Source organism: Leuconostoc sp. UCMA20149 (genome assembly GCF_030400235.1).
Lineage (GTDB): Bacteria > Bacillota > Bacilli > Lactobacillales > Lactobacillaceae > Leuconostoc > Leuconostoc pseudomesenteroides.
Map to the genome: position 1 here is coordinate 173,015 of NZ_VJYC01000003.1, position 57,671 is coordinate 230,685.

Here is a 57,671-nt window from a genome sequence, read left to right on the forward strand (position 1 = left end):
GGATGGTCAATTAGAAGGTGCTGCGATTGACGGCTCTTTGTTTGGTCATGGCGTTCATTTAATTGACCAAGTCGTAAGTTTGTTTGGGTCGCCACAAGCGGCTGTATATGATTTACGCGCAACACGTGTGCTTGAAAGTCATTTAGATGATCAAATTGAAGTCAATTTGTTTTACCCAGAAGCCTTTAAAGCAACAATTCAAACGACTGAATTAGCTACGGTTCAATATCCAAAGTGGCAATTAAGAGGTACGCAAGGTACATTCATCAAATATACAGTTGATGAACAAGAAAATGATTTAAAGACAGGTATTATGCCTGGAAGTCCAAGGTTTGGTAGTGATGCACCACAAAACTTTGGTCACTTGGTATATTATAATCAGAGTAGCGATCGCATTGACAAGTATCTACCTAGCGTTCAGGGCGATTATGGCCGTATTTATGACACGGTCTATGAAACACTAGTTAATGGCAAACCAAAGCTAGTATCTGATGAAACAATGATTACTGTTATGAAGCTATTATCTGGTGGTGTCCAGACTACTGGACCACATATTTTAAAATTTTAATATTGTATGAACAAAGACTTGATTAAATTGGGTCTTTTTTCATTACAATTGGTTGTATTGCACTAAAAATATCAAAGGTGAGTCGAAAGTAATTGCAACCTTTATGGTAAAATTAAATAGACATAAAACTGAAAGAAAAATGCCAATTATGACAGAATTAGATTTAATACAACTAAAAGAACGACAAAAACATATCCGTAATTTTTCTATTGTTGCGCACATTGATCATGGCAAATCAACCATTGCCGATCGGATTTTAGAGCAAACACACACAGTAGCAGAACGTGATATGCAAAATCAATTGTTAGATACAATGGACTTGGAACGTGAACGCGGCATTACGATTAAATTAAATGCCGTTGAAGTTCATTATGATGCTAACGACGGTGAGACTTATATTTTTCACTTGATTGATACGCCAGGGCATGTCGATTTTTCTTATGAAGTTTCGCGTGCTTTGGCTGCTGCTGAAGGCGCCATTTTGGTAGTTGATGCAGCACAAGGCGTTGAAGCACAAACGCTTGCTAATGTCTATTTAGCGTTGGAAAATGATTTAGAAATTCTACCGGTTATTAACAAAATCGATTTGCCTGCTGCTGATCCTGAAAAAGTGCGACAAGAAATTGAAGATGTCATTGGGATTGATGCCTCTGATGCAGTTTTAGCTTCAGCAAAGCAAGGTATTGGCATTCCAGAATTATTGGAAAAAATTGTGACAGACTTACCGGCGCCAGAAGGTGAAATTGATGCACCACTTCGGGCTTTAATTTTTGATTCTGCATATGACGCTTATCGCGGAGTAGTAGTCAATATGCGTGTTCGTGAGGGAATCGTTAAGCCAGGCGACAAAATTCGGATGATGAATACTGGGGCTGAATATGAGGTCACAGAGGTCGGTGTCATGTCGCCAAATGCGCAAAAACGTGATTATTTGATGGCAGGTGATGTGGGATACTTGACTGCTGCAATTAAAGATATTCATACGACACATTCAGGTGATACGATTACTCTAGTTGATCATCCGGCAAGCGAACCATTGGCTGGCTATAAACCAATGACACCAATGGTCTATTCAGGGTTGTATCCTTCGGATAATGCAAAGTACACTGATTTACGAGAAGCGCTGGAAAAGCTCCAACTGAATGACGCCGCATTGACGTTTGAACCAGAAACATCACAGGCTTTGGGGTTTGGTTATCGTGTTGGTTTTCTTGGGCTATTACACATGGACGTTGTTCAAGAGCGACTTGAACGAGAATTTGGACTAGATCTTGTTACGACTGCACCGTCAGTAACTTATAAAGTCACCACCACAGAAGGCGAAACAGTGGCTATTGAAAACCCTTCTGAAATGCCAGAGGCTTCAAAGATCAAAACGATTGAAGAGCCCTATGTGCACGCTCAAATCATGGTACCCAATGACTACGTTGGTGCAGTCATGGAGTTGGCCCAACGAAAACGTGGTGAATTTGACACGATGGAGTATCTAGATGAGACTCGTGTGAATGTTAAATACTACATGCCATTGTCTGAGATTATCTTTAATTTTTTCGACAAACTAAAGTCAAGTACACGAGGGTATGCCTCATTAGACTACGAGTTATCAGCATACCGCCAATCTGATTTGGTTAAAATTGATATTTTGTTAAATAGTGAGAAAGTGGATGCTTTGAGTTTCATTGTTCATCGTGATTTTGCGGCCGAGCGTGGACGAATCATCACTTCAAAGCTAAAAGGTATTATTCCGCGTCAGAATTTTGAAATTCCTGTTCAAGCGGCCATTGGCGCCAAAATTTTAGCGCGAACTAATATTAAGGCTTATCGTAAAGATGTTACTGCCAAAATCCACACTGGTGATCCAGACCGACGTGCTAAATTGCTCGATAAGCAAAAACGTGGAAAGGCACGAATGAAATCTGTTGGTACGGTAGATGTACCACAAGAAGCCTTTATGGCCGTACTCAAAACGGAGGACGATGCCCAATATGCCAGAGGAAACTAAACAAAAGCGTTCGCGTGTCGAGCGTAATTGGTCTACCAAAAAGCATCGACTATTAAAACCCAATATAATTTTGGCAGCGATGTCAATTGTTGTGATGATTGTAGTTGTGAGTGGTGTGGTGGCTAGAATCGCTTTTGGTGTGGATGGTGTTTCACAAACGACACGTCAAAAGTTAGTCAAAAAAGATGCAAAAACGGCTTTAGAGTTTGGATTAACAGGTGATTCATCTGCTAGTAATACACAAAGTATCGTTAACTTAACGACAAAAAAATGGCAAGCTGAAATTGCCAGTAGTATTCAAACGGCATTACAATCAGATCAAAAAGTAGCAGATTCAGTGACTTTTTCTGGTACTCAGTACAAAAAAACATCGGTTATGAAAGACCTATCGCAACGCTACTTGGAAACCTTGCAACGTGATCGTGATTTTAAGGTAACCTCAGTAAAATTTGATAAGTACCACAACGCCAAAGTGACTTATCAGGTAAAGCCTATTGACTTACCAGCTGGGCAAGCTTTGGTACAAAAGTATGTGGATGAACAAATTAAAAAGAATGAAACAGCTGCTAGCAAATTAACACAGGAAGAGTTGCGATTGGTTGAATATGCGATGGTCGCCAACAATTGGGATCGCGTCTTAAAGGATAATATGCCGACTTCATCAGACAAAATTGCGACGATTGATTTATTGTATCGTACAAAAAATTTCAAGCCAGAATATCAAATCACCAAAGACACTTTAAATAATATTTTGAATAGTGGGTTAGCTGAATGAATATATTAGATAAAATTAAAAGTATATGGGCAATTGGGCGTCAAAGTAAAATGACGGCGATTGGTTTTGATCGTGCAAGAAGTATTGAGGATCCTCAAGTCTTCATATCCAAGCAAGTCAAACAGCCCACTCCAAATGACTCAGAAATTTTAGTGAAAGTTCTGGCAACGTCGGTTAATCCAGTTGACACAAAAATGCGAGCTGGTTTCACCAACGAAGGACAATTTCGAATTTTAGGATTTGACGCAGTTGGTGAGGTGGTTAAGGTTGGTACGGCAGTATCAAGATTTAATGTTGGGGACCGTGTTTATTACGCTGGTTCACAAATGAAACAAGGATCAAACGCGGCATTTCAAGTTGTTGAAGCTGATTTAGTAGGTCATGCACCACATCATTTATCAATCGCTGAAATTGGGGCAATGCCGTTGACTTCTATTACCGCTTTTGAAATTTTACATGATGCGTTTGGTTACGACTTAGAAAAAGATAGTGTTTCTAATCGTTCTATCTTAATTATCAACGGTGCCGGAGGGGTCGGATCAATTTTGATTCAATTAGCAAAGTACATTGGCTTGACAGTCATTACAACAGCTTCAAGACCAGAATCAGTTGCTTGGGTAAAATCGTTAGGGGCCGACTTTATTTTAGATTACCATCAGGATTTGGCTGATCAATTAAAGCATATTCAATATCCAAAAGTTGATCATGTTGCAATTTTACAAAGTACTGATGCCTATTGGCCGACAGTAACACAGATTATTAAGCCATTTGGTACGATTGCTTCAATTGTTGAAACAACAGCGCCAATTGATATGGGACCGTTAAAAAATATTGGTGCCCAATTTAGCTGGGTATTCATGTTTGCTAAAGGTAACTATCATGTGGACATGTTATCTCAAGGTTTGGCACTTGAAAAAATTGCTGCACTACTTGATAATGGAGAACTCAAGCCAACACTTACAACCACTTACCATGGTTTTACAGTAGAAAATATACGAACTGCTACTCGAACCGTCGAGGAAGGCCGTACAATTGGGAAAGTTGTGGTAGTATACGATGACGAAAAATAATTGGCAAGCAGTCACAATTGCCACCCAAAATGAAGCAGTCGAATCTGTTGCAGATATTTTGAGGACTGTTGGTGCTGACGGTGTACAAATCGTTGATGATCAAGTACCTGTCAAAGTTATCGCTTATTTTGAGAATAACGAGCAGTTGTCGGCGACCTTAACTAAAATTCAGTCTCAGCTAAATGAGTTACAACGTTATGATATTGATGCAAGACCAGGCACTGTTACTGTTGCGAGTGTTGCGCAATCTGAATGGGAAAATGAATGGAAAAGCTATTACCACGCGACACGTATTACACGCCATTTGACGGTTGTGCCATCATGGGAACAGTATTTACCAGAACAACAAGATGAATATCCAATTATTATGGATCCAAAATTGGCTTTTGGCACGGGCACGCATGAGACAACACGATTAATGCTTCAGGCATTGGAAACAGTCATTCGTGGTGGTGAAAGCATGATTGACGTGGGTACAGGATCAGGTGTTTTAGCCGTAGCAGCCAAGCAATTGGGGGCAGATACTGTGTTAGCCACTGATATTGATGAATCTGCCGTCGAGGTTGCACAAGCCAACTTGATCTTAAATCCAGTGGCTAAAAATGTGTCAGTCACGGTGAGTGATTTACTTGAGTCTGTCGATAGTACTGTAAAAGTTGATTTAGTGGTGGCTAATATTTTGGCAGATGTCATTGAGAGACTGATACCGCAAGTCGCTAACCATTTAACAAAAGATGGCTACTTTTTAGTTTCAGGTATCTATGATGATATAGCACCCCAGATCATTGACCAATTACATATCTCTCATTTTGAGATTTGTGAGCATATGATTATGGGAAAATGGCATGCCTTTATTGCTACCCAACAAACAAATTAAAGAGTAATCATTACTATTTAGTGTTATACTGTTATTGTACAATTGGATTGATGTACAATAATGTATTTTGACACTCATAATTATTCTCCCGTGATAATCACATACTTTAACTTACAAACTATAAGTAGAACACGAGTCAAAATGCAGCGAAGAGGCGCCACACGGCGCTTTTTTTGTTGCCTAATCAGGATGGCAGATTTGGTAGAATTTTGGTACAATAATTATATTGGACCATTAGCTCAGTTGGTTAGAGCAGATGGCTCATAACCGTCCGGTCGTTGGTTCGAGTCCAACATGGTCCATTGTAAGCAAGTACCAACATAGGCTTTAGCTTGTTCTTTTGAATAAGTTGGTTATTCAGATAATAGGGGTGACCTAACTCGGTACATATTTTGTTGTGGCGGTACAAAGCGCGAGACATTCAAGACGATTAAATCTAAAAAGGAATTATTAATGCAGCGATATTTTCTAAAACGTTCTATCAATGACGAGATAATTAAGTTGACTCGTGAGGATGCCGCATTTAATCACTTTGGTCGTGTGTTACGGGCACGTATTGGCACAAAAGCTGAGTTTGTGGATAATAATCAACAACTTGTCATTGGTCAAGTGACAGATATTGATACAAATCATATTGCCCTTGAGGTAATTGCACATCCTAATCAAACTGTTGAATTGCCAATTAATGTGACAGTAATTGTATCGCCATTAAAAAATGATCGCTCAGAATGGTTCGTTCAAAAAATTACAGAATTAGGTGTTGCGCGCATTATTTTTACAAAGATGTCGCGCACTGTGGTTGATTGGGGCAAGCAACAGGACAAAAAGATGTCTCGGTTGCAAAAAATTGCGCAAGCGGCTGCCGAGCAGTCTCACCGCCTGTGCATACCAGAAATTGATTTTTTGACATGGCAAACAGCAGTTCATTTGCAAAAAGATGTAGGTATAGTGGCTTGGGAAGAATCGGCAAAAGAGGGGGAAACAGCTTCTTTTATCGATTCGGTTAAGCATGTGCCCAATAGTGGTCACGTCGTTTTGGTATTTGGACCAGAAGGTGGATTGACAATAGATGAAATTCGGACGTTAACTCAGCTAGATTTTGTTTCTGCTGGATTAGGTCCGCGGATACTGCGCGCTGAAACTGCACCACTCTACGCTCTGTCCGCTATTAGTGTCTTGCGTGAGTTGCAGTAATAGCGTACAATATAATAAACAGATGAGACTATTTTAAGGCGGGTGCAATAATGATGGAAAAATTTATAAAATATTATGGCTATCAATGGCTCGCAGCAATTGTGTTGGGCATTATAATACCTTTTTTGGGCAAAGTTACTAGTATGAGTGGTCTGCACAAAGTGATATTTTTCTACCTGATACTTAATAGTATTTACACTTTGTATTTAGGCTATCAAGTTCGCAAACGCGGATACTCACCGCTTGTATTGCTGTTTTTACCGGTGCTATTTACAGCGATTTCGACATTGTTGTTGGACTTAGTATCACATGAGTACGGTTTTTACTTTGGATTAATGTATATTGTCCTTAGTTTATTTACTTTCTTTGGAGATACTCGTGACGACCCTGATGAAAACCAAATTCCTGTTGAGGCTGGCTTCCACAATTTGACTGATGATTCAGGGGATGATATTCAATTACCCGTTGACGGCGGTTTTAAATCCTAATTGGTCAGAGATATTTTTCATGTGATATTTAGAAAAAGCGCGATAATTAGCGCTTTTTCTGTTACACTAAAATAAGGTAATTTGGTAAAGATCATGCAAGAGCATGTGATTTATCAAGTTTTTAAATTGGAGGATTTTAACGTGATTACAGTCGCAAATATGAGTTTTAGTTTTTCAGGACCAAAATTATATCAAGATGTTAACTTGAAGTTGACGCCTGGCAATACATACGGCATTATTGGTGCTAATGGTGCTGGAAAATCAACTTTCTTAAAGTTACTTCAAGGTGAGTTACAGCCTACCGAAGGAACTATTACAATTGGTGATGGCGAAAGAATGTCTTCTTTACAGCAGGATCACTTCGCTTTTGATGACTTTACAGTATTAGATACTGTTATTCAGGGTCACGAAAGACTTTATCAAATTAAAACCGAGATGGACGCTATTTATGCCAAACCAGATTTTAACGATGAAGATGGTGTTCGAGTGGCTGATTTAGGTGCGGAATTTGAAGAGCTAGATGGTTGGAATGCTGAAGTAGAAGCCGGACAATTACTCAGTAAATTAGGCATCGGCGATGACATGCAGTACACATTAATGGGTGAGCTGACTGAAAACGATAAAGTCAAGGTATTATTGGCGCAAGCGTTGTTTGGTAATCCGGATATCCTAGTTTTAGATGAGCCAACTAATGGACTAGATGTTCAAACAATTAATTGGTTAGAGGATTTTTTGGCTGATTTTCCTAATCTGGTCATCGTCGTGTCCCATGATCGTCATTTCCTGAATGCGGTCTCTACTAATATTTTGGATGTTGATTTTGGTAAAATCACACCATTTGTTGGTAACTATGATTTCTGGCGTGAGTCTTCTGAATTAGCACAACGCCTAGCCTCGCAACAGAATGCAAAAAAAGAAGAACAGATTAAGCAGCTACAAGAATTCGTAGCGCGTTTCTCTGCGAATGCTTCAAAGTCTAAACAAGCGACTGCTCGAAAGAAGCAACTGGACAAGATAACTCTGGATGATATCAAGCCCTCATCACGAAAATATCCATTCATCAATTTCCCATTAAATCGAGAATTGGGAAATGATATGGTTCGTGTTGAAAATGTTTCCAAAACAATTGATGGCGAAAAAGTATTAGATAATATTTCTTTCATTGGTCGCCCGGGAGATAAAATTGCTATTTTGTCTCGCTCTGATTTGGCAACCACGACTTTGATGCAAATCATTGCGGGAACTTTAGAACCGGATGCGGGAACTGTTACTTGGGGTGTTACCACATCTCAGTCCTACATTGCGAAAGATTTGAACGATAATTTTGAAAATCAAGACTTAACCATTTTAGATTGGTTACGTGATTTCGCCGAAGAAGAACAAAAAGATAATACAAGTCTACGTGGCATGTTAGGGCAGATGTTGTTCCGAGGAGATGATTCATTGAAGCAAATTAATGTTTTGTCTGGTGGTGAAAAGGTTCGCATTGTCTTAGCCAAAATGATGTTGCTTAAAGCAAATGTTTTGCTGATGGATGATCCGACAAATCATTTAGATTTGGAATCAATTCAGTCACTTAACGATGCGGTCGTTGCTTTTAAGGGTTCAATCATTTTGACATCACACGATCATGAGTTCTTGGCAACAACCGCTAACCATGTGATTGAAGTATCTTCAAAAGGTGCTGTTGATCGCGTGGACACAACTTATGACGAATTTATTAATAACGATAGCATTCAAGATAAAGTCAAAGCCTTATACTAAGGATCTCTGTTTAAGAATCATTGTTAAAATGAATGTAGTCGTTAAAATTGTAATCGAGGTAATTTAAAGTGAATATTGGAATTGACAAAATTGCTTTTTATACACCAGAATATGTGCTAGATTTAGTAACATTGGCGAAAGCAAGAGGTGACGAACCGGATAAATATACGATTGGTATCGGTCAAGATGAACAAGCTGTCATACCTAATGATGAAGATGTCGTTACAATGGGAGCTAATGCAGCGAGACAAATCGTTGACGATCAAGAAAGAAAAACCATTGATATGGTTATTTTTGCCACAGAATCGGGTATTGATAATTCAAAGTCGAGTGCGATTTATGTTCAAAAATTATTACAACTATCTGAGTTTGTCAGAACGATTGAACTCAAACAGGCTTGTTATGCTGGAACCTTTGGCTTGATGCAAGCACGTGATTATGTAGCTGCTCATCCGGATAAAAGAGTTCTTGTTATTGCCTCAGATATCGCGCGATATGGCTTAGCAACTGCTGGAGAAGTCACGCAAGGTGCCGGCGCTGTGGCAATGATCGTGGCTACTAATCCGAATATTACGTTGATTAACGATGACTCTGTCTACATGAGTCGAGAAGTAGCGGATTTTTGGCGACCCGTTGACCGGACTGAAGCACTTGTCGATGGTCATCTGTCTACTGAAGTATACAAAGAAATGTTTTTGACCCTTTGGCAGCGTTATAAAAATCAAACAAAGCATAGTTTGAATGACTTTACTGGATTTGCATTTCATTTGCCTTACACTAAAATGGGGAAAAAAGCTTTAGATCAAATTATTTTAGAGGCTGATGAAGCACAACAGAAGCGTTTGCTCAATAACCTAATTGCGAGTCAACAATTCAGCCGGCATGTTGGTAATTTGTATACTGGTTCAGTTTATCTCAGCTTGTTGTCTCTTCTCAGTCATTCGAAAGATTTGAAGCCAGGTGAAAAAGTTGCCATTTTTAGTTATGGTTCTGGGGCTGAAGCTGAGTTATATTCAATGACACTGCAACCAGATTTCAGGTCTTCGATTCCCGCAGCATCAGTTGCAAAGCAATTGTCTGAAAGACAACAGGTGTCTGTGGCACAATATGAAAAAATATTCCAATCACAACTATTAGATTCTCATGTCGACGTGATAAGGTCAGCTACCAAAAAGCATCATTTTCAATTCCTGGGCTGGCAAAACGGTGAACGACAATATAGCTAAAAACGTGTTTTTGAACACGTTTTTTTGTTAAAAGAATTACTAGTCGAATACTTAGCTATCTGTTAGACTAGTATTATCAATAAAAATGGAGCAAAAAAATGGCAAAAAAAATCTACTTGGCGAGTCCCTTTTTCGATGAAGAACAAATTGATCGTGTATCGCGAGCTGAATCTGCTTTAGCAAAAAATGAGACAGCCTCCTCTGTATTTTCACCTAGAGAACACCAACATGAAGAATTTGAAATGTTTTCTCATGAATGGCGAATCGCTACGTATAATGGTGATGTTGACGCTATTAATGATGCTGATATCATGGTGGCTGTGATTGATTACGTTGGGCAGGAAGTAGATCCTGGAACAGCATGGGAATTTGGATATGCAGTTGCGAACAATATTCCGGTAATTGTTGTTAAAGAAAAAGAAGGAGCGGTCAACTTGATGATGGGTATTCCGTTAACTGCTTACTTGACAAGTGTTGACGACTTAGCCACTTATAATTTTGATGCCGTAACAGAGATCCCTTTTACTGGTGAAATTTTTTAGATTTGGTCTTGACATAGAATACAAATGAAAGCATTAGTTATTCGGCAGCCATACGCTTCGCAGATTATGTTTGGCTCAAAAAAAATTGAATATCGCTCTTGGCATCCTGGTAAAGTCACAGATTTTCTAGTTGTTTCATCTGCAAAATCACAACAAGGAACCTTTGACTTGATGTTGCCGAAACGTACTGCATTAGCAACGGTACATATTGATCGAGTTAGTCAGGATGACGATATTTATGCTTGGCATTTAACAGTGACATCTTGGGTTAAGCCGTTTTTGGTCAAAGGTAAACTAGGTTGGTTGTCAATTGATGATCGTTTAATTCATCAAAATACCGCTGTGCTAGCTGATTTGAAATCCTATCGGTGTGATAAAATCGTATCAAGTCGAATTGAACCATTCGAGAAAGAACTATCTGCAATCGCCATGTCACAGATGCCAAAAACTTATGCTAAAGTTTTGGCGGATTCAGGATTAGACGAGCTTTATAAGGTATGGCAAGCTCGCCATCAACATGGTTATTAGAATAATTATATGAAATGGAGAATCATTATGAGTAAAGCAGTTATAACAGTTGTGGGGCAAGACAAGCCAGGTATTATTGCAGCTGTGGCTAGCAATTTATCAAAACATCATATTAATATTTTAGATGTTTCTCAAACTATCATGCAAAATATTTTTACTATGAGTATGTTAGTCAATTTGGAAACATTGGATGAACAATTCAACGCCTTACAAGACGAGTTAAATCAACTGGGTGATAAATTAGGTGTGACAATCCATACACAACGTGAAGAAATATTTGAAACAATGTCACGTGTTTCAACGCAAGACCAACCTTTCTGAGTACGATAATTGCGTCTATCTCAGCACAGTTTACTGGAGAAAAAATGGAAACAAAGCAAATACTGGAAACAATTCAGATGGTTGAAGAAGAACATCTTGATATTCGTACTATCACGATGGGCATTTCTTTATTAGATACTGTGGCGGGTGATCCGAAGGCTACCGCCCAAAATATTTATAATAAAATTACAACTTACGCTAAAAATTTGGTGTCAGTAGCTGAACAAATTGAACGTGAATTCGGCATACCAATTACTAATAAACGAATCAGTGTCACGCCAATTGCTTTGATTGCTGGTCACGCAACACCTGATGAGATGCTGTACTATGCTCATGCCATGGATGATGCGGCAAAAGCTGTCGGGGTTGATTTTATTGGCGGATATTCGGCATTGGTTCAAAAGGGATTTGCTAACGGTGACTTAGCCCTTATTCAGTCAATGCCACGTGCTTTAACTGAAACTGATTTGGTCATGTCAAGTGTTAACATTGGCTCAACCAAAGCTGGTATTAATTTAGATGCTATTAAATTAATGGGTGAAACGGTGATGGCAATCGCGGAGAAGTCGGATACCGCCAATGCTAAGTTGGTTATTTTTGCCAATGCGGTTGAAGATAATCCGTTTATGGCAGGTGCTTTTCATGGCGTCAGCGAGCCTGATGTAGTCATTAATGTGGGTGTTTCAGGCCCTGGTGTTGTTAAACGTGCCATCGAAAAAGTTAAGGGTGAGTCGATTCAAGTTGTTGCTGAAACTGTCAAACAGACCGCGTTTAAAATTACACGTGTTGGTCAGATGGTTGGTGCTTTGGCTGCCCAACGTCTTGGTGTTGAATTTGGGATCGTAGATCTAAGTCTAGCACCGACCCCAGCGCGCGGGGATTCTGTGGCAGAAGTACTGGAAGAAATTGGTCTTGAGCAAGTAGGTGCCCATGGCACAACGGCGGCATTGATGTTACTTAATGATGCTGTCAAAAAGGGCGGTGTGATGGCTTCACAGCGCGTTGGTGGTCTTTCAGGTGCTTTTATTCCGGTTTCTGAAGATGCTGGCATGATTGATGCTGCTAAAGCGGGGGTATTATCATTGGCCAAACTTGAAGCTATGACTTCAGTTTGTTCTGTCGGCTTGGATATGATTGCTATTCCAGGAAACACACCTGCTACGACGATTAGTGCTATGATTGCTGATGAAGCGGCAATTGGCGTACAAAATAATAAAACAACGGCCGTTCGGATCCTGCCAACGTTGGGCAAGGACGTTGGTGACATGGTCGACTATGGTGGTCTTTTAGGTACGGCACCAGTTATGCCAGTTGTTGAAAAATCAAGTGCTGATTTTATTAATCGTGGTGGGCATATTCCTGCACCAATCCATTCGTTTAAGAATTAAAAAGATGAGAACCATAATTGGTTCTCATCTTTTTAATTCTTAGTTTTGTATTGCGGTTGAGAATTTGAAATTGGATTTTGATTAGTATTTGTTGCTTTCACAAACATTAACGCAATATAGACGGATAAGATGATGATAATTAGTGCCGCTAAGACACGCAAGGGATGATAGAAAAAGTTTTTGATGCCACGCAATAATTTACTATGAGGTCGGGTTTGTGTTTGGTCGCTTTCTGTGATAGAAGCTTCAAGTGCGTAAGCAAAACTGGCATTATCAACTACTTTAGATTTTTCTTCATAGGGGACAATTGTCAATTCTCGGTTATCTGACATTTTGGTAGGACGTTCACGGCGCAAGTCACGGTTGTGCAAAATGTTATTGCGGAAATTAGCAATAACAATAAGTGTCCTGTTTTGCAAAGTCATTAAGCCACTACGCAGCTGTTCTAATGGGGTTGTCATTGGTACTTTCATCAGCAAATCTCCGTTCACAAAGTATAGTTAGATGGTTAATTTTAAGGTTTACTACTATCACTATACGATATTTTATTTAGGGTTTGGGTAAGTTTTGTATATCCTAAACAAATTAAAGTGTTCTTAAACATTAAAAGGCGGGTATAATATGAGATATGACAACGAGAGAACTAGAACTATATCATGATTATTTACAAGCGGAGCGCCAATACTCACCGCAAACCTTAAAAGCGTATCTCACTGATATCACCGAATTTGAAACATATCTATCTGAAAATGGCGGATTTACAAAATTCAAAGAGGTTCAGGGACTTGATGTCCGTGTTTTTTTAAATGATCTTTACGAACATAATTTAGCACGAACAACCATTTCGCGTAAGATTAGTAGTCTTCGTATGTTTTATCAATTTTTGATTGCAAATAAGTTTGCTTTGGATAATCCATTTGATAATGTGGCTTTAAAAAAGCATCAAAATCATTTACCTGAGTTTTTTTATGAAAATGAAATGCAGGAGTTGTTTGATGTGGCATATGACCATTCAGATAAGCTTTGGCAACGAAATGCCGCTTTATTGGAATTTTTATATGCCACGGGTGCTCGTGTGGCTGAAATTGCTAATTTGCAACTGGAACAAGTCGATTTTTCACAACGGTTAGTTCTAATTCATGGAAAAGGTAATAAAGACAGATATGTACCTTTTGGTCATTTTGCGGCAATAGCGCTTTCAACTTATATTGATGGTTTAAGATCAGAGTTAACAGCAGGCATGGACCACCGTGTCGTTTTTGTTAATCATCGTGGACAACCCATCACAACCGCAGGCATCACTTATATTCTTGATCAACTCATGAAGCAATCATCATTAACCGGCAAAATTCATCCCCACATGTTGCGACACACTTTTGCGACACATCTGTTAAATCACGGTGCGGACATGCGTACAGTGCAAGAATTATTAGGCCATGTCAATCTTTCTACGACGCAAATGTATACACATGTTACTCGAGAAAGTTTGCAGAAAAATTATCAAAATTTTTTTCCACGCGCAAAAAAGTAAACGCTTCACAAATGACAAAAAACAAGGTAGAATTATAGTTATGATAACTCTTGAAAATAAAAACCTAATTGTAAAAATCAATGAAGAAGGTGCCGAACTAACTAGTGTTTGGCATAAAGATGCTGAGTTGGAATATATTTGGATTGCTGATCCTAAATATTGGGGTCGTCACGCTTCTAATTTATTTCCAATTGTTGGTCGCCTGCGTGGCGATCAATTTAAAGTGGCAGGTGAAACTTATTACATGAATCAGCACGGTTTTGCCCGTAACATGGTGTTTGACGTTGTTGAGCAAAGCGAGAATAAAGTTGTTTTCCGGATTGTAGATACGGAAACAACACATCGTGTCTTCCCTTTTAAGTTTCAGTTAGATATTAGCTATGAATTAAGCGATGATGATACATTACATGTTGCTTATATTGTGCACAATCCAGACACTGAGGAATCGTTGTTCTTCAGTGTTGGTGGGCATCCAGCTTTCAATTTACCACTTGATGGGGGTAAATTTTCTGACTATTATTTGTCAATTGAGCCGGAAGTCACATATGATCGTGTTCGACTTGTGGGACCATATTCAAATCCTAATAATCCAACGCCGTTTAATGCAAGTATTCCGCTTCGTTTACGACAAGAGGATTATCATGATGATGCGATTATTTTGAAGCTAGATCGTCAGAAAACATCATTTTTGTTAGCGCGATTGGCTAATCAGCATGGTTTACGCATGGTTTTGGATAATGCACAGTATATTGGTGTATGGACACCAGCCGGCAAACAAGCACCGTTTATTGCACTTGAACCATGGTGGGGTATTGCTGATACTGTTGACGCTAGTGGTAACTTCAAAGAAAAGTTTGGCGTTAATGTTTTGGCAGCAGGTGACACGTTTGAAGGCACCTACAGTCTACAATTCTTTTAAAAAATCAAGACGTTTTAGCAGGTAGAGTTAATTTATTTTTTATGAGAATTTAATTAGGTATTGACAATTATATTAAATTCCGTTATGATAAATAACATCAAATATTAAAGGTTAGGAAAAATGAACAATACAATCTTAAAAAACAATAGCTATTTTTACTTCTGGTTTATGTAAACCCGTCGCACGCCAAGTGTGTCGGGAACGACGCACTTAGCGACCAGAAGCTTTTGAAGGTTGAGTCACTAAGTTGTAATAAACACTTAGTGACGTTCTATTTTTCAGATAATGAATTTTCTGTTAAACCGAACTAAGTGTTATGCACTTAGTTCGGTTTTTTATAATACGGAGAATAATATGACAACAAATAATAGCATCGAAACGCAGACAATTAACATGCTACGGCTATTGTCTAATCAAATGATTAGTAAGGCTGGATCAGGGCACCCTGGTATAGCGCTTGGAGCAGCACCTATTTTATATGAATTGTATGCTAATCAACTCGTCATTAATCCACAGAATCCGAAGATGATTAATCGAGATCGTTTTGTCCTCTCTGCTGGACATGGTGCCGCATTACTGTATGCAACCCTGCATGTCGCCGGTTTTAATATTTCTAGTGATGATCTTCAAGATTTTAGGCAACCTTATTCAATAACTCCGGGGCATCCAGAAGTTGGCCTAACGCCAGGTGTGGAAGCAACAACTGGTCCCTTGGGGCAAGGTCTTGGAATGGCCGTTGGCATGGCGATGGCGGAGGAACATTTGCGGGCTAATCACCCTGAGGTAATTAATCATTATACTTATGCTTTGGTTGGTGATGGTGATTTGATGGAGGGTGTTAGTCATGAAGCAGCGTCACTAGCCGGACAACAACAGTTAGAACGCTTAATTGTTTTGTACGATGACAATAACGTCAGCTTAGATGGACCAAAAAACCGTGCTGATGTGACTGATAACATTGTCCGCTTTCAAAGCTATGGTTGGCAAACGTTACTAGTTGATGATGGCAATGATTTAAACGCAATCCATGACGCAATTGAAATGGCAAAAAAAAGTGACAAACCGTCCTTAATTGCAGTTCAGACAGTTATTGGTGATTTTGGACCATTTGCTGGTTCCAATAAAGCGCACGGCACACCGCTTAAATCAAGTGAATTGCTGGATTTGGCTCATAATTTGAATGTGGACATTGATAACTTTAACGTACCAGCTAACCTACTGGCTGATATGAAAGACAGAATAATGCGACGTTTAAATCGAGAGAAACAACCATCTCTTTCGGCCATGCAAGCTTATGAGGCGACAACAGCAACTAATAAATTAAAAGTACCAACAATTGTTGATGATTTGAAACAACAAGCTGGTCGTAAAATTTCTAAGCATATTTTGCAAAAATTTGCGCAACAACTACCCAATTTGTGGGGCGGTTCAGCTGATTTAGTCGCTTCCACGAACGCTGAAATTGTTGGAGCAGATTTGTTTAATGCACAAAATCGTGCCGGTCGTAATATTGCGTTTGGTGTTCGGGAGTTTGCGATGGGTGCAGTGATGAATGGTATTGCGTTACATGGTGGCACAAAAATATTTGGCGCAACATTTTTAGCTTTTTCTGATTATATGAAAGCCGCAATCAGATTGAGTGCACTTCAAAAAGTACCTGTGATTTATGTTTTCACTCATGATAGCATAACGGTTGGCGAGGACGGTCCCACACATCAACCTGTCGAACAACTAATGGCGTTACGTTCTATTCCAAATGTCGAGGTTCTTCGACCAGGGACGGCCAATGAAATAGCATTAGCTTGGCAACAAGCTTTGACTTCAATTGACAAACCAACAATCTTGATTTTGAGTCGTGGTAATTTAGGCACCCAAGGTAATGAAGTACAAGCCAGTAATGCTCAGAAATATGGCGCATCAGAAATTATTCATAACGAACAGGCCAAAATCAATTTGATAGCTACGGGATCAGAAGTTCAAATTGCCATAAAAGTCAAAGAATTATTGCCATTTCCTGCAAATGTCATCAGTATGCCCAATTTAAGGAAATTTCAGTCATTAGAAAAATCTAAAAGAAATAACATTGTCGACGAATATACTGCAAAAAATGTCATAATAGAGGCAGGAACTTGTCTGGGGTGGCGTGAAATTGCGCAGGATAATGGGCTGATTTTTGGGCTTGATGATTTTGGTATGAGCGCTGCACCAGACATTGCGTTACGCGAATTGGGATTTGACGCTCACGCAATCAGTGCACGAATTATTGAGGACGTAAAATGACTTTATATGGTTTATTGGCTTATCCAGCAGGACACTCATTATCACCAAAAATGCAAAATAAAATGATAAATGCAGCTCATATTGATGCCTATTACCAAGCGTTTGATGTAGCACCACAATTATTTGAGCAGGCGATTGTTGGTTTAAAAACGTTACAAATCAATGGCTTTAATGTTTCAACGCCATATAAAAATCAAATTATCAACTACTTGGATGATATTTCACCGTTGGCACAAAGATTACAGGCTGTTAATACCGTGAAACGTATAAAAAACAGACTAGTGGGCACAAATACTGATGGTGATGGTTTTTGGCAAAGTATTAAGCGTCAACAGCCTAAAGAAAATATTGTAGTCATCGGTACTGGTGGTGCTGCTCGTGCCATTATTGCCAGTGCACGAGAGTATGGGGTTAGAAATATATCTGTTTTCAATCGTGCGCATCAAAATTGGTCGCAACGCGAGACTGAAATTGCCTATTTGAGTCAAGGCATCGGACACTTGGAAGATTTGGCTGACAATCAGGCTTTAACGCAAGCATTACTTCAAACAGATATGTTGGTCAATGCAACAACTGTTGGCATGAATGATGCGCGAACTTTGCTGACAGATTATCAATTATCACTCATGCCTTTGCATAGTCTGGTAGTTGACATCATTTACCGCAATCAGCAGACTGTTCTTTTAAAATCAGCGTCACAACGAGGATTACTAACGATGAATGGCATACCGATGTTAGTTAATCAAGGCGCACTAAGTTTTGAATATTGGTTTGACCAGCCAGCCGATCGCCTCTTAATGGCAAAAGCCATTACATCTTAAAAACATTATTATAAAAAGTGGAGAATAAAACATGATAATTATTGCAAAATCAACAGTAGCTGCTCAACATATTGCTCAGGTGTTAGATCATCAAAATCCAATTAAACCAGTGTTTGTTCATGATAACCGTGTTGCTTTAGCAGGTGTCAAGACTTTACCTGAAACTGAGTTACAGGAGGTAAAATCAGAAATTGTGGAGATTATTACCAACCATCATTCAGCAATTAAGTCGTCACGTGACTTTCATCCCGAAGATACAATCATTAAAACACCTCACAGTGTCATTGGTGGACAACATTTCACATTCATGGCAGGACCTGATTCAATTGAGTCTCCAGCTCACGTTGAGGCGATGGGAAAAGCAGTTAAAGCAGCTGGGGCTACCGTGCTACGCGGTGGTGCATTTAAACCTAGAACCTCGCCATATTCTTTCCAAGGTAATGGTGAAGCAGGGTTGAAAGCCCATCGCGCGGCCGCTGATGCCCTCGAGATGGATATGGTGACCGAGATTTTAGATACCCGAGATGTTGATTTGGTAGATTCATATACTGATATTTTCCAAGTTGGTACACGCAATATGCAAAACTTTGCATTGTTGAAAGCATTAGGAAAGAAGCAGAAACCAGTTGTCTTAAAACGTGGTATGTCAGCTACGATTGACGATTTGTTAAACGCTGCAGAATACATTGCTGCAGGTGGCAATGATCAAATTATCTTGATGGAGCGTGGTATCCGTACCTATGATAATAAATACACACGCAATACCTTAGACGTATCTGCAATTCCTGTTTTGCAATCGTTGACGCACTATCCTGTTGTAGCTGATGCTTCTCATGCGGCTGGTGTCTCTAAATTTGTGGCACCTCTAGCATTAGCTGCTGTGGCAGCAGGCGCACAAGGCCTTATGACAGAAATTCATGATGATCCTGCACATGCCTTTGTTGATGGGGCGCAAGCTTTGACGCCGGATGAATTTAAACTGTTAGCAGACAAGATACGTCAAATTCGGGAGGCAATTAAATGAGTCAAGTAATTGTTGAATTAGCAACAAAAACTTACAAAGTTAAGATTGATAAACAACTACACAAGCACATTGGTGAAGAATTGAGTCAAGTTTGGAGCAAACGTAAAATAGCATTGCTGACAGATAGTAATGTTGGACCGCTTTACTTATCAGACACTGAAACGCAATTACGTTCTGCAGGTTATGAAGTATTGTCGCTGACTGTTCCAGCTGGAGAATCATCAAAATCATTGCCTGCTGTTGGTGAATTGATTTCAAAAATGGCTTCGGCAGGCTTCACACGTGGCGATGGTGTCATTGCTCTGGGCGGTGGTGTCATTGGTGATTTGGGTGGTGTGGTCGCTTCCTTATATATGCGAGGCATTGCCTTTGTACAAATTGCCACATCGCTCACCGCGCAAGTTGATTCGTCTGTTGGTGGCAAAACAGCTGTTAATTTAGGTGACACAAAAAATATTGTGGGATCATTTTACCAGCCAGATCTTGTATTAGTTGATGCGACTTATTTGGACACGTTGTCTGATCGTGATTTAGTCGAAGGATATGGGGAAGTGGTCAAAACATCAGCGCTGTCTGGTGGCGATTTTTATCAATTGACCGGTACAATCAAGGGTGTTTCTGACATACGTGATCAAGCACAGATTTTGTCTGAGAGAGCAATTACTTACAAAGCATCAGTGGTAATGGCTGATGAAAAAGAATCTGGGCAACGTCAGTTTTTGAATTTTGGTCATACGTTAGGGCATGCGATTGAGTTACTGGCACACGGTCAACTCCGTCATGGTGAAGCAGTAGCTATTGGTATGATTGAAATTAGTCAACGCTTTGAGCGCGACGGAATAACCCCCAGTGGCGTGACTGATTCATTGCGTGATCGTTTGAAAGCAGTTGGATTACCGACAACTTCACCGTTGATTGGCACACCTAATTTTTTCAAACATCTAGTGAACGATAAAAAAAATCATGGCGGTGTGTTAAATTTAGTTGCACTTGCTAATATTGGTGAACCAATTATTGTTAAGAAGAATATAGCCGATATGCCGGCATTTATGGAGAATTAATATGCGTTATACAACTGCTGGCGAAAGCCATGGACCGGAAGAAATTGCCGTCATTGAAGGTATTCCGGCTGGATTACATATTACACAAGCTGATATTGATGAGCAACTGGCGCGCCGCCAACAGGGATATGGTCGTGGTGAACGACAAAAAATTGAAACAGACACCGTTACTTTTCTCACTGGTGTTCGCCATCAACTGACCTTAGGTTCGCCAATTACATTAAACGTTCATAACGACGACCATAATAATTGGTCCAAAATTATGGCGCCAGATGATCTAGCAACATCAGAAAATACACTGCGAAAAGTTTTACGTCCACGTCCTGGTCATGCTGATTTGGTCGGTGGCATGAAGTATCGTCATCATGATGATTTGCGTAATGTATTAGAACGATCATCGGCCAGAGAAACAACAATGCGAGTCGCAGTAGGTGCAGTCGCAAAAAAGTTACTATCAGAAATTGGTGTCGATGTTCATGGCTTTGTGGTTAATGTTGGACCTGCGAAATCGAATTTGAATGACCTAACAAAGTACCATGATTTAAACGAATTACGTTTAGTGACAGAGAGCTTTCCAACACGAGCGTTATCTGCTGAGGCCGACGCAGCGATTCGCGAAGTAATCGATCAAACGAAACGGAACGCTAACACGGTGGGTGGTCAGGTTCAGGTGATGGCCACTGGCATGCCAGTCGGCTTAGGATCATATGTATCGGCTGACACCAAATTAGATGCTAAAATTGCGCGCGCAATTGTTGGCATAAATGCCTTTAAAGGTGTTCAATTTGGTGGTGGTTTTGATAATGCTGAAAAATTTGGTGACCAAGTTATGGATGAAATTTTTTGGGATGAAAAGTGTGGTTTCTATCGTGGTTCTGATAATCTTGGTGGTTTTGAAGGGGGGATGACGACTGGTGAGGCGATTGTTGTGCGAGGTGTGGTGAAACCAATTCCAACACTCTATCGTCCTATGCAATCAGTTGACATTGATACACATCAAAACCATAAAGCGTCAATTGAACGTTCAGATACGACGGCCGTGACAGCTGCTGCAGTTATTGCCGAGGCGATGGTTGCTATTGAATTGGCCAAAGCGGTGTTAGACAAATTTGACGCAGATAATATTGATCGAATGAAAGAACAAGTTGAACGCTATCGTGACGAAATTAGAACATTTTAAAAAATAAGCGGGTCTCACCGCGTACATAAAAATTGGAGACATAATAATGATTAAATTGACACAAGCCCCTAAATCTGGCCTTCATGGTGAAATTACCGTGCCTGGTGATAAATCTATCTCTCATCGCGCGTTGATGTTTGGCGCAATTGCCACTGGTGAAACAAAGATTGAAAATTTCTTGCCATCCGATGATGTCATGCATACAATGAGGGCTTTTCAAGATTTGGGCGTTTCGATTACACAAAATGGTCGACAATTGCATGTTGTTGGAAGAGGAATTAATCAATTTAAGGCACCAAAACAACCACTTGATATGGGAAACTCGGGGACATCAACACGATTGTTAATGGGATTACTCAGCCGCCAGCCTTTTGATATCCAATTATTTGGAGATGAGTCGCTTAGTCAGCGACCTATGAAGCGCGTCGCAACCCCTCTACTACAAATGGATGCCAACATCGAGTTAGCTGAGAATGGCACTTTGCCAGCTACACTTCATGCGAATAAGACATTAAAAGGGATAACTTACGAAATGCCAGTTGCTTCTGCGCAAGTAAAAAGTGCTATATTACTTGCGGGGATGCAGGCTGACGGTGTGACTAGAGTGATTGAAAAGTTGCCAACTCGTGACCACACAGAGCGAATGTTAAAACAATTTGGTGGTGTAATTAACAGTAAAAATGGTGTTATTGAAGTGACAAAACAACCAGAGTTATTCGGGCAAAACGTCATCGTGCCGAGCGATATTTCAAGTGCGGCGTTTTTCATGGTGGCGGGTCTAATTACGCCCAATTCAGACATAATCCTCAAAAACGTTGGTATTAATCCAACCAGAGATGGGGTATTGAAGTTGTTAAAACGCATGGGTGCGAGTATCAACGTGAATCAGATACAAAATGAAGGCGAACCAATGGCTGATATCATGGTTAAAGCACAACCACTTCATGGTATTGAAATTACAGCTGAAGATGTTCCCGGCGCTGTGGATGAATTGCCTATTTTAGCATTGGCTGCTACGCAAGCGATTGGTGACACCGTTATCACTGGGGCTGAAGAGCTTCGTGTCAAAGAAACGGATCGAATTGCCACTGTGGTAGCGGAGCTAAGCAAAATCGGTGCAGATATTCAAGAAACGCCAGATGGCATGATTATACATGGTAAAACACCATTACACGCGCTTAACGAGTCAGCATTGCTCGATTCTCACGGCGATCACCGCATTGGTATGATGAATGTCATTGCTGCCTTAATTACTAAAGGTGACGTTGTATTGATGGGTGAGGATGCGATGAGCGTGTCATATCCAGGTTTTTTGGAAGATATGAACGCCCTAATGAGAGAGAAAAAATGACAAAAATAGCAATAATCGGTTTAGGTGAGATGGGTGCCTCAATAGCGGCTGTATTATCTCAAAATGCTAATCACGAAGTAACTGGTGTTGATTCAGATACTAAAGCAGTAGACTTCGCTTTAAAAACAGGGATTATAACCAAAAAAGCGTCAAATATCGAACAAATAGCATCGCAAATGGACGTTATTATTCTAGCAACACCAGTGAATATTATTAGCCAACTAATCGTTCAGTTAAGTCATTTGAGGTTAAAAGAACGTGTGATTATTACTGATACGGGGTCAACAAAACGTGAGATTATGGCGTTAGCAGAAAAATTATTAACGCCACAAAATATCACGTTTATTGGGGGTCATGCCATGGCTGGTACGCATAAAAGTGGTGTGTACGCGGCAGATATAAAGCTATATCATCATGTTACTTACTTTTTGATGCCAAGTACCATTAGCACAAGTGAGCCCTTAATTGATTTATTCAAGCCACTAGGCGCAAATTTTAAAGCGATGTCAGTTGATGAACACGATGATTTAATGGCTATGATCAGTGATGTGCCACATATTGTTGCTTTTTCACTAGTTAATGCTGCCACTAACCGTTTGGGCCCAGCAAACATGTTCGGGCAATATGTGGCGGGTGGCTTCAAGGATACAACTCGTATTGCTGCCAGTGATCCAGAATTATGGACAGACGCTTTATTGAGTAATAGCGCTGCTGTTTTAGCTAGTCAAAAACAACTAATAGTTGAATTAGAAAAGTTTAATACGGCCATTCTTGCCAATGATCGTTCTAAACTGATGGCAATGATTACTGATGCAAAAGCGTCACGAGAAACATTATTAGACAGATAATTAGGGAAAAATCATGATTAAAGAACCAGATACACTGATGTTAGTGGGATTTATGGGTGCCGGTAAAACGACTGTTGGCAAGGAAATCGCGCGTCAACATCACTCACGATTTATCGATATTGATTCAGAAATCGAACGCGTTGCAGGACAAACAATTCCTGAAATCTTTATAGAACGTGGCGAGATTGGCTTTCGAGCGCTTGAGACGCAAGTTTTGGCGTCAGTTCAGACTTTTAATGGCGTGGTGGCAACGGGTGGCGGTATCGTTGAACGACCTGAAAATATAGCTGTTTTAAAAAATTCACCCGCAACAATTATTTATTTACACGGTAACTTAGAGAGTACAATTGGGCGGCTCATCATTGAAGGACAGAGGCCATTACTGCAAGAAAAGTCCACCGCAGAATTCTTTGCACTCTGGAAAGAACGTGATCCAAAATATCAAAGTGTTGCCAACATGACGGTAGAAACGGTCGGAAAAACACCAGCACGAATTGCAGCTGAAATCATTGCCTTATTTAGTGCAAATGAGGATGAGTTAGCTCTGCTGGCACTTCGCTCACAAATTGATGCCTTTGATCGCCAAATTTTTAAAATCATTGCCCAGCGATTAGAGGTAGTCTCATCAGTAGCGCGCTATAAAGAAAAATTTGGATTAGCAACCATTCAAACAAATCGAATGGTTCGCTTGCGAAATGATTTAAAAGCAGATTTCGCATTGTCAGAGGACATTACGGATGATATGATTGACGCTGTGATGGCGATTCTCATGCAGGCGGCTATCGATAAAGAAAATCGTCAATTAGACAGGTAAAAATATGAAACTACATACTTTGGGACCAATTGGCACAGATTCACAAGTTGCTGCAACACATTATATGACGAATCAAGCTCTAGTTTTGCATGATACTTTTGAAGAAATATTGACACATTTATCCGATTTTAGCGGGGACGAACTTATCATGCCAGTGGCTTTTAGGTCCAATCAGGAGCAAAATCTAAACTGGGTTGATTTCAATTATCTATCATGGGAAAATATAACAATACGCGCCACATTTTCATTACCATTGATGCCATTAATTGTTGTGGAAAATTTGGCGTATCAGCGAAATATCGCCTTAACACACGCAGCAACGGAAGGTTTGATGAAGCGCTATTTAACTAATGTTGGGTTAGATGATGCTTGGGGACCATCAGTTATCTTTTCTCCTAGTAAAATGGTGGCGATGACTGATTTTATCCATGACCAAGACCGCTTGACTATTATTTCTGCTGATCAATTTAATAAATTACCTGAGAGTCGTGATTCACGTTACGTCGTGCGACAAACTTTAAAACCACCGATGATTTGGGTGGTGTATCATATTAATTAGTAAGTCATTTTGAATAATAACTCAAAAAAGGATTGAAGGCATGACACTAAGACAACTACTACATATTCCAGCAACTACTGACAAGCCACTCATTGCAGTTCCATTGATGTTAGGGCCAACTGGCAAACTAACACCTTTTGCCCAAAAATTGCAGGCACAGAATCCAGATATTGTTGAATGGCGAGCTGATTATATTGCTGATGATTTCAGTCAAGCAGTGATGTGGCAGCAGGTAAAAGCTGGTGCGCAGGCGGAACTGAATCAAAAAAATGTCTCGACAATGACTGAAGCTAAAATGCTGGCAGAAATTGACAACGCTAAACAAGAATTTTTGGCAAATTGGCCGATGATGAATCAGCAAGTAATCAAGGAACTGACTGCTGCCGTATTTAACAGTGTTGGTGAGTTTCCAGTATTGTTAACTTATCGCACACAGTCTCAAGGTGGAAAAGGTGAAATGTCACCAGTTGAAGTAGCCACATTTTTAACGCTTGCTTTACAATCTGGTTATCCTTTTACTGCCGTGGATATTGAATACACAATGCCTGAAGAACTGCGCACGCGGGTGATTACCACTGCGCGACAACAGCAGGTACCCGTGATTTTTTCGTACCATGACATGAATCAAACTCCCGATGATTTGCACGCGCAGCTGGTAGATATGGCTAAGCCTGACATTGATATTATCAAATTAGCAGTGATGCCACAAAATGCCAACGACGTTGATCGCCTATTGTTGGCAACGCGGGCTTTCTCAAAATCACAAGATAAGCCATTGATTACAATGAGTATGGGCCAATTAGGTGAAAAAACTCGGATTACTGGTTATCAATTTGGCTCTGAATTAACGTTTGCTACTTTAGATGGAACACCAATTAGTGCACCAGGACAGATATCGATAAGCGAATTGTTGCAAGCTTGGCAGTAATTTGCTATAATTGTCTTGACCAACTGGGTAGTATCTATCTACCTACCCGCCACTTCTTAGGAAGTGGCGTTTTTTTTGTGTCAATTGATAGCATTATTGTCACGTGAATCGCGTGGTATAATTGATGTACAGAATAGTAAAGGATTTGAAAATCATGAATAATTTTACTTTTAAAAATGTGACAGATATCCGCTTTGGAGAAAATAGACTGGACACTGAGTTAGCAGGTGTAGTCGCACCGTTTGGTAAAAAAGTCCTACTGGCTTACGGTGGTGGCTCAATTAAAAATAATGGTCTGTATGACCGCGTTAAGCGTGCGCTGAAAGATTACGAGATTTTCGAACTTTCAGGCATTGCGCCTAATCCTAAAATTGACTCAGTACGTGAGGGTCAACAACTGGTCAAAGAAAATGATATTGATGTGATTATCGCAGTTGGTGGTGGGTCAGTGATTGATGCAGCCAAAGTTATTTCTATCGCCAAAAGCTATGATGGGGATGCATGGGATTTGGTGCTAGATTCCAAAAAAGCGACAGCGCAAATGCCGATAATTGATATTTTAACGCTTTCTGCTACCGGAACAGAAATGAATAAAAATGCTGTGATTAGTAACCCTGAAACAAAGCAAAAATTGGGCACGCGAACATTACGCCAGCCCGATGTATCATTTTTAGATCCAAGTTTGACATTTTCAGTTTCAAAATGGCAAACTGCCGCTGGAGCGATTGATATTTTTAGCCATTTATCAGAACAATACTTTGATCAGTCGGAAGATAGTGACATTTCACGTGGTATGATTGAAGGTATTTACCGCGCTGTTATCAAATGGGCACCTGTTGCGCTGACAGAACCTGAAAATTATGAGGCACGCGCTAACTTGATGTGGGCGTCAACCATGGCATTGAATGGCACAGTTGGACTTGGTAATGTTAATGGCTGGACAGTACACCCAATTGAGCATGAATTGTCAGCGTACTATGACATTACACACGGTGTCGGATTAGGCATATTAACACCGCGCTGGATGAAAAAAGCGCTTTCTGCGAAGACGCTGCCTCGTTTTGCAGCATTTGGGCGCCATGTTTGGGGATTATCGGGAGATGATGAATCAGTTGCAGGCGAGGCAATCCAGGCCACATTTGATTGGATTAAATCACTAGAAGTGCCAACGACATTACCTGGTGTTGGTATTACCGACACGACAAATTTCAAAGCAATGGCAGATAGTGCTGTTGCCGTTGGTAACCTAACAACAAATGGCTATGTTAGCCTTAATAGTGAAGATGTTGTTGCTTTATTTGAAGCTTCAATGAATAATGATGGCTTTTAGCTCTAATTAGAAACTGCCCAGTGACCATCACCATCTAATTTGAATAGCGGCAGTGTTGCTAAAAAAGTAATGTCATCACGCTGCTCAGCTTGACCTTCAGCTAGAATCGCAAATTTGCCAACAATGTGAGCACCTGCTTGAAATAATATCTTTTCAACAGCTTTTAAAGAACCGCCAGTTGAAATCACATCGTCAACCACCAACACTTTTTTGTTGTGTATTATTTTAGCATCTTTACCATCCAAAACTAGTGTCTGGGGTGTGGCTGTGGTGATTGCTGACGATTTAACGACGAGTGGTGAGGTCATATATGACTTCACATTTTTGCGTATGACAATGTAGTGGCTATTTCCTGTTTGCCTAGACATTTCTTGAGCAAGTGGGATACCTTTAGTTTCAGGGGTCACAATATAGTCAAATTCAAAATCAATTGCTTTAGACAATTCAACGGCAGCGACGTGTGCTAATTCAGCGTCACCTAGCAGCACAAAAGACGCAATTGCTAGGTCTGATTTGATAGGAACAATTGGGAGGTCACGTTTTAGCTTAGCGATGCTGATTTGATAGCTTTCAGACATAATATATTGGTCCAATCCTATTAATGTTCGTTTTTACGAAAAATTTTATATTTTTAATATTCAAATTTTATCATTTTACGAACTATTGGGCAATAACAACAATTTTAGACAATTTTTTGAGGAGAACAGATTAGATCCAACAGATCTATCCACAAGTGTATGACAAGATATGAATTAACAGAGAAAGAATTAGTTCGACAAATTAATAACGCATTACCAAACATTAAACCTAGGCAAATTAGCGCAACGTTGACCTTGTTGAATGACGCGGCAACCGTACCATTTATTGCAAGATATCGTAAGGAAATGACTGGTAACTTAGACGAAGTGCAACTTCGTCAAATACAGGTTACAAGCAAAAAAATTCAAGAACTATCTGAACGAAAAAATACAGTCTTACGTGCGATAGATGAGCAAGATAAGCTCACGCCAGTACTGTCTAAAAGTATCATTGATGCAGAAAATATACGTGAAGTTGATGATATTTATTTGCCATATAAACAAAAGCGACGCACAAAAGCAATGATTGCCCGTGAAAATGGGTTACAGCCGCTGGCTGACTGGCTATTGAACCATTTAGGTACGTCTGTGAATGAACGCTTACACGCATACTTTAATGAAACTATAAAGCGTGACGCGGATGCAACTGCTGGTATACATGAAATTTTGGCGGAACAGTTTGGTGAAGATCAGAGTTATCGGCAATGGCTTCGGACTAGAATGATGCGTGATGGGCATGTCTTGTCAACTCTGAAAAGAGGTGGTGAGGCAAAAGATGATACAAAAATTTACGAACAATACTATGATTTTGATGAATCAATTCAATCGTTGAAAGAAAATAAATTTAGAATTTTGGCAATTGATCGTGGCGAAAAGGTTGGCGTATTATCTGTTAAAATTGATTTCCCAGCCGCTCGATTATTGCATTTTATGAAAATTAAAATTATTGGTCATCAACAGATTGAAAAGAAAAATGGTGAGCTAATCAATTTTGCTATTGAGGATGCCTACAAGCGCTTTATTCAGCCAGCCATTGAACGGGAAATTCGACAAGAATTAACACAAATTGCGCAGCAACAAGCCATTCAAGTTTTTGGTAATAATTTGTATCATTTATTGATGCAAGCACCGTTGAAAAATAAAATTGTGATGGGATTTGATCCGGGCTTTCGAACTGGATCAAAATTAGCCATTATAGATGGTAATGGCAATTTTTTGGTTAAGCAAGTGATTTTTCCTCACTTACCTGCAAGTAAACACGAACGAGATCAAGCCGCGACAACATTTAAAAAATTGTTAAAAGATTTCAACGTTGAATTGGTAGCCATTGGCAACGGCACAGCATCTCGTGAATCGGAAGAATTTGTTGCTGAAAATCTGATAAAAGGCGTTCGATATACAATTGTTAATGAAGCTGGAGCATCTGTTTATTCGGCTTCTGAGGCAGCCAGAGCAGAATTTCCAGATCTACATGTTGAAGAACGAAGCGCGATTTCAATCGCTCGAAGAGTTCAAGATCCTTTGGCGGAACTGATCAAAATCGATCCAAAATCCGTCGGTGTTGGTCAATATCAACATGATTTGAATGCGAAAGCACTTGATGAGCAAGTTGACGCTGTTGTTGAAACAGCGGTTAATCAAGTGGGTGTTAACTTAAATACAGCTTCAGCAAAATTATTGACGCATATAGCTGGGCTTAATCAAAAATTAGCAGAAAATATCGTGGCTTATCGTCAAAACGGGCGACCATTTACGTTGCGCACACAGTTAAAGGACGTACCGCGTTTGGGACCTAAGGCTTATGAGCAGGCGGCAGGATTTTTGCGAATTGTTGATGGCAAAAACATATTGGATAATACAGATATACATCCTGAAAGTTATCACATTGCGACTCAAATCATTGATATGGGGCAATTGTCAGTTCATGAATTATCATCTTCAATAGCCAATAAAACTTTAAGTCTTTTGGATAACTCAGACACTGCTGCTAAATTAGGTGTTGGTGTTCAAACACTACATGACATTATTATTAGTTTGCAAAAGCCAGGTCGTGATGGCCGATCTGAAATGGTTAGTGCGTTATTAAAGTCCGATGTATTACATGTAGCAGACTTAAAATCTGGCATGAAGCTACAAGGGACAGTGCGCAATGTGGTTGATTTTGGTGCATTTGTGGACCTAGGAGTAAAACAGGATGGTTTGGTGCATATTTCTCATTTGAGCAAGAGACGTATTAAACATCCGGCAGAAGTTGTTTCAGTTGGTGATATTGTAGATGTTTGGGTACTATCTGTTGATGAAAAACGTCAAAGGATAGCACTGACGATGTTAGCGCCCAAATAAAAAAATCGCATCATTTTGATGCGATTTTTTTAGTCAACTAGAGGTAAAATGTTGACGATTGAAATACGATCACTTTCATCGTTCTTCAATCGTTCAATGATTTCGTTATAGCGGCGCTCGGATAGCGGTTCTTTTTGATCGAAAGTTAAAATTTTGTTGTCGATATGATTACTAGTGCTTGGGTATTGTTCGATACGATAAATAATCAATAGTTTTTTATAGGCGAATGGCTGTACAATCATGCCTTCAAGCTTTTCTTCGACATGTTCCGTTGCCTGAGTGGTTGCATTTTGTTCGATTTTTGTTTGTGTTTTTTTGAATAGGGCCATTATTTCATCTCCGTATTTTTGGTGAAGTAGGTCGTGAGTCCAGCCACAACATTTTTTGCAATTTTCTTTTGGTAACTGGTTTTGCGAATGTACTTGAGGTCTTTGTTATTATTGATAAAACCATTTTCCAACAAAACGGCAGGCTGTGTCGTGTCTTTGAGAACAATATATGGTGCTGTATCAACACCACGGTTAGTCAGAGGCATATTGTTAAGGCTGTCACTTAATGCTTGAGCTAGGTTTTGACCATTTTTATGATAATAGTATTGAGAAATACCTGAAGCACTTACTGTGGATGAATCAAAATGAAACGAGATTTGTGCATCTGCCTTATATTTTTCACCAACTAAAGGAATTTTGAGTAAAGGCACAATATTATCACTATCTCGGGTCATCAAAATGCGAGCACCACTTGGCGCTAGGGCGGAACGAACTAGTCTAGCAGTTCTTAATGTATAAGTTTTTTCTTTATACTTACCATTCTTAGATAAGGCGCCGGTATCTGTGCCGCCGTGACCAGGATCTAACACAATGGTGGCTTCACTCAATGCAGTAGCATGTTTCAGGTTAACAGCATTTGCAACCCAACTCGCTACCCAGCCAGTTTTTTCATTATCAGAGCGTCGGACGTGCCACCAACCGTTTTGTTTGTCCAAGATAATCAATTTTGTACCACGCTTGAGCGAAGCAGTCGAACGATACTGACGACCAGGGCCGGTTCGTAATTGTACATTATCGGGTCGTGTGAAAGTTTCAGTTTTTGAGATGAGCGATACAATTAATCCTACCGTCGTTAATAGGACAACTGTGGTGATAATCACACCAATTAAATTACTAAGTAGCCACTTTTTTACCATAATTATCCTAAAATATGCTTCTTTGCTTGCGCTAATAATTGTATCATATTTCTTTTTTAAACGTACCAAGAAGTTTTAAAATCTCATGTAGGCAGTAGCACCACTACAAACTAATTTGACACATAAAAAATTTTTGCTAAGAAAATTTTGTGTAAACGTTTTCATTATTGTTGAAATATGTTACAATAAATAAGCATAATTCCTAAATTAGGAACAATAGTATAAACAAAGGATTAAAAGAGTAGACGCAGATGTCAAAAACAATGGCAGTAAACGCCGGTAGTTCTTCACTGAAATTTCAATTATTAGAAATGCCCGAAGAAAAAGTAATTACACAAGGTATGGTTGAACGGATTGGAATGCCTGATGCCGTTATTACTATTAAATATGGTGCAGATATTGAACCTGTTCGTTTGATTGGCGCCGAAGAAGGACAGATTTCGCTCACTAAAAATGGTGGTCAAAAATACGAGCATGTTTTGGCTATTAAAGATCATCATGAAGCCATTGATATCATGTTACAAAGGCTGTCGGATCTGGGTATTATTAAAGATTTTCAGGAAATCACTGGGGTTGGTCATCGGGTAGTTGCTGGTGGTGAGTGGTTTAATCAGTCGGTAGTGGTGACAGATGAAGTGTTGGCTAAAATTGATCGTTTGGCAGCTTATGCGCCATTGCACAATCCAGCCAATGCAATGGGTATTAGAGCGTTCCAAAAGTTATTACCTCACGCCATCTCTGTGGCCGTGTTTGATACCTCTTTCCATCAGACTATGCCTGAAAAGAATTATTTGTACAGCTTACCTTATGAATACTATGCGCGTTATGGTGCCAGAAAATATGGTGCTCATGGGACTTCACATCGGTACGTTATGGAACGTGCGGCTGAAAAATTAGGTATACCATTGAAAGAATTCAACGCCATCTCACTTCATCTTGGTGCCGGTGCGTCTGTAACAGCTATCAAAAATGGTAAATCATATGATACGTCGATGGGCTTCACGCCCTTAGCTGGGTTAACAATGGCAACTCGTTCAGGAGATGTTGATCCATCTTTGATTTATTACATTCAAGAACGTGAAGGTCTTTCTAACGAGGAAATGTTGAAAGTTCTCAACACAAAATCTGGATTACTTGGTGTCTCAACAATTTCTAGCGATATGCGTGATTTGGAAGACGTTCAAGAAACAAACATTCACGCTAAATTGGCATTGGATATGTTTTATGATCGCGTGATTCGATATGCCGGTCAATATTTTGCTGAATTAGGACGGGTTGACGCTATCATATTTACTGCGGGTATTGGTGAAAATGATCCAGTCACTCGTGCGAAAGTTTTGAATGCCTTGCAATTTGCTGGTGTTGTCTTGGATGAGACGGCAAACAATGTTCGTGGTAAGGAAACAGTCATAACAAAGCCCGAGTCAACGGTTACTGGCTTGTTAATTCCAACAAATGAAGAATTAATGATTGCACGTGATGTTGAACATTTAAAAAATAACTCATAAAAAAAGTTGCCAAATGAATGGCAACTTTTTTTATGCAATCACTTTTAGTTGACCGCGGAATTCCGCGAGGGATGAATAACCTTTTTTTGTTATGATGTCGGCCAATTCACGTTCGAGTCGCTCAAAGACGGCAACACCCTCAATGGCTAGCTGTGAGCCAACTTCTACTAAATCAGCACCACATAAGATATGATCATAAACATCACGTCCGGAAGTAACGCCACCTGTCCCAATAATTTTGATTTCAGGATTTAAACGCAATCGAAGGGCGCGAACATTTGCAAGCGCAGTCGCTTTGACCAGTGTTCCGCCTATACCACCAAATCCGCCTTTTGGCTTGATGACAACAGTGTCGGTATCATCATCGATTACCAAACCATTACCAATTGAATTGATCGTATTGACAAATGCCAATGGGAATTGATTTAAAATGTTGGCGATGTCATCGAAATGCACGATATCAAAATAGGGAGGTAACTTAACACCTAAAGGTTTTTTGAAAAATGCGAACGCCTCAGTCAGAATCGCTTGAGTAGCTTCAAAGTCATAGGCAGTTTGTGGTTTTCCGGGAACATTTGGGCAAGAAAGATTGAGTTCAACTAAACCACTAAATTCTGAATCTTGTAATTGATGCAACATATCAAGATTTTCTTGCTTTGATAATCCAGCAATTGAAAAGAAAATAGGCTTTTGGCTCTGCTTTTTTGTGACATAGTCCATATAGTAGTCAAAGCCTTCGTTAGGAAGTCCCATTGAATTGATAGTGCCTAGTGTGTTGGGCAATTCATAATAGCGCGGTGCGGGATTTCCGGGACGTAAGTTAGTGGTAGCTGATTTGGTCACCACAGCACCTGTATGAGCTGATGCCAGCACGCTGTCTAATTCTTCGGCGGTTTGACACATCACACCAGCGGCGTTTAGCATAACGTGTTCAAAGTTAAAACCAGCAATTGTAGCAGTTAAGTTCATAGTAGAAAATTCCTTCATTCCTTGTGAAATATTTATTTAATTATAGCTGAAAATATCAAAAATATAAACCCTCAATATAATGATATTTTTGTAATGATTGATGGCAGTTATTCGCAATTTAAGGCTGATTTTGCTAAACTTAAGAATAGATGTTTGATATCAAATAAAGATACAATTTGAACGATCTGTGACTTTTTAGTTCGTTGAAAGGCACAATGAATTGACATTTATGTTTAAAATAGGTGCCCAGAAAAGGAGAGTGAATCATGATTTTTCACATTAATGCGACCATGCCAGAACAAAAATCAGGCATTGAGCATGCTGAAATTCAGCGATTTATGTTATTCAAAAAAAATCATATCGCTCAAAAACTAATTTTACGAGATTGGGACCCTGAATGTCACCGGCAAACCAAAGCAGCCGGCATTGATGATGATGACTTAATCAATATGTTTGATTATTTTCAAAAAGCGACGATTGTTGCAACGCAACAGTTGACCATTAAAGATCTTGATTTTGGTGTTGTTGACTTAGAATTTAATGATGAGCCACAAAATAATCGATATTTAGTAGTTGATAACAGTAAAAAGCTGGTGGCTCGTGTTAACTATAATAACGCAGAAACACAGCGAGTGAAATCCGTCGAGCTTTTTGATGGTTTTGGTAATTTGTACCGTGTTGATCACTATGATATTCGAGGCTTTAAGTCGCTACAACAATGGTATACACCGGATAACAAAATTGAATCAGAAACATGGTTAGATGTTCATGGACAGCCAGTTTTGGAAAGCTTTTTTAAAACCACTAAGACAGTTAATCATCAGTCGGAATTGACTCGAACCAATTGGCATTTGACTTTTAACGAAATTAGTTATGACTTTGATACAATAGAAGACTTAACTATCTATTTTTTAGACGCAATTAATCAAACTTTTTTTAATACTTTAGAGCCTAATATCTTTATTTTAGACCGCAGTCATTTAGCTGATTATGGCCTGTTACACCTTAAAAATCCGGCCTATACAGTTTTGCACTTACACAATTCACATGCTGGTGATGCACAGGAACCAATGCAATCTGTTTTGAATAACAATTATGAATTTGCCATGAATGCTTTGAATCAATACGATGCGGTCGTTTCAGCTACGCCGCAACAAACGCGTGATATTAAATTACGTTTTCAACCTAGTGTCCCATTATTCACAATTCCTGTCGGTATTGTTAAAGATACGCTACTACATGCCAAAAGAGTACGTGTTGGAGAGCGGCAATTTGGTAAGGTTGTCGCATTTGCAAGAATCGCTTGGGAAAAGCATTTGGATGACTTAGTAAGAGCTGTCGGAATTGTAAAAGAAGAAATCCCCGAGGTCAGTTTGGACTTGTATGGTTATGCCGATCCGACAGATAATTTCCGAGCAAAGCGTGCTGTTGAAGCAGTGATTGACAAATACCATCTCGGTGATTCTGTCACAATGAAAGGGTATACTACTGACATTGATGCAGTTGAAAATCGGGCTATGATATACGGTTTGACTTCAAGAATGGAAGGCTTTAATTTGGCAATCATGGAGGGTATTGCTCATGGCTTGATTGCATTGAGTTATGATGTCAATTACGGACCAAATGAAATTGTCCAAGATAATATTAATGGCAAAATTGTGCCTTATGGTGATTATCAAGCTATGGCCAATGCTATGTTAACTGTGCTACGGGACCCCAGGTTGGCGCAACGCTATTCTGACGGTGCTTATCAATCGGCTGAACGATATAGTGAAACCAATGTTATGGCTGCTTGGCAAAAATTAATTGAGGATGCTAATCAAAAATGGCAGCACAAAATAGCGGCGACTAATTTAGGGAGGTAAGTGACAACATGAATTTTTTTATTAGTGAAAATATTTTTTCATTTAACTCTGGCACTGAGCACGCCCAAATTAAACGAACGAAGCTATTCAATGCATTTAATGATGCTGCCAAATATGTGACTCGTAACTATAATCGCCTACTTGATCGCGATCTTAAAGCGGTTGGCTTGACACCAGATGTGGTGTTAAATATGTATGATTTTTTTCAAGGTACGACTGATATTAAAAGAGTAGAGCAAAACTTGCGTTTGCTAAAAATGTTACCTTTGGATACATATCACATTGTTGCTGATGGACCAAATCAAAGCTTTTTAAATCATAATGGACGTCGAATTGCCACCATTACTGTAATGCCTGAGACAGTGGGATTAGTTAATGAAGTCATTTTTGAAGATCGTGCTGGCAATCCTACCATTCGCGAAAATTGGGATTGGCGTGGATTTAAGTCTAGTGTGGATACTTTCCATCCGGATGGTAGTTTAGCCACACAACGTTTTTTGAACTTAAAGGGTGATGTGGTCCTCGAGATAACACACATGGCTATAAATGGCATCGTTCAACCAACAATGTGGCAACTATTAAATTATCGAGGGCATCATTACCGATTCAATTCAGAAAACGAATTATTGACATTCTTTCTCAATGAAATTGTGAAACGATATCAAGAGGCGACACTGATTTCTGATCGACGTACGCTTGATGAAGCTGTTGGTAAAGTGAGTGGTGCTAAACAAAAGTTTGCTTATTTTCATGATATACATACACCGGACGTGGTTCAGCCACGTCTCGGAGATCCTTATCCAGTTTATGAAATAGCTTTGTCCCAAAAAAATCAGTTGTTTGATGCAATTTTAGTCCCAACTGACGCGCAACGTCATGATATTAAAGCACGTTATCCCAATCTTAATGTGAAAACTGCACCAGATACTTTCATATTGCAGTCAATGCTGACACAATCTCAGACGAGTGTTAGAGATCGCGTGAATCATCGTATTTTGTTTTTAGGACGCTTAAGTCCAGAAAAAAATCCTGAAGCGGCGGTACAAGTTTTGGCAGTGACGAGACGTTATGTCAACGATGCGACCTTAGAATTCATGGGTTACCCCGCTAATACAGAAATCGTGCAAAAATTACAACAATTAGCGCGTGATTTGGGAGTTGAATCATCAGTGATTTTTACACCGTATGGTAATTACGAAGCCGTAAAAGAAGCTCTGTCGCGAGCGCAGGTCATTATTGAAACGTCTCATGGTGAGGGATTCGGGATGAACTTGGTTGAAGCGCTGGCTTTTGGTTTGCCAATTGTTTCATATCGGATAAATTATACAACGACCACTCATGAGATTGTCGAGAATAATCGTAATGGTTATGTGGTACCAACTGCGTCGGCAAATATTATGGCTCAGCGAGTAGCAAGCATTTTGAATGATCCATCAAAATGGGCAAGTATGAGCACTGCTTCATATCAAAAAGCCAAGTTCTTTTCAGCCGAAAAAATTTACAATGTTTGGCAACAAGTGTTTAAAAACTAATGAACACCTAATTACTCTGATCTTTCCAGTGCGAATAATCTTTTAACGCGCTTGTCACTATTTGATCGGTTTATTTTGGGTAAAAAAGGTAAAATAGTACCATGAAACAATTTAGAGTAGAAAATTTAAACAGTACGTATGGCGAAAAAGTCTTATTCAAAGATCTCTCTTTTTTAATAACGGCGGGTGATAGAGTTGGATTGATTGGCGTTAATGGCAGTGGTAAAACATCATTATTGAACGCGATATCTGGCGTGATGCCGGCAGATTCTGGTACTATTACAACCCAAAATGATTATCGCATTGGTTATTTAACTCAAAGTCCAATTTTAGACGATAATGCTTTAGTAATGGATGCTATTTTATCGGGCGAACAGCCTGTTTTTCAGACTATTCGCGATTATGAAACTGCTTTGCGAAAATTTAGCAATCAACCGACTGACGAAGTAATTGCGCAAAATTTTGAAAAAGCACAAGATGCTATGGATCGCGACGATGCATGGACAACTGAATCTCAAATTAAAACGATTCTGACCCAGTTGCACATGCCAGATTTACACCATAAGGTTGGTAATTTATCAGGTGGACAGCGCAAACGTGTTGGATTGGCGCAAGTGCTCATTGAAGAACCTGATTTGTTGATTTTAGATGAACCAACCAATCACTTAGACTTTGATTCAATTGCTTGGTTAGAGAAGTACTTAAGTTCATACAAAGGGGCAGTTTTAACTGTTACGCATGACCGGTATTTTCTAGACGCAGTTGCCACAAGAATATTTGAGCTATCATTTGGCGATTTGTTTGAATATCAAGGCAACTATCAAGATTACATGGAAAAAAAAGCTGAGCGAGTTGCCCAAAATCAACTGGCAGAACACAAGCAACAGCAATTATATAAACAAGAATTAGCATGGATGAGAAAGTCAGCTCGGGCAAGAACAACGAAGCAAAAAGGACGTGAGAACGCGTTTGCCGAATTGGCGTCACAAATGGGAACATTACAAACTGACGAAGATGTAACCGTCAATCTAGGGCAACAGCGCCTTGGTAAAAAAGTGATTGTTATAGAACACGCTGGTATTCAGTTTGGCGATAAAACGATTTTGAATGATTTTAATTTGCGTGTGTCTGCTGGTGATCGCATCGGAATTACAGGGGCTAACGGCGCTGGTAAATCAACATTTTTAAATGCGATAGCTGGTCTTGTACCATTGACGAGTGGCGTGATTGAGCTTGGGGATACGGTGAAAATGGCTTATTACACACAAATGACTGAAGAAATTCCAGATGACAAACGTGTGATTGCCTATTTGACAGATGTTGCTGGTTCGGTTAAAGATAAAGATGGCAATCAAATCAGTGTTTCTGAATTGTTAGAACAGTTTCTGTTCCCACCCTTTATGCATGGCACTTTAATTCGTAAATTATCTGGAGGAGAAAAGCGCCGATTATACCTACTTAAACTATTATTACAGCAGCCTAATGTGTTATTGCTTGATGAGCCGACGAATGATTTAGACATCGGAACGTTAACAGTACTAGAAGATTTCTTGTCAAATTTTGATGGCACTGTTATCACAGTTTCTCATGATCGCTATTTTCTAGATAAAGCGGCTAATCAATTGTACATGTTTGAGGGCAATGGTGTGGTCAACAGATTTGATGGCCTATTTAGTGCCTACCTAGCAACTCACGAAACGGTAAACCAAGTTAAAGTTAACAAGCCAAAGCCAATAATAGTCACCCAAAGCACCAAAAAAAAGCTCACATATAACGAAAAAAAAGAGTGGGAAACGATTGAAACAGATATTGAAAAATTAGAAAATCGTATTAACAAAATTCCCGACGAAATGGCAACATTTGGCACGGATTATGTCAAGCTTGGTGATCTACAACAAGAATTAGATCAATTGAACAAGGATCTTGAAAACAAAATGGATCGTTGGGAATATTTAAGTGATATCGTAGAAAGTTCATAATTAATTTATGAGCTTTCTTTTTGCATTTCGTATCATAAAAAAGAGGGAGACAAAATGCAATTAAAACAATTTTTATTAGCAATACACTTAACTCGTGGTATAGGGCGTGCTGCAGAAGCAAAAATTATATATGCAATTGCGAATGATTTAGAATCCACTCATTACCCTTGGTCTTTGAATGAGGTCTTTTCAGTTATTGAAAATTATCAGCAAGCTGATAATATCAAATCTAGTTATCATCTGGCTTGTAATCAAGCCGAGACGATGGCATCTGACTTTTTGACATATTTTGATGATGCTTATCCACCACAATTGAAAGAAATCTATGAGCCACCATTAATATTGTTTTACGTAGGGAATTTAGCAGCTTTAAGGTTGCCTAATGTTGCTGTTGTTGGTACGAGAACAGCGACACCATACGGTTTAGCGGTAATGAGGCATCTATTACCCGAAGTAGTCAAATCAGGTATTGCAGTGGTTTCTGGTCTGGCTAAAGGTATTGACGTGATGGCACATCAAATCACTTTTGCCAATTCAGGTGTACCAATTGCAGTTATTGGTACAGGAATTGATATGACATATCCGGCACAAAATCAGGCACTGCAACAGCAAATAGGGCAACAAGGACTGTTATTGAGTGAATACCCACCTGGCACTGGTCCACAGCGGTCACATTTTCCAGCGAGAAATCGTATTATTGCAGGACTATCATCAGCAACACTTGTCGTTGAGGCACAACAAAAATCAGGTAGTTTGATTACTGCAAACTTGGCCCTCCAAAATAATCGTGAAGTGATGGTTGTGCCAGGTTCAATTTTTTCTGAAAATTCTTTAGGTGCAAATGAACTATTAAGATTTGGTGCAAAAATGGTCACAAAATCAACTAATATCATGGAAAGCATACAATTATTTGACACAATTTGATACACTATATACTATAGAAAACAAATTGTGAGGCATATCTCATTGGCAGATACAAAAACAAAGACGACATTAAAGAAAAAAACAACAAAACGAAGAACATCAAAAGTTAAAAAAAATTTAGTTATTGTGGAAAGCCCATCAAAGGCTAAGACAATTGAAAAGTATTTGGGCAGCACCTACAAAGTTGTTGCCAGTTTAGGGCATATTCGGGATTTGCCAAAATCAACTTTAGGCGTTGATGTTGAACATGACTATGATCCTAAATATATTAACATTCGTGGTAAGGGTGATATCATTAAAGGTTTGCGCAAAGAAGCCAAGGCTGCGAAAGCTGTTTATCTGGCTTCCGATCCGGATCGTGAAGGTGAAGCAATTGCGTGGCATTTGCAACATATTTTAGATCTTGATCCGGAAAAGCCTAACAGAGTTGTCTTTAATGAAATTACGAAAGATACAATTAAGAACGCTTTTAAGACGCCTCGTACAATTAACCAAGATTTGGTAGATGCGCAACAAGCACGCCGCATCTTGGATCGGTTAGTTGGCTATTCAATTTCACCAATTCTCTGGAAAACTGTGAAACGGGGACTGTCGGCTGGACGTGTGCAATCAGTTGCTTTAGGTTTGATTATTGCACGTGAGCGTGAGATTCAAGCCTTTGAGCCAGAAGAATATTGGACCCTGGATTCCGAGTTTAAAAAAGCACGAAGTAAGTTTAAGTCAGTTTTTTATGGATTCGATGGTAAAAAGCAACCATTACCAGATAACGACAGTGTTCAGTCAATTTTGAAACGCATTGATAAAAATGGTGATTTTGATATTGTTAAAGTTGATGCAAAGGAGCGGAAACGTCAACCACAACCGCCATTTACAACGTCAACGATGCAACAAACCGCCAATACACAGCTTAATTTTAGAACACGTAAGACAATGATGGCTGCTCAACAGTTGTATGAAGGTATTAATTTAGGGCGCGGATTGGGACAAGTCGGTTTAATTACCTATATGCGTACTGATTCAACCCGAATTTCTTCTGTTGCTAAAAATGCTACGGCGCAATTTATTCATGATACATGGGGCGAGGAATACTCTCAACATAAACCAATTCAGGGTAAATTACCTGAAGGCGCACAAGATGCCCATGAAGCCATTAGACCTTCTGATGTAACGCGAACACCAGAATCGATTAAGGACAAACTCACACCTGATCAATTTAAGTTATATTCATTGATTTGGTCACGCTTTGTAGCCAGTCAAATGACGCCAGAAATTTTGGATACAATGGCGGTCACGATTGAGCAAAATGGTGTGATATTTAGAGCTAATGGGTCAAAGACCAAATTTCAGGGCTTTACGAAAGCTTATCCAGCTGCCAAAGTTAAGGATAATGCTTTGCCTGACTTAAATGCAGGAGACAAAGTTAAATTAGCGAAAACTGATCCGCAACAGCATTTCACATTGCCACCAGCAAGATATACGGAAGCCGCGTTAATTAAAGCATTAGAAGAAAATGGTGTTGGTCGTCCTTCAACCTATGCCCCAACATTAGACACAATCCAACGAAGAAACTATGTGCGTATTGATGCACGAAAGTTTGTGCCGACCGAACTAGGTGAGATCGTTCAGACGATTGTAGAAGATAGCTTCCCAGATGTTACTAATACCAAATTTACGGCCGCTGTTGAACATGAACTAGATGAAGTAGAGACAGGCGATAAAAAATGGGTACCGGTAATTGATTCTTTCTTTAAACCTTTCCAAAAAGAAGTTGAGACTGCCGAAAAATCTCTTGAAAAAGTCATTATGCATGATGAACTAGCAGGTATGGACTGTGAAATTTGTGGTGCTCCGATGGTGATTAAGATGGGCAGATATGGCAAATTTTATGCTTGTTCTCGTTTTCCTGATTGCCGAAATACCAAAACGATTGTGCAAGAAATTGGTTTGACATGCCCTAAGTGTCACAAAGGTCAGGTCGTTTCTCGAAAGACAAAGCGTGGTCGGACGTTCTATGGTTGCTCTCGTTATCCTGATTGTGATTTTGTGACATGGGATAAACCAACAGAGAAAACGTTGGCTGATGGTACAACCCCTAAAGAATCAACTGATAAGACGAACAAATCAACGGCAAAACAAAAAGCGACCGAATAATTTTTTTGAAATACGTGCGTTATTTCAAAAATTGGTCGCTTTTTATTTGAACTTAAATATTGATTTTTTGGGACGCAAGTAGGAAAAGCCTTCGCCTAATTGTTCTTGTGTGTCAAATACAGAAACAAATGCTTTCGGATCAATTTGATTAATGATATGTCTGACCATGTTGACTTCGGAAGGATCGACAACAGCGTAAACAACGCGCTGATCAATGTGTGAGTAGCCACCCTCTGCTTTTAACAGGCTTGTCCCACGGTCGAGTTCAGACATAATCGCATGGGAAATTTCTTCAGGATATTGTGTAAAAATCATAAATGATCTTGCTGAGTATGCAGCGCCTTGTTGTGTAAAATTAACCACTTGCGCAAATACAAATGAGGCTATCAAAGTATACATCATGTGTACTATGTCGATATAAATTAAAGAAATAATCAGAACAACTGCGTCGAGCGCAAACATTGTTCGACCAATTTGGATGCCTAGTCTTTGTTCTGTAATTCTTGCAACGATGTCTGTACCGCCCGATGTGCCGCCGAATCGAAAGACAATTCCTAATCCTAAACCAGAAACAAAACCTGCCAACAGACCAGCGATTAGCATGTCGTGATCAAGCGCCGGTGGGGTAGGAACAACTTGCCATAACCACAACCAAAATGAAAGCGAAGAAATGCCCCAAATTGTATAAATTAAAGACCGTCTACCAAGCACACGATAACCAATAAATACAAGCGGAACATTAAGCAATAGTGTGGTGTAGGCTGGGTTCCAACCAAAAAGTGCGCGTAGGATTAACGTGATACCAGACACGCCACCTTCTGCAAGTTGATTTGGAATATTAATGTTGATTAATCCCCAACCATAAAGGGCTGTTCCCAGTGCAATCATACCAAGATCACGAACAGAAATGCGTTCTAAATTTGTAACATTCATCGTAAAACCTCGCTAATTTGTTCAATTTCCATGATAACATATTGCTAGTAAAAACATTGTTATGTTTGGTATAATATAGAGTAGTAAGAGGTGGATATGGCAGATTATAATTATTATCAAAGACCAAGATTTTATAAAAAAAAGCATCCTATTCGCAATTTTTTTATTGTGTTAGCCTTATTAATTGTTGTTGCTTTAGGCGCTTTTGTTTATATTGGTTATTCTGATTCTCAGAAAACGACAACACCCATTCAACAAAAAGTGTCAAAGAGTAGTACGGTTGAGGAAACAGTGGATTCTAACAGTAGTTCTTCAGATGATTCAAGTAGTAGCAGTGAAACGTCGAGCGAATCTTCATCGTCTTCAAGCGCTTCATCGAGTAGCCAAGATACTGCTGCCGAAATTAAGGAATCAGCCAAACTGAAAGGAAAAACGCTAGCTGAGGCAAAAAAATGGGCAATTGCCCATAATCGCTATTATTCATGGGTTGGCAGTGATAGTGATATTGTTACTAAAGTAACTGATGATGGTCATAACATCAGTTTTGTAGCGTCGAGCAATCAATGATGGTGAACAAGGTTTTAACGATTGCCGGTTCGGATTCTTTATCAGGCGGTGGTATTCAGGCTGATTTGGCTACTTTTGAAGAGTATGGTGTAGTTGGATTGAGTGTCATTACAAGTATTGTCACTGTACAAACTGATAGTTTTCAAATTTTTCCAATGGACATCAATGTAATAAAAGCTCAATTGGCTTCTGTTATGTCATTGAATCAAATTGTCGCGATTAAGGTTGGTCTTTTACCTACAGTAGACATTATCAATGTGGTTGCCGATTGTTTATCGACAATTAGTATTCCTATCATCATTGATCCAGTGATGATTTTTAAAGAGACTGCCTTAAAAAATGGTAAAAGTGAATTAACTCAGGTAATTCGTGATCGATTATTGCCATTGGCAACAGTTTTGACGCCTAATTTAAACGAAGCAGGGCTACTCACCAATACTGAAATCCATAATGTCGATGATATGAAGCAGGCCGCGCGTCGTTTAGTTGGCGAAGGGGCTAAAAATGTTGTTATTAAAGGTGGTGCGAGATTGTCTGGTGATGTTGCGGTTGACGTTTTATTTGACGGTGAGGAATTTACAATTTTCCAGAATGAGAAAGTTATAACACTAGTACCGTATAATAATGGTGCTGGCTGTACATTTTCGGCTAGTATCGCTGCCAATATGACAGAAAACGATATGCGAGAGACGATACAAGATGCTAAAGCATTTGTTTTGGCGGGTATCAAAAATGGCGTTGCGTTGAATGATGAATTCAATGTTGGTAATGTTTGGCAAGCGGCAAGACGTTTGGGATAAGGTATAGCTAAGCGACAGACGAGTGTCTGTTGCTTTTTAATCTAGTTGTAAGGAAGTAACATGCAAAAGAGCGAGAATCATTTTTTTAAATTTGAACGTGAAGCAACTTCAAATGACTATCAAGTGTTAAACCAAATGCTTGATCATTTTCAAGTGAGCGCTTTTTTCGAAAATAATACAGGGACTCAAATTTTTTACGCTTTTGGATCAAAAAATTCGTGGCAAACATTACCTCAAAAAGTTAATACGTTGGTGTTTGGTGCTAATACTTTTGATGGTCAGCATTCAAAGGGCGAACTAATGAATGGTTTTTGGTTTGAACCTGAGATTATTGTCTCAATCAGTAATGGTCGTTTACAATCCAACGATTTGAATCTGGATAATATCTTAGTAAATTACCAGCAAATCAGCACTACGAAAAGGGTGAAAATTAAAAATATCGTGTCTGAAACAGATTGGATTGTACGTGTAGCTGACTTAATTAAAAATCTTAACGATGTAAGATGTCCTATGGATAAAGTAGTGTTTGGTCGTCAGGAAATGATTGAATTGTCCGAACAAATTCGCATCTCTTCTCTGCTAGAAGCATTAAAAAAGGAACACGGCGTATATCATGTCATCTTGAAGCGAGAAAATGAAGTTTTTGTTACTGCCACACCAGAACGTCTCGCATTCGTCTCTCAGGGCGAAATACAAACAGCGGCTGTTGCCGGTACTGCACCTCGCGATCCTGATCCAAAACGTGATCACGAATTAGGCAATAAATTATTACATAGTTTAAAAAATCAGCGTGAGCATCAGTTTGTTGTTGATAGTATCAAAATGAAATTAGAAGCGTTAACAACGCAATTAAATGTGCCATCTAAGCCAATATTGTTAAAAAATAAACAGGTCCAGCATCTTTATACACCGATTAGTGGTACATTATCAGCAAACATATCTGTCAAGGACCTAGTTGACAATCTACATCCTACTCCAGCTTTAGGCGGTGTACCACAAGAAGAAGCTTTGCAGTACATTGCGCAGCATGAGCAACAACCCCGTGGTTTATTTGCAGGACCAATTGGTTATGTCACAGCCGATAATACGGGTGAATTAGTAGTGAGCATTCGTTCAATGTACTGCGACCAAACTCACGCACGTTTATTTGCTGGCGCTGGGATTGTTGCTGGTTCAGAAGCACAACAGGAATATAATGAAACAGCGTTGAAATTTGAGCCAATGCTACAATTGTTAGGAGAATTAATGCATGACTGATGCTTTAACAAACAATACCAAACATTTAATTGCTGCTTTAGTAGCCGGAGGTGTTAAGCATTTTGTGATTTCTCCTGGCTCACGTAGTACGCCAGTTGCATTATTAATTGCTGAATATGTCAAGCATCATCCAAATACGCAACTCTATGTTGATGTTGATGAACGATCGGCAGGCTTTTTTGCGCTAGGTATTGCTAAAACGACGCTATCTCCTGTGGTTTTATTAGGCACATCAGGAACTGCTATTACAGAATATACACCGGCTGTCGCAGAGGCGTCAGTGTCTGAGGTACCCTTGATTATTTTGTCAACTGACCGACCACAAGAATTACAATATAATGGGGCGCCGCAAACATTACCACAGCAAAATATGTTTGGAAAATTTACGAAAGCAGATCTTGCTTTTAATTTACAAGACACACATCACGACATAACTGAATATATTGATTTTGCGACACAAAAATTTGTGCATTTGGCAAATACAGCGCCGTGTGGGCCAGTGCAATTCAACTTACCGTTACGCAAGCCTTTGATGCCAACATTAGGAAATCAGGACAACGTGTTAGTTAAGCAATTATCCTTTTCAAAACCATCTCAGATTGAAATTGACATACTACCAATCACAGCAAAACGTGTGTTAATTCTAGCCGGACCAAATGTTGCAGAATCATATAGCGATGCTTTGTTGGCATTTTCGCAGCGCTATCACGTACCAGTCATTGCTGATATTTTAAGTCGTGCTCGTACACCAGAAACGATTCATGGTATTGATTATTTGTTAAAATTTAATCAATTGACCGAGGAGTTACAACCAGATTTAGTCATTAGGTTTGGTAAAACGCCAGTTTCTGCGAAAGTTTTACAATGGTTGAAGCATAATGATATTGAGACTTGGCATATTGATTTAAATGCTGGAACTGATCATTCACGGCATGTTTCTCGCGCAATTTTAGCGTCACCGCAGGATTTTTTGAGACAGGCGAACGTGCTGCCTAGTAAAGAACAACAAGCGTTCGAAAATAATTGGCAACTAATTAACCAAAGTGACAAACGATTAGTACATGAAATGGCGATTGTGTCAGCATTAGACAGTGCTGTATCGCCAAAAACACCGATTTTTGTTGCCAATAGTATGCCTATTCGCGATATGGATGATTTTTTTTCGGGGTTTAATACACAAACCATCTATGCAAATCGTGGGGCAAACGGTATTGATGGCGTGATCTCAACAGCTTTGGGGATGAGTGCTACGACAAAACAACGTAGTCTATTATTGACAGGCGATTTGACACTTTTTCATGATATGAACGGTTTAATGATGGCCCGAAATTATCAGCTACCGCTTGATATTATCGTCATTGATAATAATGGTGGCGGTATTTTTTCATTTTTGCCACAGGCTGAAGCAACAGAATACTTTGAAACACTTTTTGGGACACCGTTAGAATTAGACATCAGTAAAATTGCATCATTGTATCAGCTGTCGTACGTATTATTAAAGCAACCGGAAGATCTGCAAAAGGTGCTTAACCAACCAACAGACGGCACAAGAATAATTGTTTATCCTAGTAACCGTGCTCAAAATGTGCGTGATCATCAAAAATATATCGGAGAAAGCCTATGATGATCAACAACTATCCCTATCAGATTTTTCTAACTAAAAATGATGCACGCCCATGTCAGTGGCTACTATTGCACGGCTTTATGGGATCACATCATGACTTTGATGATATCACATCGGATTTGCCTGGTGAAGTTTTGACAGTTGATTTACTTGGTTTTGGTAGTCGGGCACCAGATGTCGTCGATGTGAGCCGTTTTGAGATGGCTAATCAAATTGATGATTTAAGATCAATTTTGGTTTCACTTCATTGGCAAAATGTTAATTTGCTAGGCTATTCAATGGGTGGTCGTTTGGCGTTGGCATTTGCCTTAATGTATCCCGATTTGGTAAAAAATCTTTATTTAGAAAGCACCACAGCGGGACTCAAAACTGTATCAGAACGACAAGCAAGAATAACTGCGGACGAGATTAAGGCGCAAGCTATTTTAGAGAATTTTCCAAAGTTTGTGGATAATTGGGCTCAACTCCCATTATTTGAAACGCAACAATTGTTATCATCATCAAAAAAAGATCATATTCGGCGACAGCGCTTGTTACAAAACTCAAAAAATGTTGCTAATTCATTGCTGAGAATGGGAACGGGGGCACAACCTAATTTTTGGCCGAAGCTGTCGGATATAGAAATGCCGACGCAAGTAATTGTTGGCGAATTAGATAATAAATTTAATGCTATCGCCAATCAAATGGTCCAATTAATTCCCCACGTTCAAAAAACAGTCATTCCTAATTCCGGACATAACACGCATGTTGAGCAATCAAAGTTATTTGTTGAGGCATTAAATGTATCAAATTAAAAGTGTGACACTCACGCCGGTTATTTTGACCTTAAAACAGTCATTTAAAACGGCCCATACAGAAACAAAACGGCGACCATTAACGATTGTACAAGTGACATTATTTGATCATGTGACACAGCAAGACGTTATTGGATATGGCGAAATACAATCGTTTGATGATTTCACTTATGCACCAGAAAATCAAATCATGAGCATGTCAATTATCCAAAATATTTTATTGCCTCAATTGCGGAACTATCAGTTTAAATCGCCCGAGGAGTTTACTGGTCGTTTAAATACGCTAACAGCGTACGGGTCATTTGCTAAATCAGGACTTGAAATGGCAATCTGGGATGCTGTTGGTCATTTGAAAAAGAAATCTTTGCAAAGGCTCATTGGTGGCACAGGAACAAAAGTACCAGTCAGTGTCGCAATTGGATTGTCAGATGATTTTAAGGCTATGATGCAAGCGCAGTACCAACGTCATAAGTTGAAAATTGATGGCGCTACGAATGATTGGCAAAAGTTGATTGATTTATTGCTTGATTACCCCAATCAACATTTTTCTATTGATGCCAATTGTAGCTTTCGTGATGAAGACTTTTCCTTTTTAGCCGCGTTGCCTGATAATGTTGATTTTATTGAGCAGCCTTATAGCGCTAACGATTTTGTTAAACATGCGCAACTACAAGCCCGTATTCAACAACACTTGAGTCTAGATGAATCCGTCAATAATATAGATGATATCGCCACAATGCTTGACTTACACGCCGCCGACGCGCTAACTGTTAAGCAGGGCAAAATAGGGGGCATTTCAAATGCTATTACGGCGATCAAAATGGTTGATAAGCCTTGGATTGGCGGTATGTTAACGAGTGGGTTAGGACGAAGTGTTGATTTGGCGCTAGCAAGTTTGCCAAACATTGCTTTTCCAAGCGATATATCCGACAGTAGTCGCTATTTTGAACGGGACATCATTAAAGAAAAGTTAGTTGTTGATCGTGGTTATATCACAGTGCCAACAGGATTTGGCATTGGTGTGACAATGGATTTTGATGCCATTGCTGATATGCAGTCTGCCAACACAATTAACGTACAATATTAAAAGGAAGAACGCTTATGACAGAAAATTATGCAGAAAAGATGTTGGATGCCTTATCTAGTGGACAGCTAGACACGGCGCAAAAATTATTTGCACAATCATTGCGTCATGATAGTGATGAAATGATTTATAGTTTGGCCGAAGAATTATACGCGTTAGGATTTTTGAATCAGTCGCGCAGAGCCTACAAAAAATTATTAGATAAATTTCCAGATGAGGATGACATTCGCACTGCTTTGGCTGACATCGCCATTGAAGATGGTCAAATTGATGAAGCCCAAGACTACTTAGCACAAATCAGACCCTCATCACCGTCTTATTTACAAGCGCTTCTTGTGAAAGCCGATATTTACCAAACTGAGGGATTGAATGAATCAGCTGAGTTAAGCATGTTACAGGCAGAAAAAATCGCACCAGATGAAATAATCATCCAATTCGCACTAGCTGAATTTTATTTTGCTAATCAGAGTTATCATCAAGCCATTCCACGCTATCGGTCGTTGTTACTGAAAGGTGAACGTGAAATTAGTCGCGTTGATTTGGTTGCTCGGATTGGGGTTGCGTATGCACAAATTGGGAATTATGAAAACGCAGTGGGTTATTTGGAACAAATTAAACCTGAGCAAATGACGTTAGACACACAGTTCCAGTTAGGCGTATTATATCAAGAAAACGATCGTGAAAATGATGCAATTAAGCTGTTTAACAGTATCTTGGAATCTGATCCTAAATATACCTCTATATACCCATTATTGGGACAAGCGTATGAAAATCAGCAAGATTTCGATCATGCGTATCGTACATATCAAGCTGGTATAGCCCAAGATGAGACGAATACACTTTTGTACCGTTTGGCTGGGTTGGCGGCAGACAAGCAAGGGGATTTAGCGGCTGCACAATCATATTATCAAAAAGCACTAGCATTAGATGAAAATGAGGTGATGACTATTATTGCGTATTCTGAGTTACTCTTGTCACAGCATTTGTATGAAGAAGATGTCCAATTAATTGAAAAATATATTGCTGAGGATGTGGTTGACCCACAGTTTTATTGGGATTTGGCACGATCTTATCAAGCCTTAGGTCAAGATGATAAGGCTAATAAATACTGGCAGCAAGCGTCACCGCTTTATAACGATGACGTAGCATTTTTGCACGATTTGGTTGACTGGTATCATGAGCAGGGGATGCGTGAACAAGAATTAGTCACAATGAAACAATATTTAAAGATTGCACCTGATGATGACGATATGCAAATGCGCCTTGAAAGTGTCGAATATTAAACCCACAGTCGTCTTTTATTTGATAAAATAAGATGATATGAAAATTGATAAATTACCACAAGAATTTGTACAAGCGCAACCTATTTTAGCCAACTTAGAGCAAGCTGGCTATGAGGCTTATTTTGTTGGTGGTTCTGTTAGAGATACACTTTTAGGTGCGCCAATACATGATGTTGATATTGCCAGTAGTGCTTTTCCCGAAGAAGTTAAGGTATTGTTCAACCGGACGGTTGATACAGGTATTCAGCATGGCACTGTGATGGTGCTTGACCATGGTGAAGGCTATGAAATTACGACATTTCGGACGGAGTCAACCTATACTGATTTCAGGCGGCCGGATAGTGTGACATTCGTGCGTAGTTTATCCGAAGATTTGAAGCGTCGTGATTTTACGATTAATGCTCTGGCAATGCGTCATGATGGTGAAGTTGTCGATTTATTTGATGGCTTATCTGATATGAAAAACGGTATTATTCGCGCTGTTGGTGATGCAGAAACACGTTTTACTGAAGACGCGTTAAGAATGATGAGAGCGCTAAGATTTAGTGCCCAACTAGGCTTTCGTATAGCAGATGATACACGTCAAGCGCTACGTGATTTGGCACCTAATCTAACTAAAATTGCCGTAGAGCGTATTCGAGTGGAATTTGAAAAAATGTTAATGGGCTTCAATGCCGCTGAAAGCTTAAAATTGGCTTTAGATGATGATGTTATCAACTACCTGCCAGGTGAGCCATTGAAAATTTGGGATAACATCATTCAACATTTAGCAACACATCAACCTGCTGATGCTTTCGCAGTTTGGTCGCTGGTATTGGTTGAAACAGATTTGACTTTATCTCAAATCAATCGTTTTTTAAGAAATTGGAAATTGAGCCGAGAAACAATAGTGACGGTAATGACTGTTGTGCCATTAGCTCGCCAAATTGATAAGGTTTCCACTTTTGATTTGTACCAATCATTGCCCTACAAAAAAACGTTGTTTGAACTTTTAACAATGCTGGGTGTTTCAAACGGGACAATTGAGCAGATAAAGCATATAATAGACATGTTACCGATTACAAATTCGTCCGAATTAGCTATTCAGGGCGGCGATTTAATTCGTGAAGGTGTTATGACACCCGGTCCTAAGTTAGGTCAATGTCTGAAAAAAATTGAGTACGCAGTGGTCAATGGTGACCTGAAAAATACCCGTGAATCGCTGATACAATACGCCAAGGAGCAGGTAAATGACGACAATTAAAATGGTTTGGGCACAGGATAAACAAAATGCGATTGGCAAAAATGGTAGTATTCCATGGCACATGCCTGATGATTTAAAACTTTTTCGTGACGAAACGATGAATACACTAATGATTATGGGACGACCAACTTGGTTGAGTATTGGGCGGCCGCTTCCTAACAGAACGAGTGTTGTGATGACTACGGACCCAAGTTGGCAGCCAAATTATTATGAAGTAAAGGTTGTGCGTTCACTTGATGAAGCGTTAGCACTCATTAAGAAAGAATCTCGTGATATATCCATTGCTGGTGGCTCGATTGTCTACAAAGCATTTATGCCATACGCTACTGATCTCGTCGTTACTAAAATTGACGGTATTATTGACGGTGACACATTTGTTGCGCCAATTGATTTGTCACAATTTAAGCTGACCTCTAGCGAGGCACATCCCAAAGATAACAATCATGATTACGCGTATGTAGTTGAACGATACAAACGCAAGTAAGGAAAGAACATGTCAAATATTAAAATAGTAACCGATTCAGCTGTTGCATTGACACCTGAAGAAATAGCCTTTTATGATATCAAAATTGTACCGCTCTCCGTCCAAATAGACGGCACCGTTTATGAGGATGGCGTGACGATACAACGTGATGAATTTTTAGAAAAAATGGCGGTTAGCAAGAATTTGCCACAGACATCACAACCATCAATTGGTGCGTTTCAACTCGCCTACGATGAAATTCACCAAAAGTATCCCGATTCAGAAATTTTGAGTATACACATGTCTTCAGGATTATCGGGGACAGTTCGTGCCGCTGAACAAGCAGCAGCTTTAACAAGTGCAAAAATTACAACATTTGATACATTAGCTGCCGACCGTGCACAAGCATTCGTTGTGTTGCAAGCTGCCGAGATGGCAAAACAGGGGGCATCAATGGCAGAAATCGTGCCAGCCATTGAGCAGGCTCGAGATGAGTCTAATATTTATTTGAGCTTCACTTCCTTGACAAATATGGTTGCCGGAGGTCGCTTGAGTAAAACACAAGGTATTATTGGTAACCTCTTGAATATTAAAGTCGGTGCAGGTGTGACACATACTGATGGCACTGTCGACGTTTTATTGAAGGGGCGTGGCATGAAAACTATTGCTAAATTCAATAATAACGTGATTGCAAAAATGCAAGAATACAAAGAGATGGTAGCCATTGGTATTTCTCATGCTGGTATTCCGGAGGAAGCGACACAATTAGCCGATAGATTAAAAGCAATTTGGCCGGATTTGGAAATTCCAGTTTTGAACACGACGCCAATTATATCAACACATACAGGTGTGGGAGCACTGGCAATTTTGTATCGCGCCCGTTGATGAATAATTATCTTAAAAGCGAGTCTAACTCGCTTTTTTTGTAACTAACGCTTTTTTAGTCTATAATAATTACCAGTAAAGTTTCAGGAGAATTACGAATGCGAAAGGTACTAATCAGCTTCATTGCCATCGTGATTGTTGGTGCTGGCGTACTTTTTGGTATTAAAAACTGGCAACATCATTCACTCAATCAATCATTGTCAAAAACTGAAAAAGTGTCACATATCAATTTGGTAGCATTAGGTGACTCGCTAACAGAAGGTGTTGGTGATACACAGAAATTGCAAGGCTATTCTGGTAGAATTGCTAAAGAGCTTCGTGAAAAATATGATATTTCTGTGACCATGAAAAATTTTGGCAAAGCAGGTGACCGCTCAGATCAAATTGAAAAAAGATTAGTGTCACAATCAGATTTTCAAAACAGTCTTAAAAATGCAGATGTATTAGTCATGACAGTGGGTGGTAATGATTTACAACAACTTTTACTGAAAAATATAACAGCTTCTTCGCCAAAAGCATTGTCTGAAGCAGTTATTAAAGGCAAAGTGAACTATCAAATCAGGTTAGCAAAATTGCTAAAAACGGTTCGTGGTTATAACAAACAAGCGCCAATCTTTATTTTTGGTAACTATAATCCGCTCTACGTTCACTTTGCTAATCGTGAAGATTTCAATGATGATGTTAAAAAATTCAATGCTATTAATGCTAAATTGGCAACACGAGATGGTAATGCTTATTATGTCAGTTCATTTGACTTGACATACGGTCAATTCAAGACAAAGTCACAACGCCAAAAACTTGTTAAGCAAATTGAAAGTGATAGTTTAGAAAAAAATGCAACGAAAACCATGACGGCTGTTTTGACGGGACAAACAGGCGTTGACAATAATTGGATTTCAAAGGACGATAATTATCATCCGAATAACAAAGGGTATCAATATATGACATCCCAATTATTTCATGTTATGAAACGAGAGGAAAAACATTGGTTAATCAAACACTAAAACGACCAGTTATGACACCAAAAAAACACCGTTCAATCTGGTTTTGGCTCTTTTGGGTATTAGTAGCTGGACTTGTTCTGACCAGTCTTTGGTTCTTTCATCAAGCGTCTGGTCCGGTTAAATATGTTGATAGTAAATCAAAAATTGCTAAATCGGATGCCACCTTTGATATCACATTAAACAAAAAACAAATTAACGCCCTAGTTGCCCACTACCTTAACGATTCTGACAATAGCGGTTTCACATTTGATGTTTCAGACCAAGTTATGATGTATGGCAGCACCAAGTTTTTAGGGCAAAAGTTTAACTTTGGTATGGCGCTGGATCCGCAAGTCACCACTAATGGGAATATTATTTTAAAAGCAAAATCACTAGCAATCGGTAATTTATCGCTGCCTGTATCAACTGTCATGAGCTTTGTTCGGTCAAGTTATGATGCACCAAAATATGTGACTATCATGCCTAAGAAAAAGGAAATATTTGTTGATATGAGTCAATTACCAACGACACAAGGGCTAACATTTCGGGCCAAAATCATTGATATGAAAGCAGATCAATTTGTATTTGAAGGAGGATTAGTAGATGAGAAAAAGTGATCGCTCATTTTATAATTGGTTAATGACCAATCGTAATCCAGTGGCCGCTGATGATGTGCAGCAATTTGCTAACAACGCCTTTTTGGATTCGACATTTCCTAAACAAAGTACAGATTTTGATGATATTTCTAAGTATTTAGAAGAAAATACGACTTATTTGATGAGTATGACGACGTTTGATGAAGCGTGGTCAATGTATATTGCAGATCGATAAAGAGGAGCACGCTCAAAAATGGCACAAATTATTCAATGGTTTCCTGGTCATATGGCCAAGGCCTTCCGTTTAATGCGAGAAAATTTAAAATTAGTAGATGTTGTCTTTGAACTGGTTGACGCAAGAATCCCAGAAAGCTCACGTAACCCTGAGATTGATAAACTCATTGGTCAAAAACCACGATTGTTGATCATGACGAAAGCAGACTTAGCTGACCCAGAACAAACACGGGCTTGGAAAAAGCGATTCGAAGAACAGGGGTATACAGTTTTGGTGCTGGATACGCGTGATCCACGCACACCGCAATTAGTTACTAAAGCGGCTAGACGGGCTGTTGAGGCAAAAAAAGAAGCTCAGTTGGCACGTGGTATCCAGGATCAACCAATACGTGCAATGATTACTGGTGTCCCCAATGTTGGTAAATCAACGTTGCTAAATCATTTAGTGATGAAAAATGTTGCACCGACTGCCGATCGACCAGGTGTCACCAAAAAAGTGGCTTGGCTGAAAACCCCAACTAAGCTAGAATTACTAGACTCGCCAGGTGTTTTGTGGCCAAAATTTGAAGATCAAACAATCGGTATGAAATTGTCCTTAACTGGTGCTGTCAAGGATACAATTTTTGCCAAAGATGACGCTGCGCTTTTTCTAATTGCTTTCTTCAGGCAGTATCGTCCTGAAGCCGTGATTGAACGTTATCATTTGTCGGACGATATTTTCGAGCAAGAAAATGTCGATGTATTACTAGCAATTACGACAAAACTTGGTTTCAAAGATGATTATGATAAGGCAAGTGAACGATTATTAAACGACTTGCGAAAAAATAAATTAGGTGCATTTACACTGGATTTGATTGATGTATGAGTGAGACAATAAAAGCAATTCAGACACAACTTAAAACAATTTTACCTGATGATGAACGGTTATTAGTTTGGCAGCAAGATTCACGTGTGGGCGTGCAAAAAGCCATCCAGAATTGGCGGAAAAGCCAAGACAGGACGGCTAAAAAACAGACTGCATTTGTGCATAGATTTGATATTGAACGACAATATTGGGAACAAGGCTACGACAATATTGCAGGGATTGATGAAGTAGGTCGTGGTCCATTAGCAGGACCAATAATTGCAGCAGCCGTGATTTTACCTCATAATTTCAACGTTTTAGATGTCATTGACTCAAAACAATTATCAGCTAAAAAGCGGGAAGATTTGTATGAAAAAATCATGACACAGGCTCTGGCTGTTGGCATTGGAGAGGTTGATGCCACCATCGTCGATGACATCAATATTTATGAAGCAGCTCGCATGGCGATGACGATTGCTGTTTCTAAATTACAGCTTAACGCCGAGGTGCTATTGATTGATGCTATGCGGTTGGACCTTGATATCCCGCAAGAATTTCTCATTAAAGGTGATGCACGGAGTAATAGTATTGGCGCTGCTAGTATCGTGGCAAAAGTCACTAGGGACCGTTTAATGACTGACTATGGTCTAAAATATCCTGGGTATGGTTTCGAAAGAAATGCCGGTTACGGGACAAAAGAACATCTCCAAGCCATTGAAAGGAAAGGAATCACGCCAATTCATCGCAAAACGTTTGCACCAATTAAAGATATGCAATCATCAATTGCAAAATCACCAAGAGACTGACGGCTATTAGCCAGTCTCTTTTTTGGATGACCACTGACTGAAAATGAGTGCGTGGTGCGTTTTCTGTAAAACCATGTGAAACCATTGCTGTTGATAGTCGAGTTGACCATTGCAGAGAAATCAAAATCGCTTTGAAAAATAATTGTGGTGAATAAAATGATAAGTGTTCACCTCTCATGAGAGCAGCAATGTGGATTGTTTTGATTTCTTGTTTGACGCGGGGGACGAATGTCAGTGCACCTCGTAACCCGTAGACAAAGGTTGTTGGTAAATGCCATTTTTGCTCTAGGGTATTTAATAAATCCACCATATTAGTTGTAAATGAAAAGGCGGCACCAAGATAAATGTAAGCTACAATACGGGTCGCCATAACAATTGCCATGTTGTGAGTGCCATATGTACTAAATGATGTCCACGCCCCCAAAACGGGCAAAATAGGCATTAGCACGAGCAATAAATAGCGTTGCCATGTTAATCTTGATAACATTAAATAAACTGCCGCAATGATGGCTACTATAAAATTAATACGCGCATTCAATATAAAGGTCAGTTCAATACTGACGATTAAAATAAAGCCGAATTTAACACCGGAATTCATTAAAATTGCTCCTGATAGTATAATGTTTGATGATCAAGGTGTAGATGATAATTAACAACTGGTAATAGGGCATCTAATTGGTGACTAATAATAATAAAACGCTGTTTACCTTGAGTTGAAAGTTCTTGTAATATTTCAGCGACCACACGTACGGAGGCGACATCTAGCCCAGCAATTGGTTCGTCAAGCAACAAAACGGGCGTGCTAACAATTAACATCAGTAACAGTTGCAGCTTTTTCTTTTGACCGCCAG

General features: G+C 39.4%; 56 protein-coding genes and 1 tRNA gene (2 of these 57 running past the window's edge). 49 read left to right on the plus strand and 8 right to left on the minus strand.

The features are described from left to right. The 14 genes from FF105_RS04060 to FF105_RS04125 all read left to right on the plus strand — a co-directional run. On the plus strand, positions 1-568 hold the 3' portion of the coding sequence (locus tag FF105_RS04060) for a Gfo/Idh/MocA family oxidoreductase (RefSeq protein ID WP_010278339.1). The gene continues 482 nt to the left of window position 1, outside the view; the window shows 568 of its 1,050 coding nt (coding positions 483-1,050); its start codon lies off the left edge, out of view; it ends in the stop codon at positions 566-568. A gap of 148 nt (positions 569-716) precedes the next feature. Further along, positions 717-2,570: a translation elongation factor 4 gene (gene lepA, locus FF105_RS04065; protein ID WP_147651350.1), complete on the plus strand. Its 1,854-nt coding sequence runs from the start codon at positions 717-719 to the stop codon at positions 2,568-2,570. Further along, entirely contained in the window at positions 2,554-3,345 is a 792-nt protein-coding gene (locus FF105_RS04070; RefSeq protein ID WP_010278333.1) for a hypothetical protein, read from the plus strand. The genes lepA and FF105_RS04070 overlap by 17 nt, the downstream gene beginning before the upstream one ends. Next, on the plus strand, positions 3,342-4,415 hold the full coding sequence (locus FF105_RS04075; protein WP_010278329.1) for a zinc-binding alcohol dehydrogenase family protein: 1,074 nt from the start codon (positions 3,342-3,344) through the stop codon (positions 4,413-4,415). Before FF105_RS04070 ends, FF105_RS04075 begins: the two co-directional genes overlap by 4 nt. Further along, positions 4,402-5,292 carry a 50S ribosomal protein L11 methyltransferase gene (gene prmA / locus FF105_RS04080; protein ID WP_010278326.1) on the plus strand — a complete coding sequence of 297 codons (891 nt, stop codon included), beginning with the start codon at positions 4,402-4,404 and terminating at the stop codon, positions 5,290-5,292. The genes FF105_RS04075 and prmA overlap by 14 nt, the downstream gene beginning before the upstream one ends. 228 nt (positions 5,293-5,520) lie before the next feature. Then, a tRNA-Ile gene (locus FF105_RS04085) sits at positions 5,521-5,594 on the plus strand. Positions 5,595-5,745: 151 nt separating this feature from the next. Beyond that, the gene (locus FF105_RS04090) at positions 5,746-6,486 is read left to right on the plus strand and encodes an RsmE family RNA methyltransferase (RefSeq protein ID WP_290046357.1); all 741 of its coding nucleotides are present in this window, start codon (positions 5,746-5,748) and stop codon (positions 6,484-6,486) included. Positions 6,487-6,536: 50 nt separating this feature from the next. After that, positions 6,537-6,974, plus strand: a complete 438-nt coding sequence (locus tag FF105_RS04095; RefSeq protein WP_031940997.1) for a hypothetical protein — start codon at positions 6,537-6,539, stop codon at positions 6,972-6,974. Between the two features lie 141 nt (positions 6,975-7,115). Further along, complete coding sequence (locus tag FF105_RS04100; RefSeq protein ID WP_010278319.1) at positions 7,116-8,738, plus strand: ABC-F family ATP-binding cassette domain-containing protein; 1,623 nt, start codon at positions 7,116-7,118, stop codon at positions 8,736-8,738. Positions 8,739-8,806: 68 nt separating this feature from the next. Then, a complete protein-coding gene (locus FF105_RS04105) occupies positions 8,807-9,964 on the plus strand; it encodes a hydroxymethylglutaryl-CoA synthase (protein WP_010278316.1) in 1,158 nt (385 codons plus the stop codon). 98 nt (positions 9,965-10,062) lie between these two features. Continuing rightward, entirely contained in the window at positions 10,063-10,506 is a 444-nt protein-coding gene (locus FF105_RS04110; protein WP_010278314.1) for a nucleoside 2-deoxyribosyltransferase, read from the plus strand. A 24-nt stretch (positions 10,507-10,530) separates the two neighbouring features. Beyond that, positions 10,531-11,034, plus strand: coding sequence for an ASCH domain-containing protein (locus FF105_RS04115; RefSeq protein WP_010278311.1), 504 nt, complete (start codon positions 10,531-10,533; stop codon positions 11,032-11,034). 27 nt (positions 11,035-11,061) lie between these two features. Then, the gene (locus FF105_RS04120) at positions 11,062-11,355 is read left to right on the plus strand and encodes an ACT domain-containing protein (RefSeq protein ID WP_010278308.1); all 294 of its coding nucleotides are present in this window, start codon (positions 11,062-11,064) and stop codon (positions 11,353-11,355) included. 44 nt (positions 11,356-11,399) lie between these two features. Next, a complete protein-coding gene (locus tag FF105_RS04125; RefSeq protein WP_010278305.1) occupies positions 11,400-12,743 on the plus strand; it encodes a PFL family protein in 1,344 nt (447 codons plus the stop codon). A gap of 32 nt (positions 12,744-12,775) precedes the next feature. Here the strand turns inward: FF105_RS04125 and FF105_RS04130 are convergent, their stop codons facing one another. After that, positions 12,776-13,216 carry a hypothetical protein gene (locus FF105_RS04130; protein ID WP_010278302.1) on the minus strand — a complete coding sequence of 147 codons (441 nt, stop codon included), beginning with the start codon at positions 13,214-13,216 and terminating at the stop codon, positions 12,776-12,778. Between the two features lie 155 nt (positions 13,217-13,371). On the opposite strand from FF105_RS04130, the gene xerC reads away from it, so the two are divergent. From xerC to FF105_RS04195, 13 genes are all read left to right on the plus strand, one after another. Beyond that, positions 13,372-14,274 carry a tyrosine recombinase XerC gene (gene xerC, locus FF105_RS04135; protein ID WP_010278299.1) on the plus strand — a complete coding sequence of 301 codons (903 nt, stop codon included), beginning with the start codon at positions 13,372-13,374 and terminating at the stop codon, positions 14,272-14,274. Positions 14,275-14,314: 40 nt separating this feature from the next. Continuing rightward, the gene (locus tag FF105_RS04140) at positions 14,315-15,193 is read left to right on the plus strand and encodes an aldose 1-epimerase family protein (RefSeq protein ID WP_010278297.1); all 879 of its coding nucleotides are present in this window, start codon (positions 14,315-14,317) and stop codon (positions 15,191-15,193) included. 354 nt (positions 15,194-15,547) lie between these two features. Next, complete coding sequence (locus FF105_RS04145) at positions 15,548-17,473, plus strand: transketolase family protein (protein ID WP_010278296.1); 1,926 nt, start codon at positions 15,548-15,550, stop codon at positions 17,471-17,473. Next, on the plus strand, positions 17,470-18,294 hold the full coding sequence (locus FF105_RS04150) for a shikimate dehydrogenase family protein (protein WP_010278293.1): 825 nt from the start codon (positions 17,470-17,472) through the stop codon (positions 18,292-18,294). The genes FF105_RS04145 and FF105_RS04150 overlap by 4 nt, the downstream gene beginning before the upstream one ends. Positions 18,295-18,325: 31 nt before the next feature. Further along, positions 18,326-19,318, plus strand: a complete 993-nt coding sequence (gene aroF, locus FF105_RS04155) for a 3-deoxy-7-phosphoheptulonate synthase (RefSeq protein WP_010278291.1) — start codon at positions 18,326-18,328, stop codon at positions 19,316-19,318. Beyond that, positions 19,315-20,379, plus strand: coding sequence for a 3-dehydroquinate synthase (gene aroB / locus FF105_RS04160; protein ID WP_010278290.1), 1,065 nt, complete (start codon positions 19,315-19,317; stop codon positions 20,377-20,379). Before aroF ends, aroB begins: the two co-directional genes overlap by 4 nt. A 1-nt stretch (position 20,380) precedes the next feature. Beyond that, positions 20,381-21,559, plus strand: coding sequence for a chorismate synthase (gene aroC, locus FF105_RS04165; protein ID WP_010278288.1), 1,179 nt, complete (start codon positions 20,381-20,383; stop codon positions 21,557-21,559). Positions 21,560-21,605: 46 nt separating this feature from the next. Then, positions 21,606-22,910 carry a 3-phosphoshikimate 1-carboxyvinyltransferase gene (gene aroA / locus FF105_RS04170; protein WP_010278286.1) on the plus strand — a complete coding sequence of 435 codons (1,305 nt, stop codon included), beginning with the start codon at positions 21,606-21,608 and terminating at the stop codon, positions 22,908-22,910. Further along, positions 22,907-23,758 carry a prephenate dehydrogenase gene (locus FF105_RS04175; protein ID WP_010278285.1) on the plus strand — a complete coding sequence of 284 codons (852 nt, stop codon included), beginning with the start codon at positions 22,907-22,909 and terminating at the stop codon, positions 23,756-23,758. The genes aroA and FF105_RS04175 overlap by 4 nt, the downstream gene beginning before the upstream one ends. Before the next feature lie 13 nt (positions 23,759-23,771). Continuing rightward, on the plus strand, positions 23,772-24,572 hold the full coding sequence (locus FF105_RS04180) for a shikimate kinase (protein WP_010278283.1): 801 nt from the start codon (positions 23,772-23,774) through the stop codon (positions 24,570-24,572). A gap of 4 nt (positions 24,573-24,576) precedes the next feature. Continuing rightward, positions 24,577-25,131, plus strand: a complete 555-nt coding sequence (locus FF105_RS04185) for a hypothetical protein (protein WP_010278280.1) — start codon at positions 24,577-24,579, stop codon at positions 25,129-25,131. Between the two features lie 40 nt (positions 25,132-25,171). Continuing rightward, the gene (aroD, locus tag FF105_RS04190) at positions 25,172-26,059 is read left to right on the plus strand and encodes a type I 3-dehydroquinate dehydratase (RefSeq protein WP_010278278.1); all 888 of its coding nucleotides are present in this window, start codon (positions 25,172-25,174) and stop codon (positions 26,057-26,059) included. Between the two features lie 154 nt (positions 26,060-26,213). Further along, on the plus strand, positions 26,214-27,389 hold the full coding sequence (locus tag FF105_RS04195; RefSeq protein WP_010278276.1) for an iron-containing alcohol dehydrogenase: 1,176 nt from the start codon (positions 26,214-26,216) through the stop codon (positions 27,387-27,389). A gap of 2 nt (positions 27,390-27,391) precedes the next feature. Here the strand turns inward: FF105_RS04195 and FF105_RS04200 are convergent, their stop codons facing one another. Continuing rightward, on the minus strand, positions 27,392-27,967 hold the full coding sequence (locus tag FF105_RS04200) for a phosphoribosyltransferase family protein (protein ID WP_010278272.1): 576 nt from the start codon (positions 27,965-27,967) through the stop codon (positions 27,392-27,394). 159 nt (positions 27,968-28,126) lie between these two features. On the opposite strand from FF105_RS04200, the gene FF105_RS04205 reads away from it, so the two are divergent. Beyond that, positions 28,127-30,310 (plus strand): Tex family protein, encoded by a 2,184-nt coding sequence (locus FF105_RS04205; protein WP_010278269.1) that lies wholly within the window; start codon positions 28,127-28,129, stop codon positions 30,308-30,310. 29 nt (positions 30,311-30,339) lie between these two features. Here FF105_RS04205 and FF105_RS04210 read toward each other — a convergent pair whose 3' ends face one another. Both FF105_RS04210 and FF105_RS04215 read right to left on the minus strand, forming a co-directional pair. Continuing rightward, the gene (locus tag FF105_RS04210; RefSeq protein WP_010278267.1) at positions 30,340-30,639 is read right to left on the minus strand and encodes a hypothetical protein; all 300 of its coding nucleotides are present in this window, start codon (positions 30,637-30,639) and stop codon (positions 30,340-30,342) included. After that, positions 30,639-31,496, minus strand: a complete 858-nt coding sequence (locus FF105_RS04215) for an N-acetylmuramoyl-L-alanine amidase (RefSeq protein ID WP_010278264.1) — start codon at positions 31,494-31,496, stop codon at positions 30,639-30,641. Before FF105_RS04215 ends, FF105_RS04210 begins: the two co-directional genes overlap by 1 nt. A gap of 251 nt (positions 31,497-31,747) precedes the next feature. On the opposite strand from FF105_RS04215, the gene FF105_RS04220 reads away from it, so the two are divergent. Next, positions 31,748-33,004 (plus strand): acetate/propionate family kinase, encoded by a 1,257-nt coding sequence (locus tag FF105_RS04220; RefSeq protein WP_139967584.1) that lies wholly within the window; start codon positions 31,748-31,750, stop codon positions 33,002-33,004. Positions 33,005-33,034: 30 nt separating this feature from the next. On the opposite strand, the gene FF105_RS04225 is transcribed toward FF105_RS04220, so the two are convergent. Beyond that, positions 33,035-33,973 (minus strand): dihydroorotate oxidase, encoded by a 939-nt coding sequence (locus FF105_RS04225; RefSeq protein WP_010278365.1) that lies wholly within the window; start codon positions 33,971-33,973, stop codon positions 33,035-33,037. Between the two features lie 266 nt (positions 33,974-34,239). Here FF105_RS04225 and FF105_RS04230 point away from each other — a divergent pair, with 266 nt between their 5' ends. The 5 genes from FF105_RS04230 (at position 34,240) to topA (ending at position 42,424) form a co-directional block, all read left to right on the plus strand. Next, positions 34,240-35,838, plus strand: a complete 1,599-nt coding sequence (locus FF105_RS04230) for a glycosyltransferase (protein WP_010278368.1) — start codon at positions 34,240-34,242, stop codon at positions 35,836-35,838. 8 nt (positions 35,839-35,846) lie between these two features. Beyond that, positions 35,847-37,370: a glycosyltransferase gene (locus FF105_RS04235; protein ID WP_147651352.1), complete on the plus strand. Its 1,524-nt coding sequence runs from the start codon at positions 35,847-35,849 to the stop codon at positions 37,368-37,370. Positions 37,371-37,471: 101 nt separating this feature from the next. Then, positions 37,472-39,349: an ABC-F family ATP-binding cassette domain-containing protein gene (locus tag FF105_RS04240; protein WP_290046358.1), complete on the plus strand. Its 1,878-nt coding sequence runs from the start codon at positions 37,472-37,474 to the stop codon at positions 39,347-39,349. 54 nt (positions 39,350-39,403) lie between these two features. After that, entirely contained in the window at positions 39,404-40,273 is an 870-nt protein-coding gene (gene dprA, locus FF105_RS04245) for a DNA-processing protein DprA (protein ID WP_290046359.1), read from the plus strand. 42 nt (positions 40,274-40,315) lie between these two features. After that, positions 40,316-42,424: a type I DNA topoisomerase gene (gene topA, locus FF105_RS04250; protein ID WP_147651353.1), complete on the plus strand. Its 2,109-nt coding sequence runs from the start codon at positions 40,316-40,318 to the stop codon at positions 42,422-42,424. Between the two features lie 42 nt (positions 42,425-42,466). On the opposite strand, the gene FF105_RS04255 is transcribed toward topA, so the two are convergent. After that, complete coding sequence (locus FF105_RS04255; RefSeq protein ID WP_010278381.1) at positions 42,467-43,357, minus strand: YitT family protein; 891 nt, start codon at positions 43,355-43,357, stop codon at positions 42,467-42,469. Positions 43,358-43,453: 96 nt separating this feature from the next. Here FF105_RS04255 and FF105_RS04260 point away from each other — a divergent pair, with 96 nt between their 5' ends. From FF105_RS04260 to FF105_RS04330, 15 genes are all read left to right on the plus strand, one after another. Further along, complete coding sequence (locus FF105_RS04260; RefSeq protein WP_010278384.1) at positions 43,454-43,924, plus strand: hypothetical protein; 471 nt, start codon at positions 43,454-43,456, stop codon at positions 43,922-43,924. After that, positions 43,924-44,724: a bifunctional hydroxymethylpyrimidine kinase/phosphomethylpyrimidine kinase gene (locus FF105_RS04265; protein WP_031940999.1), complete on the plus strand. Its 801-nt coding sequence runs from the start codon at positions 43,924-43,926 to the stop codon at positions 44,722-44,724. The genes FF105_RS04260 and FF105_RS04265 overlap by 1 nt, the downstream gene beginning before the upstream one ends. Positions 44,725-44,784: 60 nt before the next feature. After that, positions 44,785-45,981 (plus strand): isochorismate synthase, encoded by a 1,197-nt coding sequence (locus FF105_RS04270; protein ID WP_010278390.1) that lies wholly within the window; start codon positions 44,785-44,787, stop codon positions 45,979-45,981. Next, the gene (gene menD / locus FF105_RS04275) at positions 45,974-47,605 is read left to right on the plus strand and encodes a 2-succinyl-5-enolpyruvyl-6-hydroxy-3-cyclohexene-1-carboxylic-acid synthase (RefSeq protein ID WP_010278392.1); all 1,632 of its coding nucleotides are present in this window, start codon (positions 45,974-45,976) and stop codon (positions 47,603-47,605) included. The genes FF105_RS04270 and menD overlap by 8 nt, the downstream gene beginning before the upstream one ends. Beyond that, on the plus strand, positions 47,602-48,399 hold the full coding sequence (gene menH / locus FF105_RS04280) for a 2-succinyl-6-hydroxy-2,4-cyclohexadiene-1-carboxylate synthase (protein WP_290046360.1): 798 nt from the start codon (positions 47,602-47,604) through the stop codon (positions 48,397-48,399). The genes menD and menH overlap by 4 nt, the downstream gene beginning before the upstream one ends. Then, complete coding sequence (gene menC, locus FF105_RS04285) at positions 48,386-49,486, plus strand: o-succinylbenzoate synthase (protein ID WP_010278395.1); 1,101 nt, start codon at positions 48,386-48,388, stop codon at positions 49,484-49,486. Before menH ends, menC begins: the two co-directional genes overlap by 14 nt. A 14-nt stretch (positions 49,487-49,500) precedes the next feature. After that, positions 49,501-50,766: a tetratricopeptide repeat protein gene (locus tag FF105_RS04290; protein ID WP_010278397.1), complete on the plus strand. Its 1,266-nt coding sequence runs from the start codon at positions 49,501-49,503 to the stop codon at positions 50,764-50,766. Between the two features lie 37 nt (positions 50,767-50,803). Beyond that, positions 50,804-52,009, plus strand: a complete 1,206-nt coding sequence (locus FF105_RS04295; RefSeq protein ID WP_010278400.1) for a CCA tRNA nucleotidyltransferase — start codon at positions 50,804-50,806, stop codon at positions 52,007-52,009. Then, positions 51,996-52,493: a dihydrofolate reductase gene (locus FF105_RS04300; protein WP_010278402.1), complete on the plus strand. Its 498-nt coding sequence runs from the start codon at positions 51,996-51,998 to the stop codon at positions 52,491-52,493. Before FF105_RS04295 ends, FF105_RS04300 begins: the two co-directional genes overlap by 14 nt. Positions 52,494-52,502: 9 nt before the next feature. After that, entirely contained in the window at positions 52,503-53,357 is an 855-nt protein-coding gene (locus FF105_RS04305; protein ID WP_010278404.1) for a DegV family protein, read from the plus strand. Positions 53,358-53,455: 98 nt separating this feature from the next. Then, entirely contained in the window at positions 53,456-54,361 is a 906-nt protein-coding gene (locus FF105_RS04310; RefSeq protein ID WP_010278406.1) for an SGNH/GDSL hydrolase family protein, read from the plus strand. Continuing rightward, positions 54,343-54,957, plus strand: coding sequence for a YpmS family protein (locus FF105_RS04315; protein ID WP_010278408.1), 615 nt, complete (start codon positions 54,343-54,345; stop codon positions 54,955-54,957). The genes FF105_RS04310 and FF105_RS04315 overlap by 19 nt, the downstream gene beginning before the upstream one ends. Continuing rightward, a complete protein-coding gene (locus tag FF105_RS04320) occupies positions 54,944-55,171 on the plus strand; it encodes a YozE family protein (RefSeq protein ID WP_010278410.1) in 228 nt (75 codons plus the stop codon). Before FF105_RS04315 ends, FF105_RS04320 begins: the two co-directional genes overlap by 14 nt. A gap of 18 nt (positions 55,172-55,189) precedes the next feature. Beyond that, positions 55,190-56,035, plus strand: a complete 846-nt coding sequence (gene ylqF / locus FF105_RS04325; RefSeq protein WP_010278413.1) for a ribosome biogenesis GTPase YlqF — start codon at positions 55,190-55,192, stop codon at positions 56,033-56,035. Continuing rightward, on the plus strand, positions 56,032-56,820 hold the full coding sequence (locus FF105_RS04330) for a ribonuclease HII (RefSeq protein ID WP_010278416.1): 789 nt from the start codon (positions 56,032-56,034) through the stop codon (positions 56,818-56,820). Before ylqF ends, FF105_RS04330 begins: the two co-directional genes overlap by 4 nt. On the opposite strand, the gene FF105_RS04335 is transcribed toward FF105_RS04330, so the two are convergent. Together FF105_RS04335 and FF105_RS04340 are read right to left on the minus strand one after the other, a co-directional pair. After that, positions 56,777-57,418, minus strand: coding sequence for an energy-coupling factor transporter transmembrane component T family protein (locus FF105_RS04335; RefSeq protein ID WP_010278418.1), 642 nt, complete (start codon positions 57,416-57,418; stop codon positions 56,777-56,779). The genes FF105_RS04330 and FF105_RS04335 overlap by 44 nt on opposite strands. Next, positions 57,418-57,671, minus strand: the end of a protein-coding gene (locus tag FF105_RS04340; RefSeq protein WP_147651360.1) for an ABC transporter ATP-binding protein. Its footprint extends 1,120 nt past the window's final position; only the last 254 of its 1,374 coding nucleotides appear in the window; the start codon falls outside the window, past its right edge; it ends in the stop codon at positions 57,418-57,420. Before FF105_RS04340 ends, FF105_RS04335 begins: the two co-directional genes overlap by 1 nt.

Coding starts and splice junctions, on each gene's coding strand:
- lepA (WP_147651350.1), top strand. CDS start 717: ATGACAGAATTAGATTTAATACAACTAAAAGAACGACAAAAACATATC.
- FF105_RS04070 (WP_010278333.1), top strand. CDS start 2,554: ATGCCAGAGGAAACTAAACAAAAGCGTTCGCGTGTCGAGCGTAATTGG.
- FF105_RS04075 (WP_010278329.1), top strand. CDS start 3,342: ATGAATATATTAGATAAAATTAAAAGTATATGGGCAATTGGGCGTCAA.
- prmA (WP_010278326.1), top strand. CDS start 4,402: ATGACGAAAAATAATTGGCAAGCAGTCACAATTGCCACCCAAAATGAA.
- FF105_RS04090 (WP_290046357.1), top strand. CDS start 5,746: ATGCAGCGATATTTTCTAAAACGTTCTATCAATGACGAGATAATTAAG.
- FF105_RS04095 (WP_031940997.1), top strand. CDS start 6,537: ATGATGGAAAAATTTATAAAATATTATGGCTATCAATGGCTCGCAGCA.
- FF105_RS04110 (WP_010278314.1), top strand. CDS start 10,063: ATGGCAAAAAAAATCTACTTGGCGAGTCCCTTTTTCGATGAAGAACAA.
- FF105_RS04115 (WP_010278311.1), top strand. CDS start 10,531: ATGAAAGCATTAGTTATTCGGCAGCCATACGCTTCGCAGATTATGTTT.
- FF105_RS04120 (WP_010278308.1), top strand. CDS start 11,062: ATGAGTAAAGCAGTTATAACAGTTGTGGGGCAAGACAAGCCAGGTATT.
- FF105_RS04125 (WP_010278305.1), top strand. CDS start 11,400: ATGGAAACAAAGCAAATACTGGAAACAATTCAGATGGTTGAAGAAGAA.
- FF105_RS04130 (WP_010278302.1), bottom strand. CDS start 13,216: ATGAAAGTACCAATGACAACCCCATTAGAACAGCTGCGTAGTGGCTTA.
- xerC (WP_010278299.1), top strand. CDS start 13,372: ATGACAACGAGAGAACTAGAACTATATCATGATTATTTACAAGCGGAG.
- FF105_RS04140 (WP_010278297.1), top strand. CDS start 14,315: ATGATAACTCTTGAAAATAAAAACCTAATTGTAAAAATCAATGAAGAA.
- FF105_RS04145 (WP_010278296.1), top strand. CDS start 15,548: ATGACAACAAATAATAGCATCGAAACGCAGACAATTAACATGCTACGG.
- FF105_RS04150 (WP_010278293.1), top strand. CDS start 17,470: ATGACTTTATATGGTTTATTGGCTTATCCAGCAGGACACTCATTATCA.
- aroF (WP_010278291.1), top strand. CDS start 18,326: ATGATAATTATTGCAAAATCAACAGTAGCTGCTCAACATATTGCTCAG.
- aroB (WP_010278290.1), top strand. CDS start 19,315: ATGAGTCAAGTAATTGTTGAATTAGCAACAAAAACTTACAAAGTTAAG.
- aroC (WP_010278288.1), top strand. CDS start 20,381: ATGCGTTATACAACTGCTGGCGAAAGCCATGGACCGGAAGAAATTGCC.
- aroA (WP_010278286.1), top strand. CDS start 21,606: ATGATTAAATTGACACAAGCCCCTAAATCTGGCCTTCATGGTGAAATT.
- FF105_RS04175 (WP_010278285.1), top strand. CDS start 22,907: ATGACAAAAATAGCAATAATCGGTTTAGGTGAGATGGGTGCCTCAATA.
- FF105_RS04180 (WP_010278283.1), top strand. CDS start 23,772: ATGATTAAAGAACCAGATACACTGATGTTAGTGGGATTTATGGGTGCC.
- FF105_RS04185 (WP_010278280.1), top strand. CDS start 24,577: ATGAAACTACATACTTTGGGACCAATTGGCACAGATTCACAAGTTGCT.
- aroD (WP_010278278.1), top strand. CDS start 25,172: ATGACACTAAGACAACTACTACATATTCCAGCAACTACTGACAAGCCA.
- FF105_RS04195 (WP_010278276.1), top strand. CDS start 26,214: ATGAATAATTTTACTTTTAAAAATGTGACAGATATCCGCTTTGGAGAA.
- FF105_RS04200 (WP_010278272.1), bottom strand. CDS start 27,967: ATGTCTGAAAGCTATCAAATCAGCATCGCTAAGCTAAAACGTGACCTC.
- FF105_RS04205 (WP_010278269.1), top strand. CDS start 28,127: ATGACAAGATATGAATTAACAGAGAAAGAATTAGTTCGACAAATTAAT.
- FF105_RS04210 (WP_010278267.1), bottom strand. CDS start 30,639: ATGGCCCTATTCAAAAAAACACAAACAAAAATCGAACAAAATGCAACC.
- FF105_RS04215 (WP_010278264.1), bottom strand. CDS start 31,496: ATGGTAAAAAAGTGGCTACTTAGTAATTTAATTGGTGTGATTATCACC.
- FF105_RS04220 (WP_139967584.1), top strand. CDS start 31,748: ATGTCAAAAACAATGGCAGTAAACGCCGGTAGTTCTTCACTGAAATTT.
- FF105_RS04225 (WP_010278365.1), bottom strand. CDS start 33,973: ATGAACTTAACTGCTACAATTGCTGGTTTTAACTTTGAACACGTTATG.
- FF105_RS04230 (WP_010278368.1), top strand. CDS start 34,240: ATGATTTTTCACATTAATGCGACCATGCCAGAACAAAAATCAGGCATT.
- FF105_RS04235 (WP_147651352.1), top strand. CDS start 35,847: ATGAATTTTTTTATTAGTGAAAATATTTTTTCATTTAACTCTGGCACT.
- FF105_RS04240 (WP_290046358.1), top strand. CDS start 37,472: ATGAAACAATTTAGAGTAGAAAATTTAAACAGTACGTATGGCGAAAAA.
- dprA (WP_290046359.1), top strand. CDS start 39,404: ATGCAATTAAAACAATTTTTATTAGCAATACACTTAACTCGTGGTATA.
- FF105_RS04255 (WP_010278381.1), bottom strand. CDS start 43,357: ATGAATGTTACAAATTTAGAACGCATTTCTGTTCGTGATCTTGGTATG.
- FF105_RS04260 (WP_010278384.1), top strand. CDS start 43,454: ATGGCAGATTATAATTATTATCAAAGACCAAGATTTTATAAAAAAAAG.
- FF105_RS04265 (WP_031940999.1), top strand. CDS start 43,924: ATGGTGAACAAGGTTTTAACGATTGCCGGTTCGGATTCTTTATCAGGC.
- FF105_RS04270 (WP_010278390.1), top strand. CDS start 44,785: ATGCAAAAGAGCGAGAATCATTTTTTTAAATTTGAACGTGAAGCAACT.
- menD (WP_010278392.1), top strand. CDS start 45,974: ATGACTGATGCTTTAACAAACAATACCAAACATTTAATTGCTGCTTTA.
- menH (WP_290046360.1), top strand. CDS start 47,602: ATGATGATCAACAACTATCCCTATCAGATTTTTCTAACTAAAAATGAT.
- menC (WP_010278395.1), top strand. CDS start 48,386: ATGTATCAAATTAAAAGTGTGACACTCACGCCGGTTATTTTGACCTTA.
- FF105_RS04290 (WP_010278397.1), top strand. CDS start 49,501: ATGACAGAAAATTATGCAGAAAAGATGTTGGATGCCTTATCTAGTGGA.
- FF105_RS04295 (WP_010278400.1), top strand. CDS start 50,804: ATGAAAATTGATAAATTACCACAAGAATTTGTACAAGCGCAACCTATT.
- FF105_RS04300 (WP_010278402.1), top strand. CDS start 51,996: ATGACGACAATTAAAATGGTTTGGGCACAGGATAAACAAAATGCGATT.
- FF105_RS04305 (WP_010278404.1), top strand. CDS start 52,503: ATGTCAAATATTAAAATAGTAACCGATTCAGCTGTTGCATTGACACCT.
- FF105_RS04310 (WP_010278406.1), top strand. CDS start 53,456: ATGCGAAAGGTACTAATCAGCTTCATTGCCATCGTGATTGTTGGTGCT.
- FF105_RS04320 (WP_010278410.1), top strand. CDS start 54,944: ATGAGAAAAAGTGATCGCTCATTTTATAATTGGTTAATGACCAATCGT.
- ylqF (WP_010278413.1), top strand. CDS start 55,190: ATGGCACAAATTATTCAATGGTTTCCTGGTCATATGGCCAAGGCCTTC.
- FF105_RS04330 (WP_010278416.1), top strand. CDS start 56,032: ATGAGTGAGACAATAAAAGCAATTCAGACACAACTTAAAACAATTTTA.
- FF105_RS04335 (WP_010278418.1), bottom strand. CDS start 57,418: ATGAATTCCGGTGTTAAATTCGGCTTTATTTTAATCGTCAGTATTGAA.